Genomic DNA, 43,557 nt, shown 5'->3' with positions numbered 1-43,557 from the left:
CTTCAACGTCTTCAAGCAGTGGCGCGCCCTGGCCACCCGCTACGACAAGCTCGCCCTGACCTACCGCGGCGGCGTCGTCCTGCGCGCCATCACCATCTGGCTCAAGGCATTAAGAGACACGCCCTAGACGTACAGGAACCAGGCCAGGGCCCCCGGGAGCAGCAGCAAGCCGTGCACCGAGCCCCGGCGGGCCCACCAGGTGGTCACGAGCAGCAGCGGGACCGCGATGACGAGGGTGACGACGTCGGTGCCCCGGTTGAGGGCGCCGACGAAGAGGGTCTCGTACCGGTACACGCCCTGCCCGTACAGCACGGCCTCCCCGCCGCGGACCGTCTCGACAATGACCGGCTCGGGCGCGCTCAGGAGGCCGGCGACCGCCGCGACCGCTGCGAGGACGGCGATCAGCACGGCGAGCGCGACGACGGCAGGGGCCGCCCTCCCTGGTGCCGCCCCGAGCCCCCTGCCTGGCGGACGGTTGCCCGGCCGAGGCCGGCCTGACGAGACGTGGCCTGACAGCACGGGGCCTGACGGAACGCGGTCCGACGGACGGCGGGATGTCATGACGGCGCTCCCCATCTGCAGAGCTGAGGCACAGGTCGTCCGAGGCTGCGGCCACGACCCGTCGCCAACTCTGGCTCGAGCTCCCAGGATCGACCACCACCAGCCGCCTCGGCCAGAGACGTAGGTCCCCGCGGAGCACCAGACGTATCGTGGTCGGCAGGGACGGGATACCTCCGGCTGCGCGCGAGCGAGGTCCGATGGCCGTGACAGGGATGTTCGAGCGGATCCGCGACGGTGCCGTCGTGCTCGGGGAGTATGCGGCGGAGACGGCCTACGCGGCCGTCCACCCGGAGTGGCGGCGCTCGGGTGCGACGCCCCAGGAGGAGTCGCGGAAGCTGCCCGGCGACGATCTGGTCCCGGCCCCCAACTGGTCCGCCACCCGCGCGGAGACGATCCGGGTGCCCCCGGAACGGTTGTGGCCCTGGCTGGCGCAGCTGGGGTACGGCCGGGGCGGCTGGTACGGCGACTTCCCGTGGTGGAAGGACCCGGCCGGGCACCGGGGCACGCGGTCCGCGGCCGACCGCCTGCTGCCGCAGCATCAGCGCCTCGACCCCGGGCAGGTGCTGCTCGACGGACCGAACTGCTCCGCCCAGATCGGGTCGTGGTGGGTGCGGGACGTCGCCCCCGGCCGCCACCTGGTGCTGTTCAGCTCCCGGACGGTCGCCGGACGGGAGGTCCGGTTCCTCCCGCGCCCGCCCCGGAGCCACTTCGACTGCAGCTGGGCCTTCGTCCTTGTTCCCACCACGGGCGGCGTCCGGCTCCTGGTGCGGACGCGGGTGCGCTACCACCCCGGCTGGATGGTGCGCCTGGCGGTGGTGCTGCGTGCGGGCGACACGGTGATGCAGCGCGCCATGCTGCTCGGGATCAAGCGACGGGCCGAGGCCGCCGAGGAGGTGGCAATTCGGTAGACACGCACGGGGCGGCACGCGCACCGTGGTTGACCTACCAGTCAGCCACGGTGTGGGGAAGCGAGGTGCCCGGTCGATGCCCGCCGACCAGGAGGAGACGCCCCCAGCCGGGCGCCGCACCACCACCGCCGCCCGACGCACCTCCCGTCGTCTGCCCCGCGCGCTGCTGCCCTTCGTCGTGCCGAGGTACCGGTTGCTCGCTGGAGCGCTCACGCTGTCGCTCCTCGGCAGCGGCATGTGGATCGTCGCGCTCGTGTGGCAGGTCATCGAGCTCGACGGCGGGCCGGTCCAGCTCTCGCAGGTGGCCACCGCCTCCGCCGTCGGGATGCTGGCCGCCGTGCTGGTCGGCGGCGTCGTGGCCGACCGCGTCCCGCAGCACCGGATCCTCATGGCGGTGGAGCTGACGAAGGCCCTCCTCGTCGGGGCCGTCGCCGCGCTGGCCCTCACGGGCCTGCTCGAGCTCTGGCATCTGGTGGTGGTCTCCGCCGTCGTCGGCGCGACCGAGGGGTTCTTCTACCCGGCGTACTCCGCCCTGCTTCCCACCGTGCTGCCGCCCGAGCAGCTGCTGGCCGCCAACGGCGTGGAGGGCGTGCTGCGCCCGGCCGTCATGAACGCCGCCGGCCCCGCGGCGGCGAGCGTCGTCGTCGCCCAGTTCTCCCCCGGGCTGGCGTTCGCTCTGGTCTCCGCCTCGCAGGTGCTCGCCGCGACGGGCCTGCGCCTCATGGAAGGGACGCCGCCGCCGCGCGTGGACGAGGAGCCACGGCACCCTCTCCGCGTGCTCGCGACTGACCTGCGCGACGGCTTCGGCTACATGACCCGGACCCCCTGGTTCATGGCGACGCTGCTGTTCGCCACCGTCTGGGTGCTGCTCCTCATCGGGCCCATCGAGGTGCTGCTGCCCTTCGCCGTGCGCGACCAGGCCGGCGGCGGGCCGGAGCAGTTCGCCCTCGTCCTCGCCGCCTTCGGGGTGGGCGGCGCCGTAGGCTCCCTGGCGGTGGCCTCCTGGCGCATGCCGCGGCGCTACCTCACCGTGATGGTGCTGGCCTGGAGCGTCGGTGCCATGCCGATCGCGCTCATCGGCAGCACCGACCGGCTGTGGGTGATGGTCGTGGCGGTCTTCGTGACCGGGGTGACCTCCGGGGTCGGCCAGGTGATCTGGGGGACGCTCCTGCAGCGGCGGGTGCCCGCGGAGCTGCTCGGCCGCGTCTCCAGCCTGGACTTCTTCGTCTCCCTGCTGCTCATGCCGGTCTCGATGGCGCTCGCCGGGCCGGTGGGCGAGGCGATCGGGCTGGGCCCGGTCTTCCTCGTCGCGGGGCTCGTGCCCGTGGTGTTCGGGCTGGCCGCGATCGTCCTGGCACGCATGCCTCGCGACGAGATCGAGCACCCGCTGACCCTCACGCCCGAGCCGCACGCGGGCGCCACCACCCACTGAGGCACCCGGCGCCGGCCGACGCCCCTGCTGACGGCATCCCGCCGAAGGCGGGTCCACCTGCCGAGGGCATCGCGCCGAAGGCAGTCCGCCTACCGACGACGCCGCTCCCGGCCCGGTCCGGTCGCCGCCAGTTGCTCCCAGTGTCCCGGCCGGGCCAGCGAGGGCGGCAGGCGGGTGGCGCCGTCGCCGCGTGCGGCGTCGAGCTGCGGCTGGGTGAGGAACAGGGCGTCGGTGAGGTCCGCGCCGGAGAGGTCGGCGTCGCGCAGGTCCGCCCCCAGCAGGTCGGCGACGCGCAGGTCCGCGCCGGTCAGGTCGGCCGCGATGAGCTGCGCCCCGCGCAGGTCGGCGCCGTACAGGTCGGCCCTCGCCAGGTTCGCCCCGACGAGGTCGGCGTGGCGCAGAGCGCGGCCACCGGTGCCGCGGACCGCCTCGCTCACCCGCGCGAGCAGCGAGCCGACCGCGGGCCGGTGTGCGTCGACGTCGAGGGCGGCGAGCGTCTCCGGGTCCGCCCCGGCGAGGGCGTCCACAGTGCCGAACAGGTCCGCGGCCCGGGCACGCAGCGGGGCGGTGGGCGCGCGGTTCGCGGCCTCCGCCAGGTGGCGGAGCATCTCGTGGAGCTGGCGCACCACCGGGAACACGGCGAACATCCGGCGGGCGGTGTCCGGGTCGCCGCGCCAGCTGCGGCCGCCGAAGGTCTGCCGGGACACCCGCTGGCCGGCGCCGAAGCAGTCGTAGACCGTGCACCCGGGAAAGCCCGCCTGCCGCAGCCGGGAGTGGATGCCGCACAAGTTGTCACCGCCCAGGTTCACGCAGGGCCGGCCGGCGGGCTTGTCGATCGCGAAGTCGGCCGACGCGGCGAAGGGCAGCGCGACGCAGCACAGGGCGAAGCACCGCGAGCAGTCCGCCCGCAGGCGGTCGGTCGGCGCCGCGCCGTCGGGGACGTGCCCCGGCCCGGCCGGCATGCCCAGCCAGGTGCCGCCGTCGGACACGGTCACCGGCCCCCCGCCGCCTCGAGCTCGTGGGCGTGGCCGACGCCCACCACCTCCGGTCCGGCGGTCTGCACCATGGGTCCTCCGTCGATGGTCGTCGTCGTTCCGCCCATTGTCCCCGCTGCCCCACCGGCGGCACGCCGCCCACCGTCCTGGTCGGCACGCTCGTGGTGCTGCTCGCGGGCGGACGGATGGCGCTGGCCGCGCGGGGCGTCCGGGCACGGCGGGGTGCGGGAGCGCCGGTGCGGCACGCGGTCACCTGACACCGTCCCATGCGGTGCCCCCGGTGCGGTAAACCGGAGGCATGGACATCTCCGACGTGCTCGCCCGGCTCCGCGACTTCACCGACGAGCGGGACTGGGCGCAGTTCCACACCCCGCGAAACCTCGTGCTCGCCCTCGTCGGGGAGGTGGGCGAGCTCGCCGAGCTCGTCCAGTGGCGCACCGACGCGGAGGTGGTCGACCTCGCCCGCACCGACGACGGCCGCGAGGCTCTGGCCGACGAGCTCGCCGACGTCTTCACCTACCTCGTCGGCATCTCCGACGCCCTGGGCATCGACCTCGACGAGGCCGTGCACGCCAAGATCAGCAAGAACGCCGTGAAGTACCCGCCGCACCTGGCCCGCGGGTCGAACGCGAAGTACACCGAGCTTCGGACCGCTGACAGTGACGGCACACCGGACGTCTCCTGAGTGGTGGTCGCGGTCGAATGGCCGAGCGTCGGTCTGGGCGAGAAGCAGTGACCACCCAGGCGCGGCCGGCGGCTCAGGCGGTCCAGGCGCCCTGCCACACCGTGTCGAACGGGGTGTGCGCCGAGACCCGGCCACGGATCCCCGCGGTGACGAACTCCTTGGCCAGGGCGACGGCGTCGAGCACGTCGGCGCCCTTCGCCAGCTCGGCGGTCACCGCGGCCGCCAGCGTGCACCCGGCCCCGGAGACGCGCGCCTCGCCGACCTTCGGGGCCGAGAAGACGTGCGCCTGCTCGCCGTCGAAGAGGACGTCGACGGCGTCGCCGCCGGGCAGCTCCACGCCGCCCTTGGCCAGGACGTACTGCGGGCCGAGGTCGTGGATGCGCCGCGCGGCCTCGGTGAGATCCTCCACGGACTCGATGGTGTCCATCCCCGAGAGGGTTCGGGCCTCGAACAGGTTGGGCGTGACCACGGTGGCGTGCGGCAGGACCGCCTCGCGCAGGGCGTTGTCGGTGTCCAGGGCCGCGCCGGGCTCCTGGCCCTTGCAGATGAGGACCGGGTCGAGGACGACGTGACGCCACGGCTGGCTTCGCAGCCCGGCCGCCACGACCTCGATGGTCTCCGGCGTCCCCAGCATCCCGATCTTGACGACGTCGAGGTCGTGCGCGGCGGTGGCGGCCTCGATCTGCTCCGAGATGACGTCCGGGGGAACCGGGACGAAGCGGTGAGCCCAGTCCTTCTTCGGGTCGAACGAGACGATGCACGTGGTGGTCCCGACGCCGTACACGCCGAGCTGCTGGAACGTCTTGAGGTCCACCTGGAGGCCGGCGCCCCCGGTGGCCTCGGACCCGGCGATGACGTAGGCGAGCTTGACCACGGGTTGTCTCCGATCGGACGACGGCGTTGGGCGACGTCCCAAAATACTCTCACCCGTGCCGGTGCACCTCCCGGCCTGCCGCCGTGCATCCGGCACGACGCCCTCGCCGGCCGTGGGTGCACCGAGGCCGCCCCGGGCTGTCAGCGGCGGGTGCGCTGGCACACCATGAGGGGGTTGCCGTCGGGGTCGCGGAACTGGAGGAACATGACGCTCCCGATGTCCTCGACATCGGAGTCGAGCGTGACGCCGTGGTCCTGCAGGAACGCGACGGTCGCCACCATGTCGGTCGTCCAGAAGAAGAACCGAGGCGGTCCGGAGGTGTCGAACTCAGGCCGGCTGGCGTCGAGCGCCAGGCGGGTCTCGCCGGCGGTTTGCAGGTCGTAGATCGTGCCGTCGTGGCTGGGCTCCGACTCCGCCAGTCCCAGCAGGCGGGAGTACCACCGCGCCGAGCGCGCCATGTCCCGGACGGGGATGAACACCTGGCCGATGCGGTTCTCGATAGGGCTCGACATCGTCACGAGCGAGACCCTAGCGTCACGAGCCGTCGCACCCGACCTGGTCCGACGGCAGCCGGACGACCGGCCCGCGGCCCACCTCCGTCACGGACGCGGACGGTGGAGGAGGCCTGCGACGCCCGCGGCGGCGAGCACCACCGTCGCCGCCCGGCGCCCGGCCGTCCGCCGTCCTCCGTGGTAGCCGCCCGCGACCTTCGCGGGTTCGCCCGCGTCCCCGTACAGGTTGCCCGTGGTGGGTGGGATCTTGCGCCGGGAGAGGTGCGTGCGGGCGACGTACGCGCCCATCACCCGCTCCATCGGGCCGGGGAAGGCACGGTGCTTCATCACCATCACCCGGCCGGCGGGCCCGATGACCGCCTCGGCGCGCGGCCGGCGCACCACGGCGGCGATCGTCCGGGCGACCCTCTGGGGGCTGTACAGCGGCGGGATCGGCTTCGCCTCACGGCCGACGTAGTTGGCGACCTGCCGGTAGTACGGGGTGTCGATGCTCGGCGGCAGCACGGAGCACACGTGGATGTCCGACGCGCCGGCGAGGCGCAGCTCGGCCCGCAGGCTCACGCCGAGCGCACGCGTCGCGGACTTCGACATCGAGTACGCCGAGGCGTACGGCACCGGGATCTCCCCCAGGATCGAGGAGACGTTGACGATCACGCCCGAGCCCTGCCGCTGCATCTGCTGCAGCGCCGCGCGGGTTCCGTGCGCGACGCCCATGACGTTGACGTCGAGGAGACGGCGCAGGTCCTCCAGCGGCGTCTCCATGAACGGCGCCACGATGCCGACGGCGGCGTTGTTGACCCAGGCGTCGATGCGGCCGAACTTCTCCACGGCGCGCCGCGCCAGATTCTCGACGGCCGCGGCGTCGGCTACGTCGGTCGGCACGGCGAGGGCCTCGGCGCCGGCCCGCCGGCACTCCGCCAGAACCTCGTCCAGGGCGGCGCGACGGCGGGCGGCCAGGACGACGGCGGCTCCCTTCCGTGCGAGCAGGAGGGCCGTGGCGCGGCCGATCCCGTCCGACGCACCGGTGATGACGACGACGGCTCCGGCGATGCGCACGATGACCTCCCTGGTGGCGCTGGAGCACCAGAGGCTAGGTGCTCGGCGCAGCGGACGCGCGCCGACCGTCGCTCCCGTTTCACCGGCCATGACGCGCGGGATCTCCCGGCCCGTCCTAGCGTGAGCGACATGAGCGAGAACCCGACCGGTGACGACACCATCAAGGATCCCGAGGACTGGACGACCGGCGACGAGCCGGCGACCGGCGCGCAGCTGAGCTACCTGGGCACGCTGGCCCGCGAGGCCGGGCAGGAGGTCCCGGACAACCTCACCAAGGCGGAGGCGTCCAAGCTGATCGACGAGCTGCAGGGCAGGAGCGGTCGCGTCCAGGAGGGCTGAGCCGCGACACGAAAAAACCCTGGGCGGGAGCCCAGGGTTTCTCTGCGGTGACGACGAGTGGAGCTAGAGGGATTCGAACCCTCGACCTCTTCCATGCCATGGAAGCGCGCTACCAACTGCGCCATAGCCCCGTGCGGGTGCCCCGTGGGGCGTGGACTACTTTAGGGCATCGCCGGCCCGGAGAGCCAATCCGCACGGGGCCGCCGGAGCGTGAGCCTCGCCACTCCCCTGGCAGACTGGGCGCCATGTGCGGACGCTATGCCAACGCCCGGCGCGACGCCGACCTCGTGAACGCCTTCGACATCCAGCAGGTCGTCGGCGAGGAGCTGCCGCCGTCGTGGAACATCGCCCCGACGCAGGACGTCCGTGCGGTTCTCGAGCGCGCCCCGCGCAACGAGCCCGACACACCCCCGGTCCGCCAGCTGCGCACTGTGCGCTGGGGGCTGGTGCCCTCCTGGTCGAAGGACCCCGGCGCGGGCGCGCGCCTGATCAACGCACGCTCCGAGAGCGTGACGGAGAAACCCTCGTTCCGGCGGGCCGCCTCGCTCCGCCGCTGCATCCTGGCCGCAGACGGCTACTACGAGTGGCAGAAGATGGACGACGGCGGCAAGCAGCCGTACTTCCTGCACGCCGACGGGCCGCTCGCCTTCGCCGGTCTCTACGAGTTCTGGAAGGACCCGCGCCTGCCCGAGGACCACCCCGACAAGTGGCTGTGGACGGCCACGATCATGACGACGCGCGCCGCCGACAGCCTCGGGCACATCCACGACCGCACGCCGGTGCTCCTCCCGCCGGACATGGTCGACGCCTGGCTCGACCCGCGCACCCAGGAGCTGAAGGACGTGCGCGCCCTGATCGACGCCATCCCCGAGCCGGTCCTCGTGCCGCGCCCCGTGGGCAGGGCCGTCGGCAACGTCACCAACGACGGGCCGGAGCTGATCGAGCCGGTCGAGGTCTAGCCGGTGAGCGTCGGCCTCAGCTGACGAGCACCTGCGTGGAGGACTCCTTGAGCTTGCCGTTCGCCCAGCGCATCTGCCGCACGGTCTGGGGGTGGCAACGCTGGCAGACCTCGAGCAGATCGGTGTGCTTGATGCCCTGGGCGGCCTGGGCGAGCATCTCCCAGTCCGTGGAGACCCCTGCCGCCTTCAGGTAGAGCCCGCGCAGGTCGCGCAGCAGCAGCAGCCCGGGGAACTTCGCCCGGCCCATCAGCTCGCTGCTCTTGTCGACGAGCTTCGCGGCGAGCGTCGACTCGCCCCTGGGCTCGGGGTCCAGCTTCTGCCCGTAGCGCTCGGCGATCTCAGCGATCTCGCGCACGTGCCGTTGCGACCACACCGCCAGGTCCCGCCCGACGTGGTAGATCTCGTGGTCCACCTTGTGGCGGTCGGCCACCTGCAGCAGCTCGTGGGCCAGGTCGTTCTCGCTGCGGTGCAGCTCCTCGAGCACCAGGCCGATCTTCATCGCGCGCCTCCCGTGGCCGCCAGGTCCTCCTCGACGCCGGAGCCGGGACCTCCGCGGGTGGGCGGCACCCAGCCGGTCAAGGGGGCGGAGGCGGTGGTCGTCGGGGCAGCCGACGCCGCCCCTCCGCCGTCCGCGAGGCGGGTGACGCGGGCCGCAGCGGTCTTGAAGATCGGCTGCTTGGACGCCGGGTCCCAGTCGGTGATGGTGAGCTCGTTCGCCGCACGGCCCCCGCCGTCGGACGCCGCTGCGTCCGGCCCGTGGCCGCCGCGGTCCCAGTACCCGTAGTGGAAGGGCAGGAAGACGACACCCTCGCGGATCGCGCTGATCCTGGCGCGGGCGCGGACGCTCCCCCGCGGCGTCGTGATCTCCGCGAGGTCTCCCTCGGCGAGGCCGAGCAGCTCGGCGTCGGGCGCGGAGACCTCCACCCACACCTCGGGCGCCGCGGCCTGGAGCTGGGGCGCCCGGCCGGTCTTGGTGCGCGTGTGGAAGTGGTAGACCGTCCGGCCGGTGATGAGCTGGAACGGGTAGTCCTCGCTCGGCAGCTCGTGCGGCGGGAGGTACTCGGCGAACTTCAGGACGGCCCGGCCCTCCGGGTTCATGGCCTTGTACTGCTCTTCCTCGACCGGCGCGCCGGTGACGAGGTCGCGGCCGTAGCTCTCGCAGTACTCGGGGTCGGCGAAGAACTTCCCGTCGGCGTAGAGCCGCTCGGTGCCGTCGGGCGCGTCCTCGGTGCAGGGCCACTGGATGCCGGTGCCGCCGCGCAGCTTCTCGTACGTGATGCCCGTGTAGTCGCAGGGGCGGCCGCGGCTGCACTCCTTCCACGCCTCGAACGCCTCCTCCGGCGTGGACCACTTCACGAGCGGGGCGCCGTCCTTGTCCTCCAGGCCGAGCCGGTGCGCGAAGTCGATGAAGATCTCCAGGTCCGGGCGCGCCTCGCCGGGCGGGTCGACCGCCTTCTCCGACAGGTGCACCGTGCGGTCGGCGTTGGTGAACGTGCCGGTCTTCTCTCCCCAGGTGGCGGCCGGCAGGACCACGTCGGCGAGCTGCGCCGTCTCCGAGAGGAAGATGTCCTGGACCACCAGGAAGAGCCGGTCCTGGCTCAGGATCGAGCGGACCCGGTCCAGCTCGGGCAGCGAGACCGCCGGGTTGGTGGCCTGGACCCAAAGCATGCGGATCGACCCCTCCTCGGCGTAGCGGATCATCTGCATGACGTGCGTCGGCGGGGAGTAGTGCGGGATCGCCATCGGCTCCACGTTCCACACCCGCGCGAGGTCCTCGACTTGGGTGTCGTTGGACCAGTTGCGAAAACCTGGCAGGTCGCCGTCCGCGCCTGCCTCCCGGGTGTTCTCCGCCGTCGGCTGGCCGTTCATCTGCAGCAGCCCGCAGCCTGGCCGGCCGAGCATGCCCCGCAGGATGTGGATGTTGTTGACCTGCACCGAGGCGGCCGTGGCCTGGTGGGACTGGTAGAAGCCCTGCAGCACGGTGGAGAGGAGCCGGTCCGCGGTGCCGACCAGCCGGGCCGCCTCTCGCAGGTCCGCCTCGGGGACGTCGCAGATCCGGGCGACCCGTTCGGGCGGGTACTCCCTGATCCCTGCGACCAGCTCGTCGAGGCCGACGGCGTGGGCGGCCACGTAGTCGTGGTCGACCCAGTCGTTCGTGACGATCTCGTGGAGCAGCCCGTTCATCAGGGCGACGTTGGTGCCCGGGCGCGGGGCGAGGTGGACCGTGGCGGTCTTCGCCACCGGCGTCGGGCGCGGGTCGACGCAGACGATCGCCGGCGGGTTGGGCCCGGCCAGCCGGTCGAGCACCCGCGACCACAGGACCACCTGGGTCTCGGCCATGTTGTGGCCGTAGAGCGCGATCACGTCGGCGTGGTCGATGTCCGAGTACGAGCCCGGCTGACCGTCCGAGGCGAAGGACTCCTTGAGCGCCTCGGCGGCGGTGGCCGTGCACAGCCGGGTGTTGCCGTCCACGTGGTTGGTGCCGATCCCGCCGTGGGCCACCAGACCGAGCGTGTAGTACTCCTCGAGGAACAGCTGCCCGGTGGTGTAGAAGCCGACGGCGCTCGCACCCTGCTCGTCCAGGAACTTGTGCGTCCGCTCCACGACCAGCGTCATCGCCTCGTCCCACGACGCCTCGACGAGGTCACCGCCGCGGCGCACCAGCGGCCGGGTGAGGCGGTCGGGCGAGGCGTTGGCCTGCCACCCGAAGAGGTCCTTCGGCCCCAGCCGGCCGTGGTTCACCCGGTCGGTGGCGCGGCCCCGCACGCCGACCATGCGGCCGTCCTTGACCGCGATGTCGAGCGCGTCACCGTTGGAGTGCAGGATCGAGGCGGTCTGCACCCACCGGTCGACGTCGCCCGGGGCGAGCCCCTCCTCGAGGTGCGTGTCCACCCGCGCCGGCCACGCTCCCCCGCGCTCGTACGGGGTGCGTGTGCCCCAGATGTCCGCGATCCGGTCCGAGGTGGTCATCCATGCCTCCGTCGCTGCGTCGCCGCCGGGTCCGACCAGGGAAACGCAGCCCCGACGGCGCCGCAACCGCACTGGGGGCGAGCCCGGCACCCGCCGGCGCCGTGCCTGGCGGGGTGCCGGCCTCGACACCTTCACCACCTGAGCACCTGCTGTCCTCGCACGCAGGCCCCCGCACCCGCCGACCCCGGCAGGTGGGGGGCCTGTCCGTGCGGGGCTGTCAGCCTCCCTGCTGCGGCGCGGTGTTGTCGGTGCCCGGACCGAGCTGACGCAGGAACTCGTGGCACTGGTGGGCTCGGGCGGAGTCCTCGGCCATGACCTTCTCGAAGAACGCGGCGATGTCCTCCTTGCCCGCGTTGCGGGGCGTCACGGACGTACTGCCCGTAGTCGTGCCCCGCCTTGAGCGAGTGGTACTGCACCGAGATGAGGTCGTAGGTGACGTCGTCGAAGCCGGTCTCTCCGGTTGCCATGCTGCTCACTCCTTCGGTTCTGTCGGATCTACCTTCTCGCGCGGGCGCCCGGGGGGGGCGTCCGCCGGTCCTGGCCGCGGGGCGCGGTCAGGAGGGTCCGGCCGCCCTCGCCGCGGCGACGGCGGAGTCGACGCCCTCGCGCCACGGCTCGCCGTGGCCGGGCAGCACCGTGCCGGCACCGGTCGCGGCGAGGACGTCGAGGGAGGCCAGCGCCATGGCGGAGTCCGCCGTGGCGGCCCCGGCGATGATGCGCGGGCCCGTGTGCGCGGTGTACGGGTCGAGCGTGACGAGGGCGTCGCCGCTGAGCAGGGCGTCCCGGTCGGGCAGGTGCAGGGCGCAGTGCCCGAACGTGTGGCCGGGGCTGAGCACCACCCGGGGGCGGCCGGGCACGTCGAGGGTCTCGCCGTCCTCGAGAGTCCCCTCCGCGCTCACGCCCTTGACCGCGAGCGCTCCCGCCCGGGCCATCGCCCCGAGAATGAGCGCGGCCCGCGGGTAGCGCAGCGGGTAGACGCCGCGCATGTTCTCGTGCGCGTAGCGGTACGGGTGGGCCGCGAGATACCGCTCCTTCTCGTGGGCCCACACCGCGACGCCGTAGCGCTCCTGGAGCCGGCGGGCCACGCCCACGTGGTCGAAGTGGGCGTGCGTGAGCACCAGCGCCGCGACGTCGCGCGGCCGGCGACCCAGCTCCCGCAGGGCCCGGCCGAGGAGCGGCCAGAACGCCGGCAGCCCCGCGTCGACCAAGGTGAGCCGGCCGTCGTCGTCCTCGATCAGGTAGCAGTTGACATAGGCGTGCTCCAGCCGGTGCACGCCGGGCGCCACGTCGCGCTCGAGCATCCTTCCTCCTTCCGACGTCATGCCGTGGGGGCCGGGGGCACGGGCCACCTCTCCACTATCGGGGGGTGCGGCGGTGCCTCGCATCTCGAGCGTGGGGGCGGCCGGCGACGGGTGCTCGGGCGTCGTCGTCGGGCGCCCGGGGAGCGCACCGCGCGGCTGCTCAGGCGTCCGCGTCGTGGCTGCTGGTCCTCTCCCCGACACCGGGCAGCATCCGCTCGGGGAGCGCCTCGACCGGGATCACCACGATGTCGTCGACCTTCCAGTCCAGGTCGACGGACATCTCCCGTGCGAGCCGGAGGTCCTCCAGCGTGGGGGCGTACCCCGGCCGGGGCACCACGAAGGACTCGACGTGGAAGACGTGGCCCTGGTCCCGCACGCGCGACTGGGCCTCCTTGACCCAGTCGAGAGAGGTGAGCTGCTCGTCGATGGCGAGCACCAGCGGGTGCGGGTCCTTCCCGTCGTACGTCTCGGCGCGCGCGTCCATCAGGGCCCGCACGGCCACCTTGAGGTTGGTCACGCCGTCCTTGAGGATGCTGCCCGAGATGAAGAGGGCGGCCACGGCGTCGGCCCACCACAGGCCCAGGCCGATGCCGAGGACGCCCACGATGCCGCCCACCGCCGTCATCCAGTCCGCCTTGTTCATGTCCGCGTCGGCGTAGAGCACGCGGTCGTGCAGCGTCTCCGCGAGCGGCATCTTGGCCCGCCCGAGCAGCACGGGCGGCACCGCGGTGTAGGCGAGGACGGCGATCATCAGCCAGCCCGACCAGAACGTGTAGCCGCCGACCTCCATGAGCCCGACGGGCGGGTGCTCGGCCTTGACCAGGCCCGAGGCCGAGTCGAACACCATGAAGGCGCCCATCGCGCAGAGCGCCGTCGCGGCCACGAGGTGCCCCACACCGACGGACCGGTGGTAGCCGTAGGGGTGCTCGGGCGTGGGTGGGCGCCGCGTGCGGCGGACGGCGATGAGGAACGCGATCGGGGGGATGAAGGACAGCATGTCCTCCATCCAGGCCGCCTTCATCGCCTGGGAGCTGCCCATCGCCAGGTAGGTCCCGGCGACGGCGGTGACGAGGAAGGCGATCGTCAGCCACGCCAGGCGGACCGCCCGGCGCAGGGCGCGCTCCTGCTCCTCGGGGAGCTCGGTGCGGCCGAACCTCGCGCTCATGCCGGCAGCTCCTGGTCCAGGAGGAAGCGCTCGAGCTCGGCGAGGAACGCGTTCTCACCCATCGGCGCGGCCATGACGTGCAGCTCCTTCTCCCCTCGCGGACCGGTGGTCGCGGTGTAGCGGTAGGTGAGGGCGACCTTGCTCGACCACGGCGACTTCGCCGTGAGGCCGCCGATGACCAGGTCCAGCTCGTCGTGCTCGAGCTGCCCGATCAGGTCCTCCTCGCCGCCGGGCACCCACACGATCTCGGCGTCGACCGACTCGGCGAACCGCTCCACCAGCTCCACCTCGGTTCCGGCGGGGTCGCCCTCGGTCCCGCCGGGCAGGTCGGTCCACGGCGGGTTCGGCGAGACGCCGACGCGCAGCGTGCCGCCGCTGACCCGGTCGAGCGTGCCGTCGGGATCGGTGGGGATGGTGGCCGAGCAACCGCCGGCCGTCAGGAGCACCGCCAGTGCTGGGAGGACGAACTTGCTGGTCATGAGGCCTAGTCAACCCAAGATCCGTGATTCCGCATCTCTACGTCCGGAAGGGGACGGGGGCCGCCGGGAACCCGGTACTTCAGGGCGTCAGCCAGCGACGGTAGTCACCCCAGCGAGCCACCAGGACGGTCGCGTCGTCCTCGAGCACCCCGCGCTGGTGCTCGAGCACCTTGCGGACGAGGCGACGGATCAGCTCCGGCGGGGGGTGCTCGGTGGCGGCCTCGCGGGCGAGGAAGTCCTCGAGCCGGTCCAGGCCGAAGACCGCTCCCTCGGCGTCACGGGCGTCGGTGATGCCGTCGGTGTGCAGCACCAGCCAGTCGTCCGGCTCGAGCACCTCCTCGGCCACGCGGACGTCGCGGGTCGGCAGACCGAACGCGGGACGCTGCCCGCCGGCGAGAACCTTGACGACCTTGCCGCGCCGCAGGACCAGGGGCGCGGGGTTGCCGGCGCTCACCCAGCGCAGGCGCCCATGGTCCAGGTCCAGCTCCGCGAGCACGGCGGACATCGTGCGCCCCGTCCTCGCCAGCTCCGCTCCGATGACGGTGTCGACGGCCATGACCTGGTCGAACAGCGAGCCGCCGTTGCGGCGCGTGCTGCGGTACGCGGAGAGCGCCATGGCGGTGAGGGTGCCGGCGTTCAGCGACGTCCCGTTGGCGTCGAAGATGGCCAGCGAGGCCGTGCTCTCGGAGAGGGAGTAGTCGAACGCGTCGCCCCCGACCGTCTCGCTCGGCGCAACGACGCCTGTGACCACGACCTTCTCCGTGCCCGCGGTCAGCGGGGGCAGCAGCTGCCAGACCAGCTCCGCCGAGGCGCTGCGCGGCCGCCGGCGCCGGACGCCGTCGAGCGCGTCCCCGTACTTCGTCGTGGTGGTCACGAGGTGACCGAGGAGCGTGGCGAGCCACGCCAGCTGGCTGCGGAGCAGGCCGTCCTCGAGGTCTGCGTCGTCGGCGGGAATCACCTCCAGCACGCCGAGCCGTTCCGCCCCGTCGACCAGCGGGACCCACAGCCGGGCCGCGCCGTCGGTGCGCGTCACCCGGATCTCGAGCTCACGGAAGGCCCGGCCGGGGAGCGAGTCGTCCACCCCGCGCCAACGCCCCCCGCGTACCGGGCGCAGCTCCACGTGGTCGTAGTCGACGAGGTAGACCTCGATGCCCACCCCCAGGAGGTCGCCGGCCTCGGCCGCCACCGCCGCGATCCGCTCCGGCGGGGCCACGTGCATTCCCTGCAGGAGCGCCAGCATGGCTGCGAGCGGCCCCTCGGACGGGCGTGGGTCCCGTACGCGCCCGCTGTAGGGCACGCTCCGGACGACGGCGCGCGCCTCGAGCAGCTCGTTGACGGCCTGGGCGAGCAGGTCCCGCTCCACCGGGGGCAGCGATCCGCCGCGGCGCGCGAAGTCCTCCAGCTCGGCCTGCCCGGCCGTACCGCCGAGAGCGAAGTACCGGCGCCACCACTCCCCCGGGCCGATGCCCGCGCGCTCCGCCACAAGCCGCAGCGCCGCGCGCTGCTGGTCCTCGCGGCCGGCCGTCGGCGCGCTCATCGTTGCCGACGCGCCGTAGAACGAACCAGGCCGAGCGCGACCTCCTGGAGGTCGCGGTGCTCGCGGCGGGCGAGCGCCACCAGGAGCGCCAGCGCGTCGGGCTCGTTCAGGTGCTCGCGCTCCATGAGGATTCCTCGGGCCGTGGCCACCAGGTCGCGGGAGCGGATGGCCGTCCGCAGGTCCTCGCTGAGCCGGCGGGCGTCGTCGGCGCCACGGGCGTGCGCCACCAGGGTGGCCGCCTGGGCGGCGAACATGCGCAGCAGGTGCTCGCTGGAGTCGTCGTAGGCAGCCGCCCGCTGCGAGTAGATCTTCAGCGTGCCCACGGCCTTGTCACCGGCCACCAGCGCGGTGCTCAGGGCGGACCGGACGCCCGTCGGACGCACGGCCCGGCCCCAGCGGGGCCAGCGCTCCTCCCGCCTCAGATCGGCAACCCGCACCGTGGCGTGCCGCTCCCACGCCGTCAGGCACGGTCCCTCGCCGGTCTCGTACTGCACCGTGTCGAGCTGCTCGACGAGAGGGTGGGTGGCGGCCACGGTGATCCGGGCGTCGCCGTCGCGAACGGTGACGCCGGCCCCGGTCGTGCCCGGGATGGCCTCCGCGGCCACCGACGTGACCAGCCGCAGGGCGTTGCGGACGGCGCCGTCCGTCAGAAGAAGGCCGGACGCTCCGGCGTAGGCACGGGCCAGCTCCTCCGCCAGCGGCAGCGACTCAGCCAAGAGGGACCTCCGTCCGCCTTTGCCGACGGTGCGGCCGGCCGGCGCCGCCCCGTCGCGAGCACCTGCCTCACCATAGTCCCGGGCGGCTCCCGGGTCCTGCGGAGCGGGCACCCCCGCGGCCGCCCCGGGCCCGCCCCTATCGTGGGCCCATGACCGACGAGGACGCCGTCGCGCTGGCCCACGAGATGTTCGACATGGCGCGGCAGGGACGGACCGAGGACCTCAGCGCCCTGCTCGACGCAGGAGCCCCCGTGGACCTCACCAACGCCAAGGGCGACACGCTGCTGATCCTCGCCGCCTACCACCAGCGGCCCGGCACGGTCCGGGCGCTGCTCGAGCGGGGCGCCGACGTCGAACGGCTCAACGACCGGTCGCAGAACGCGCTGACGTGCGCCGTCTTCAGGCAGGACACCGAGATCGCGGGGCTGCTCCTCGACGCGGGCGCCGACCCGGACGCCGGCGCGCCCAGCTCGCGGGCCACCGCACAGTACTTCGGCCTGCCGGACATGACTGCCCTGCTCGAGCGGGGTCAGCGGTAGCCCGACGCAGCCAGCGGCGGCTCGGAGCGGTCAGTCCAGCCCGAGGTTGTAGGCGCTGAGGCGCCACGCCGGCGCCCGGCCGGGGTTGGGGTGCATGAGGGTCCACCCGCTGTTCTCCAGGCCGGTCAGGCCGAACCAGTTCCCGGGGTCCAGCCCGAGCAGCACGGTCTGCCCGAGCGTGATCGCGGCGCCGTGACCGACGACCACGAGCACGTCGTCGGCGGTGAGCTCCGTCGCGGCCTCCTCGATCGCGGCGGCCACGCGGGTCCCGCAGCCGGTGCGGGTCTCCGCCCCCACGCCGTCGGGCTCACGCCCGTGCCGCCAGGCCGTGAAGGCGTCCGGCCACGAGGCCTGGATCTCCTCCTGGGTGAGCCCCTCCCAGGCGCCGAAGCTGCGCTCGCGCAGGCGCGAGTCGGTGGTGGGCCGGATCCCGGTGCGGTCGGCGAGGGCCCGGGCCGTGGAGACGGCACGCTGCAGGTCCGAGGTGATGATGCGGGTCGGCTCCAGCGCGGCCAACGCCGTCGCGGCGAGGTTGGCCTGACGGGTGCCCGCGTCGTTGAGCGGGATGTCCGACTGCCCCTGCAGCCGGCGCGCCGCGTTGAAGTCGGTCTGACCGTGGCGCCACAGGATGACGGTTCCTGCCGTCATGCCCGATCTTCGCTGTCCGCCGGAACGTGCAGGTCGGCCGGCAGGTCGACGACGGGGCAGTCCTTCCACAGCCGCTCGAGCGCGTAGTACTCGCGGTCCTCCTCGTGCTGGACGTGGACGACGATGTCGCCGTAGTCCATGAGGACCCAGCGTGCCTCGCTCACACCCTCCTTGCGCACGGCCTTGGCGCCCTCCTTGTGCAGCGCCTCGTCCACCGCGTCGACGATCGCCTTGACCTGGCGCTCGTTGCTGCCGGAGACGACGAGGAAGACGTCCGTGAGGACGAGCCGCTCGGAGACGTCGAGCGCGATGATCTCCTCGGCCTTCTTGTCGGCCGCCGCGCGCGCGGCGACGACGGCTAGATGGCGGGATCGGTCGTCAGCAGCCACAGGTCTCCTCGGGACGAAAAAGTGTCTCGGGCGATCCTACGGGGTCGGCCCGAGCAGCACCGACGTCACCTGCGCGAGAGACTGGATCCGCATCGACGCACCGTCGGCCTCCTGGTTGAACGCCAGCAGACCGATCAGGAGGCCGATGACGATCGCGACGAGGACCAGGGCGACGATCTTGACGAGCGAGGCGGCCGGGTTGCGGGTGTCCGCGTCCTCGTCGTGGCCGTCGTCCTCGAGGTCCTCCACGCCGTCGGCGCCCGGACCGCTGACCGGGCCGGCCATGCGCTCGCGCACGGAGCGCCGCGCGGGCTCATGACCGGCGCGCTCGGACGACTCGTCGGGCGACTGGGAGGACGCGGCGGAGAACTCGGCGAGGGAGGCCCACTGCGGGCGCGCCTCGTCGTCGTAGTCCTCCTCGTCGGGGCCTTCGTCCAGCGCCGCGGCGGCGACGGCCTCGGGCCCGCTGGCCGCCGAGGGGAACCGGCTGGGAGACGCCGCCGACCGTGCCCGCTCCGCCTCGGTGGGCTCACGCCTCACGGGTGTGAAAGCCGGGCCGGGAGCGGCCGGGGCTGCCGTCGCGGGCGCCGGTGCGTCGGCGGGGGCCGGGGCCGGGGCGGGGGCGGGAGCGGCGGTCGTCCGCCCGGCGGCTTCGCGACCGGAGGTGGGGACGCGGGACGCGGGGGCACCGGACGCGGGGGCGCCGGTGGTGGGGGCGCTCGGCGCCGACGCGGGCGTGGCAGTGTCCGGAGCACCGGAGGGAACGGCGTCGATGACGAGCGTGCCGTCGTCGGTGACCGCGGGAAGGCCGACGGCGGACTCCCACCCGGCCGGGTCGGTGGTCACCGGCGGCTCGTCGGCCACCGGCCCGGGACGGGACGGCTGTGCGGAGCCGGCCGCGACGGGCTGCACGCCGGTCAGCGTGCCGGTGGCGTCCAGGGTGCGGATGCCCTTGGCGGTGTGCGGGGCGCGCACCACCGGACGGCGCGCCGTGGCCGTGCGCTCCGTCGGGCCGTCCTCGGGCACCGCGACGTCGCTCCTCACCCGGTCGCGCAAGGAGCGCCTGGAAAGGGGGGCTGCCGGGGCGGCGGGCTGGTCGGCCTGAGTCACGCGGGCGGGGACCTCTGCCCGTGCGGAGGCAGGCGCCGGCGCGGCGGCCCGGTCGGGTGCGGGGGCCGGCGCCGGAGCGGCCGGGATCTGGCCGCGGTCCTCTGCCGGCGTCGGGGCGGCGTCCGCCACCCGGTCCCGCGCGGACGGCGCGGGCGGCTGCGCGGACGGCGCGGGCGGCTGCGCGGTGCGGGGCTGCCGCACCGACGAGTGCGCGGTGCTGGCCTGCGGCACCGGCGCGTCGGAGCGCTCGGCACCGGCGGCACCGTCCGTCGTCGTCCCCGTCGCGGCGACCGACCGCGCCAGGGCGGCCTCCGGCGGAAGCGGCCTGCCATCGTCGTCCACGAGCGGCAGCTCGCCCGTGGCGATGGCCTCCAGGCGTGCCTGCTCCTCGAGCTGGCGGATGCGCAGCTCACGCCGGGTCAGCGGCCGCGCCTGCCCGGCCCGCTCGGCGGCCAGGCGTGCGGCGCGCTCCGCCTCGCGGCGCCGCCTGCGCTCTCCCAGACCGCCCGTCTCGGTGGAGGGTTCCTGCTGGTTCACTTACCTGCTCCCACGGCCCGGGGCGGCAGCTTGACGCTGCGCTCGTCCCGGGCTCTCGTCGTCATGCGCGGCCGGGGCCGCGAGAAGTCGTCGACCTTCGCCGAGCCCCTGCGGTAGAGGCCGTACTTGGCGATGTACTGCACCACACCGTCCGGCACGAGGTACCAGACCGGCTTGCCCGCGGCGACGCGCCGACGGCAGTCCGTCGACGAGATCGCCATCGCCGGCACCTCCAGCAACGAGACCCCGGCCTCCGGAAGCCCGGAGGTGTCGAGCTCGTGGCCCGGGCGGGTGACGCCGATGAAGTGGGCGAGCGACCACAGCTCGTCGGCGTCCTTCCAGGTCAGGATCTGCGGCAGGACGTCCGCACCGGTGATGAAGTACAGGTCGGTGTCGGGCATCTGCGCCTTGAGCTCGCGCAGCGTGTCGATCGTGTAGGTCTTGCCCGGCCGGTCGATCTCCAGGCGCGAGACGGTGAAGCGGGGGTTCGACGCCGTGGCCACGACCGTCATGAGATAGCGGTGCTCGGCCTGGGTCACGTCCCGGTCGGTCTTGAACGGCTGCTCGCCGGTCGGGACGAAGATCACCTCGTCGAGCGCGAAGGACTCCAGGACCTCGCTCGCCGCCACGAGGTGCCCGTGGTGCACCGGGTCGAAGGTGCCGCCCATGACACCGACCCGCCGCCTCGGCCGAGGACCCCACGCCATCGCAGCTCCTGCAGGGTCAGTGACGCGTGTGGACGTTGCGGAAGGCGTACGTCACCAGGAGCAGGAGGACGAAGACCGCCAGGGTGAGCGCTCCCAGGACGTACGGGCTCACGGTCGCGCCGCCGGCCTCGGCGTGCTCCACCTGCTCGGCGGCGAACATCACTAGCGAGCTCTTCATCAAGGGTCCCCTTCCACCTGTCCTGCTGATGCCTGGGGGACAGTCTTGCATGACTGCCCGACCCTGGTCGCCGCCGACCACGTGGGCCGCGTCGCACCCTGTCCGCGCGCCCGCCGGGCTACGCCGTCGCCCCGACGGCCGGGAAGAGGCGTCGCAGCACGTCGGCGAGCGTGGCCACACCCACCATCCGGTCGCCGTCGGTCACGACGGCGAGGTGGTTGCGCGTGCGGCGCATGGTGGCGAGGGCGGCGTGCACGGTGGTCGCCTCGTCGAGGGTGAAGACGTCGCGCACGAACGGCTCGGCGTCGGCCTCGTCCGGCGCGGCGAGGGTGTCGCGGACGTGGACGACTCCCGTGACCTTGTCGCCGTCGCCGACCAGCACCCGCAGGTGGCCGGTCCGGCGCGTGGCGGCGCGCACCGCTCCCACCGTGGCGCCGGCGGGCACGATCGTCGCCGGACCGCTCCCCACCAGCTCCCCCACCGTGAGCTCCTGCATCTCCAGGGCGCCGGAGATCTGGGCGGAGTACCGCGCGTCCAGTGCGCCGACGTTCGCCGAGTGCTCCACGAGGTGGCGCAGCGTGTCGGGGTCGGTTCCCGACGCGGGCGCGTCCGGGTCGGCGCCGGCCTTGCGGACCAGCCAGTTCGCCGCGGCGTTCAGCGCGTGCAGCAGCGGCCGCGCGGCCCACATGAAGGCCCGCATCGGCAGCGCCAGCAGGATCGCGGACCGCTCCGGGTGCGCGATCGCCCACGACTTGGGTGCCATCTCCCCGACCACGAGGTGGAGGAAAGTGACGATGACGAGGGCGAGGACGAACCCGGCGACGTCGGCCGCCACCAGCGGCACGCCCCAGCCCTCGAGGAGCGGGGTGAGCCAGTGGTGGACGGCGGGCTTGGTGATCGCGCCCAGCGCCAGGGTGCACACCGTGATGCCGAGCTGCGAGCCGGCCAGGAGCAGCGTCAGCTCCGAGGAGCTCCGCAGTGCGGCGCGGGCGGCCCGGCTGCCCGCGGCCGCGTCCTCGAGCCGGTGCCGGCGGGCGGCCATGAGAGAGAACTCGACGGCCACGAAGAAGGCGCTGAGCACGACGATGGCCACGGTCGCGGCCAGCACCACGAGAGGGTTCTCGATCACCGGTCCACCTCCCCGTCGGCACTCGGCAGAGTGATGCGCACGGTCGACGGCACGTGCCGCTCGACCTGCAGGACCTCCACCCGGATGAACCTCGGCTCCGGGTCGCCGTCGCGGACCAGGTCTCCCGGGTCCGGCGGCAGCTCGATGTCGAAGGCGGTGCCGACCCCGGCGAGCCCGCCGTGATGGGCCATCACGAGGCCCGCGACGGTCTCGTAGTCGCCCCGCGGCAGGTCCGCGCCGAGGGCGCGCTCGAGCTCGTCGACGTGGACGTCGCCCGACATCACCCAGACGCCGTCGCCCTCCTCGGGCCGGTAGGTGGGGACGACGGGGTCGTGCTCGTCGGTGATCTCCCCGACCAGCTCCTCGGCCAGGTCCTCCAGGGTCAGCACCCCGGTGAAGCCGCCGTACTCGTCGACGACGCACGCGAGCTGGTTCGTGGTCTCGCCGAGCCGGCGCAGTGCGTCCGGGAGCGCGGTGAGGTGGGAGATCACGAGCGGCGGGCGCATGAGGGCGGTGACCGGTGCGCCGTCGGGCTCGTCGGTGCTGAGGACGTCGGCCAGGTGCACGACGCCGACGACGTCCTGCGTGTTCTCTGCGAGGACGGGGTAGCGCGAGTGCCCGCTCGTCATGAGCGCGCGGACGTGGCCGACCGTGTCGACGTCCTCGACGGTGTCCACCCGCGAGCGCGGGATCATGGCGTGCTCGACCGTCCGGCGCGGGAAGTCCAGGATGCGGTCGAGCATCATCGACAGCTCGACCGAGAGGTCACCGGTCTCGCGCGACTCCTCGACGATGTGCTCCAGGTCCCTGGCGGTCGCCGAGTGCTCGACGTCGTGCACCGGCTCCATCCGCAGGGCTCGCAGCAGCAGGTTGGAGGCCTGGTCGAACACCCAGATGAGCCAGCCGAAGAGCGTGAGGTAGATCGTGGTCGAGCGCGCCAGCCGGACGGCCACCGGCCCGGGCCTGGCGATGGCGAAGTTCTTGGGGAAGAGCTCGCCGAAGACCATCTGCACGACCGTGGAGAAGAGCAGCGCGAGCACGGCGCCGGTGGCGGCGGACACCCCGGCGGAGACGCCGGCACCGCCGAGCATCGAGCCGAGCGCCGTGCCGATGAGCGGCTCGGCGACGTAGCCGACCAGCAGCCCGGTGACGGTGATGCCCAGCTGGGCGCCGGAGAGCATGAAGGACGTGCGGCGCGTGATGGAGAGAACCCGCCTCGCGCCGTCGTCCCCGGCCTGGGCACGGGCGCTCGTGCGCGAGCGGTCGACGCCCATGTAGGCGAACTCCTGGGCGACGAAGTAGCCGGTGGCGGCCGTGATCAGCAGGACCACGACCACGCCGACGAGAAGGGACAGGACTGGGGTCACCGGCCGCGCACCGCCTCATGTCCGAGGTACGCGGCCGAGGGTATGTGGTCTGTGTCCATGTCTCTCTTCGTGGAACGGACGGCCGACGCGGGATGTCGGACGACCGGCGCTCAGCCTATCGGGGCGAAGGCCTCGGTCTCCCCGGCCAGCCCCTCGAGCTCCAGCCAGCGCAGACCGGCGACCGCCGCGCCCAGTTCCACGGGCCCGAGCGCCCCGACGGCGTGCAGGAGGCCGCCGTTGGCAGCCAGACCGGTGAGCTGGGAGACGTCGTGCAGGGCCCGGTCACCCTCCCGGAAGGAGTCCGGCTGCTCGGCACGGACGGCCCTGTTCCAGATCAGGTCGCTAGTCTCCACGTCTTTCACCCTAGGGGAACCGCGCCCCGGAGCGGCGGAGCCCAGGCGGCGTCAGCCCAGGACGGCCCAGCCGTGCCCGGGCACCCGGACGCGGTCGCCGTCGAGGTCCGCGCCGCCGGCCAGGACCCCGCCCGCGCGCGCGCCGACCTCCGCCTCGCCGTCCCCGAGGTTGAGGACGACCACGAGCCGCTCCCCCGGCGCCGTCACCTCGTACGCGAGGATCTCGTTGGACAGCTCGAGCGGGGCGGTCCGCGCGCGGTGGAGCCACGGGTGGCGGCGGCGCAGCGAGATCAGCTCGCGGTGCAGCCGGAGGACCTCGAGGTCGCCCGCCAGCTGGCCGGGCACGTCGGGGAAGGCCGGCCGGACGGCGTCGTCGCCGCCGAGCCGCTCCTCCTTGACACCCTCCAGGGCGTACTCGTCGCCGGCGTACACCGACGGCGCGCCGCCGACGGTGAACAGGACGACCAGCGCGTGCGGCAGGTGGCCCCGGTCGCTCAGGCGCGAGGCGATGCGGGTGACGTCGTGGTTGCCCACGAACGTCATGGGCGCGAACGTCTCCAGCAGGGCGTTGTGCCGCCCGAGGGCGTGGTCGAGCTCGTAGAGGTTGCGGTCGTTCAGGCTGCTCCAGATCGCCTTCCAGAGCTCGTACTGGGTCACCGCGTCCACCCCCGAGGCCGCGACGAAGCCGGCGTAGTCGCCGTGGATGACCTCGCCGACCACGTACGCCTCGGGGAACTCGGCACGCACCGCGGGAAGCACCTTCGCCCAGAACGAGGGCGGCACCGCGTACGCGGCGTCGAGCCGCCAGCCGTCGGCCCCAGCACGCAGCCAGTACCGCATGACCTCCTCGACGAGCTCAGCCACGGCGTCGGCGTCGTGGTCCAGCGCCACGAGACCCTCGTGCCCCTCGAAGGTCGCGTACCCCGGCCGGGTCCCGGCCGTCGCACCCTCCGGCCACGTCAGCCGGAACAGCCCCGCCTCCGGGTGGTCGGGTCCGCCGTCGACCGCGCGCAGGAAGGCGGGGTGCCGGGACCCGACGTGGTTGAAGACGCCGTCGAGGACGACCTTGAGCCCGCGCTCGTGGGCGGCGGCGACGAGCGCGTCGAAGTCCCCGCGGTCGCCGAGGCGGGGGTCGATCGTGAAGTGGTCGACGGTGTCGTAGCCGTGGCTGTGGGACGTGAAGACCGGCCCCAGCAGCAGCGCGGAGGCCCCGAGCTCGACGGCGTGGTCCAGCCAGCCGGCCAGGCGCGGCAGCCGGTGGGCGACCGGAGCCGCGGGGTCGAGCACCGGCTCCGCGCCGACGAGGCCGAGGGGGTAGGCGTGCCAGAAGATCGCGTGCTCGTGCCAGGTCGTCACGGTCGACCATCCTGTCAGCCGCTGAAGACCTCCGCCGCCTGCTTCAGCCCCGCCAGGGCCCGTTGCCAGTTCTCCGTGGAGTGCTGGGCGGCCTCCTCGGTGGGATTGTTGTCCTGCGTCAGGGTGACCCGTGTCCCGTGGGCGGTCTCCTCGAGCGTCCAGGTCAGCGTGTGGTAGTTCTCGGGCACGTCCGGCTCGCCGGTCAGCGGGCTGAAGTGGGTGTAGCGCAGCAGCCGCGGCTCCTCGATTTCCACGATCTCGCCGTGGTCCTGGAACGGCTTGCCCTCCCACTCGCCGGTGAACGTGATCCGGCTGCCGGGCACGTAGTCGCTCGCGACGCTCGCGCCGAACATCACGTGCCGCGAGAGCTCCGGGCTGGTCAGGACGGTCCACACGGTGCGCGGGAGCGCGTCGATGTCGATGCTCGTCGTCGAGACGTGGTCGGCCATGGCGGCACCTCCCGGACCAGCCTCCTCCTCTCCGGTGGGCCGCACAAGGCGCCTGCTCGCCCGGCTGCCCGGACGACGACGCAGGTCACCCCTGCGCCGTCGGCTCCTCGTCCGCGGTGGTGGCCGGTGCCTCGGCGACGGCGGCGACCGCGACGTCCGGCGACGTCACCGCCGGCACGCCCGCGGGTGTGCGCGGCGGGACCTGGCCGATGCGCAGCAGGCGGGCCGGGTCGTACCGCTCGGCCAGCTCGGTCAGGCGGGCCAGGGTGACGTCGTCGTAGCACCGGGCGACGCCCCCGGCGCCGGCGTGGGCGCCGAAGTTGGGCAGCACGCCGCCCGTGTCCCAGGGTGCGACCACCTCGGCCACCACCCGGGCGTGCGCTGCGAGCGCCTCGGCCAGCGGCGGGACGAGAACACCCACGAGCTCGAGGCAGTACGCCGCGTCGCGGTGGCACACGGCGCTCGGGACGGCCGGCTCCTTGGCCAGCGCCCCGCCGAGCTGACGGATCTCCACCATGAGCTGCGGCGACGACGTCCCGGGCCCGGCCACCTCCAGGAGCGCATCGACGAGCTCGGCCGGCAGGTCGCGGAGCAGGTGGTTGTACTCGCTGGCGGGCAGCGGGTCGACCGGGTCGGCGTGGACCATCCCGATCTGCGCGAAGGGCATCGGGCCAACCATGTCGATGATCGGCTCGGCGACGGCGCGCAGCGGCGTGAAGAGCTCGGCGCCGCGCCCGTGGTCGCCCGTCCAGACGAACCGCACGGCCACGGTGAACCGGCCCGCGAGGGGCGGCGGAACACCGGGGACGCCCTCGGGCAGGTTGAGCAGCGCGACCGACGTCGTCGCCTCGGGCGGCAGGCCCCGGCACCACTCGCGCCAGGTGTGCAGCATCGCGGCCGCGTGAGCGCCGTCGACGTAGAGGGCGCCGCCGTAGACCTCGGCCTGGGGGACGAGGTCGAGCTCGACGGCGGTGACGACGCCGAGCGCGCCCTTGCCGCCGCGCAGCCCCCAGAACAGGTCCGGCTCGTCCACCGCCGTGGCGCGCCGGACCATGCCGTCGCCGGTGACGACGTCGAACGCGCGGACGCGGTCGGACGCGGCGCCCCACGTCCGGGCGAGGGGCCCGATCCCGCCGCCCGTGGTGTAGCCGACGACGCCGACGTCGGGCGCCGACCCGACCGGCCCGGCCAGCCCGTGCGGCGCCGCCTCGGCGAGCAGGCGCGCCCACCGCACGCCGGCACCGACGCGCGCCCAGCCCTCGGGGTGGACGGTGCACTCGTCGAGCCGGCCCGTGTGGATCAGCAGCGCACCGTCGAGGTCCGAGGCGATGCCGTGCCCGGTGGACTGGACGGCCACCGGCAGCCCGTTGGCGGCGGCGAACAGCAGGGCCTCGGAGACGTCGTCGGCGCTGACGACCTCGACCACGGCGGCCGGGGACGTGGCGACGGCGAGGTTCCAGGGCGTGGCGAGCCCGGTGTAGCCGGCCTCGCCCGGTCGGTGCACGCGTCCGGTGACGCGCTCCTGGAGTGCGGCGAGGTCGAGGTCCGGCCTTGGTGAAGGGGTCATGGTGTCCTCCGCGACGCACCTGACAGGGCATGTGGTGGCCGGTCGGGGCGTCGCTGACCCGGCCGTCCCCCGACGAACTGTGGGCGCGAGTGTAGGGGCGCCCTGGCGTTGCGGTACGGCGATCGGTGCGTCGCTCGCGGGCGATCTGCGGGTGGATCTCGCCCGTGTCGGTGGGACTGGATAACGTCCCGCCATGGCACTGACGAGGGTGGAGAGCGAGCAGTTCCTGGCCGAGCCGCACGTGGCGGCGCTGTCGGTGGAGGGCGGGGACGGGCGGGCGCCGCTCACCGTGCCGATCTGGTACCAGTACTCCCCCGGCGCGCTGCTGTGGGTGCTCACGGGGGCCCGCTCGCGCAAGACGCGGCTCATCGAGTCCGCCGGCCGGTTCACCATGATGGTGGACCGCGTCCGGCCCTCCGTCAGGTACGTGTCCGTCGAGGGGCCGGTGAGCGGCATCGAGCCCGGCACCGAGGAGCACCTGCACGAGATCGCCCACCGGTACCTGCCGGAGCGGGCGGCGGCACGTTACATCGACTTCGCCCGGGCGGAGCTCGGCGAGCAGGTGGTGATCTCGCTGCGTCCGGAGCGGTGGCTCGGCGCGGACCTGGGCTGACTCACGCCGTCGTCGGACGGGCGGCCGCCAGCGGCTGGTCCGTCGGCGGCTCGTCCGCCGGCGGCTGGTCCGTCAGCGGCCGGTCGGCCGACGGCTCGTCCGCCTGCGCCGGGTCCGTGAGAGACCGAAACACGCTCAGGGGCGGCGCCAGTCGTCGCTGGTCAGGTGCGACCCGGCCATCGGCCCCATGGTGAGCATGCCGCCGTCGACCGCCCACGAGGCCCCGTTGACGTACGCGGCGTCCGGCCCGCAGAGGAACGCCACGGTGGCGGCGATCTCACGGGCGTCGCCCGGGCGGGAGACGGGGATCCCGGGCCGGTACTTGTCGACCAGGACCGACTCGTCCTCCTGGCCGGTCATGGGGGTCGCGATCTCGCCGGGCGCGACCGCGTTGACGGTGATGCCGTGCTCGGCGAGCTCGAGAGCGGCCACCTTCACCAGCAGGCCGAGGCCACCCTTGGCGGCGCAGTAGGGGCCCGCCCCCACACGCGGGGCGTGCTCGTGGACGGAGGTGATGGCGACGATCCGGCCACCGTCACCCGCAGCGACCATGTGGCGTGCCGCGGCCTGCAGACAGCAGAAGGCGCCGTCCAGGTCGACGGCGACGACGTCGCGCCAGCTGGCGTAGTCCATCTCGAGAAGGAGCGTGGAGGTCCCCGTCCCCGAGCTCATCACCAGGGTGTCGACGCCGCCCATCGTCGCGGCGAGCTCGTCGACGACCGCGGCGCCGTTCTGCGGCTCCGTGAGGTCCAGCCGGCGCACGTGCGCGGTGGCGCCGGCGGCCCGGACCTCCCGCGCCGTCGCCTCGGCGCCGTCGCTGTCCTCGTGCCACGTGATGCCTACCTGCCGCCCGGGGGCGGCGAGCGCGACGGCCGTCGCCCTGCCGATCCCCGAGTCGGCTCCGGTGACCACGACCCGGCGCGGCTCGAACGCCGCGGGCTGCTCGGTGGGGCTCGGTTCCGCGCTCACCGGGAGACCAGCTTGAAGAAGGTCGAGTCGCTGCCGTCGGCCTTCTGCTCCTGGTAGAGGAACGCCAGCTTCTCCTCATCGAACTTGGCGAACCAGTCGTCCCAGCTGATGTGCTCGAGCTGGTCCTCGCCGGCTCCGCCGGGGAAGTCGATGCGCAGGACCCCGGCGTCGCCCGAGCCCTCCGTCCCCCGGACGCTCGCGGGCTTGCCGTCGTGCTTCTCCACCCACTGCCGGATCTCGTCGTGATCCGTCGTGGTGCTGCTCTTCGATGCCACGGCTCCTCCTCCGTCTCACAGAACGTGCGGTGGCGGTCACTGGGTTCTTCGACGGTAGGTGGACAGCTCGCCGCTCGCACGCCGAGGACCGGCCGTCACGGCGAGCGGCCGCCGCCCCCTCAGTCGAGACAGAACTCGTTGCCCTCCGGGTCCTGCATGACGATGTGCCCGCCATCCAGGTTGTCGGGCTCGAAGCGACGCACCCTGCGGGCGCCGAGCGCGACGAGCTGCGCGCAGCGCTCCTCCAGGACCGCCATCCGCTCCTCGCCCCGCATCCCGCTCGCGGTGCGCACGTCCAGGTGCACCCGGTTCTTGGCCGTCTTCCCCTCGGGCACGCGCTGGAAGAACAGCCGCGGGCCCGCACCGTCGGGGTCCCGGAGCGCGGACCGTTCGTCGCGGCGCTCCTCGGGCACTCCCCATGCCGTCAGCGCCTCGTCCCAGGAGGCGAAGCCCGGCGGCGGCGGTTCCAGCTCGTACCCCAGCACCTCGGCCCAGAACCGGGCCAGGGCCGCCGGGTCGCCCGCGTCGAAGGTGATCTGCACGGTTGCCGCCATGACGCCTCCTCAGGTCGTGGCGACGAGACAACCACGCCCCACCCACACCCGCCAGGGCGCGGCGCCGCACGCGCCCATGGTCACCCCGGACGCGGGTGGGTACGCTCGCGAGATGGGCGTCCATCAGCTGCGCGTCGTCGTCGAGGCCGAGGACTACGAGAAGGCCGTCGCGTTCTTCCGCGACGTGGTCGGGCTGCCGGTGGAGGAGACCTACTCCAGCGACGGCGGGGCGGAGGTCACGATCCTGGGCGCGGGCCGGGCCACCCTCGAGATCGCGAACCCGGCGCAGAAGGACCTCATCGACGACGTCGAGGTCGGCCGGCACGTCGCCCCGAAGATCCGCCTCGCCTTCCAGGTCGACGACACCCCCGGCATGACGGACCGGCTGGTCGGGGCGGGCGCGGAGCTGGTCGCCCCGCCCACCGTCACGCCGTGGCACTCCCTGAACTCGCGCCTCGAGGTGGCGGCGGGGCTGCACGTGACCCTCTTCGCCGAGGGCACGGACGCGTACTAGGCGTACCCAGCCTGGCGGGGCAGTACACCTAGGGCACGTAACCGCCGAGGGCGGGTGCCGCGGCCGGGTGCTCGGCGAGGTACTCGCCGATGCGGTCCTCGGCGAACGCGGTGGTGACGGTCCTCAGCGCCGGCTCGTCGAGCAGGACGATGGACTGCTTCCCGTCCGGGCTCCAGCCGGTGCCGATGTACGGCGCGGTGATGAACCGGACGGAGTCGGGGCGCAGCTCGCGCGCACTGATGGCCAGGTCACGCATCCTCGCGATCGTCAGACCGTCGTCCAGGGAGAGCGAGCGGGTGACCGCCTCCAGGGTAGACATCAGCCGCGCCGGGTCCGTGAGCACGTCGCGGTCGAAGATCGCCCGCATGATGCCGCGCATCCAGTTCTGCTGACGCTGCACCCGCCCGAAGTCGCCGCCGGGCACGTTGTAGCGCTCACGGGCGTAGGTGAGCGCCTGCGCGCCGTCGAGCAGGTGGGTGCCCTCGTCGAGAGTGACTCCGTCCACCGCCAGCGGCTGCTCGAGCCTGATCTCCACGCCGCCCAGCTCGTCGGTGAGCTCGGAGAAGGACTCGAAGTCGGCGACGGCGAAGTGGTCGATCCGCACCCCCGTCAGCTGCTCGACGGTCTGGATCATCAGCGTGGGACCGCCCCAGGAGAACGCCGCGTTGATCTTGGCCGTGCCGTGCCCGGGGATCGGGACCCACGAGTCGCGCGGGATCGACATGATCGTCAGGCTCTTCCGGTCGCCCGAGACCTGCGCGAGCATGATCGCGTCGGTGCGCTGGGCCCCGGCCGTCCAGCTGCTCGGGTCGCCCGCGGAGATCCGGCTGTCAGACCCGAGGATGAGGATGTTCACCGGCGGCGGCAGCGTGACGGCCGCACCGTCCGCCTCGACCACCGTCCGGGGGGTGCTCACGGGCCGGTCCGCGATCTCCGTGAACGGGTCCCCGATCCGCTCGATGCCGGCCTCCAGCCGCCCCTGCAGGTAGGAGACGCCCGCGACGCCCGCCCCGGCGACGGCGACCAGGATCGCGAGCGCGACGACGACCGCGGTCCGCGCCGCCCCGCGCCCCGCGCGCCGGCCGGGGGGCTCCGGCCGGTCGAGCAGGGTGGTCGGGTCGTCGTTGCTCGCGGGGGGTGCCACCGCGGCGTGGGAGCGGGGCAGCCCGGGGCTGCTCGGGGGCCTGGTGTCGGTCGCCATGTCAGGGTCCTTCCGGCGGGGGCGCGTCGGCACCCCGGTTCGCGGCGGAGGCGTCTGCCCCCGCCGCAGCGGCCGGCGCCGGGCCGGTCGCGACGTCCCACGGCACGAGCTCGGGGCGCAGCAGCGTCGCGGCGAGCACCGCGTTGACCAGCAGCAGGGCGGCGACGGCCGTGACGCGCAGGAGCGGGCCCGCCCGCCGGCTAGTACGCACCGCGACCTCCCAGGACGGCACGGACGGTGCGCAGGACGAGGACGAGATCGCCGCTGACGGACCAGTTCTCCACGTAGCGCAGGTCCAGCCGGACGCCGTCGTCCCACCCCAGGTCGGACCGCCCCGAGACCTGCCACAGCCCGGTGACCCCCGGCTTGATGAGCAGACGCCGGTGCACGTGGCGCTGGTAGGCGCGCACCTCGGCGGGCAGCGGCGGCCTCGGGCCGACCACGCTCATCCGGCCGCGCAGCACGTCCCAGAACTGCGGGAGCTCGTCGAGGGAGTACCGCCGCAGGAGCCGGCCCACGCGGGTGACGCGCGGGTCGTCCGCGAGCTTGAACAGCACCCGGTCCGCGGCGGCCAGCTCGCGCACCTCCGCCAGCCGCGCCTCGGCGTCGAGCGTCATGGAGCGGAACTTGTGCATGACGAACGGGACGCCGTGCTGCCCCACCCGTTCCTGGCGGAACAGGACCGGCCCGCCGTCGTCGAGCCGGACGGCGAGGGCGACGGCGGCGTAGAGGGGGGCGAGGAGCACGAGCGCCGCGGCGGACAGGACGATGTCCATGGCCCTCTTCAGCGCGTGCGCGCCCCCCGAGAATCGGGGGAGGTCCACGTGCACCACGGCCAGCCCGTCGACCGGGCTCTGGTGGAGGCGCGGACCTGCCACGTCGGTGAGCTGCGAGACCAGCAGCAGCTCCGTGCGGCTGGTCTCGAGGTCCCAGGCGAGGGCCCGCACGCTCTCACGCGGCATCCCGCCGGCCACCAGCACGGCGCCGACGCGTGGGTCCCGGGCGGCTGCGCGGAGGTCGCCGACCGGGAACCGCCGCAGACCGGTGGTCCGTGCCTCCGCCGGCTCCGCCGTCGCCCCCTCTGTGGTCAGGGCGACGGCGACGGGTACGTAGCCGGCCTCGGGGTGGCGGCGCATCTCCGCGACCGCGGCAGCCACCTCCCCCGGTCCACCGACGACGACCGCGCCCGTCATGGCGTGCCCCTGCGCACGCACCCTGCCCAGCCGCAGGCGCCACGCGAGCCGCGCGCCGAGCACCAGGACCAGCCCCACGGGGAGGGCGACGACGAAGTAGAAGCGCGAGAGCTGCACCGCGCCGAGGTAGGAGAGGATCGCGAGCAGCCCGAACGCCGAGAGGGTCGCGGCGAGCACGCGGCGGTACTCCTCCGAGCCCGCGCCGGCCACGTGGCGCTTGCGGGTGTCGCTCGCCCCGAGGGCGGCCAGCCAGACGACGGCGATGGTCAGCCCGACCAGCGGGTAGTCCACACCGTGCCCGGCGACGCTCAGCTGCGCCGCTCCCCCGCCGAAACGGGTGAGCTGCGCGATCACGAGCGCAGCGGCCACGGCCGCCGCGTCGGTGAGCATCAGCCCCCGGCGGTAGCGACGGTCCCACGAGATGGTCGCCGTGCCGGCCGCGGCCCGACGCCGGGGGGCGAGGCCGGGCACAGCGACGCCTGGCACGGCGACCGGTGCGAGGGGGCTCACCAGCACGCGCGCCGCCACGGCCGGGCTCGTCACCCTGGCCGAGCGATGTGCGGCTCGCTGGAGCATCCCCGTGTCCTTGCTGTCGTTGGAGAGATCCAGCGCACCAGCGATCGGTGGGGGCCGACGGGCCCTCGGCGCTGATCTGCGGGTGAAAGGCCCCCTCTCGCCCCGGCCGGGGCCGGGGGTGAGGCGGGGTGACCCGGCTCACCCCGAGGTGAGGCGGGGACGAGCGGCGCGGGACGGCGGCAAACCGGCGCTGCGCCGTCGCCCGGAGATCCCGCCGTCGGGAGGGCCCGGGCGACGCACCGGAGGCCGGCGAGGCGGTGCCCACCCCGCGTCACCCACCCGCCACCCTCCGGGCGAGCGTCGTGGATCGTCCGGGCATCGGCCGGAATTGCGGACCCAGATGCGGCCGGTCGCCGACTGAATGAGCGCACCAGATCCGTTCCGGACGCCAGGGGTCACCATGTCCACCGTTGTGCTCGCTCACGACTACGCCACCCAGCGCGGCGGCGCCGAACGGGTGGCCCTGATGCTCGCCCGGGCCTTCCCCGGCGCACCGATGCACACGACGCTGTACGACCCGGCCGGCACCTTCCCCGAGTTCGGCCGGCTGGACCTGCGGACCACGCGGCTGGACAAGCACGCGCTGCTGCGCCGCTACCACCGCCTCGCCATGCCCCTGCTCGCCTCCGCCGTCGACGCCGACCGGGTCGAGGGGGACGTGCTGCTGGCGAGCTCGACGGGATGGGCGCACGGTTACCGGGGGGCCGCGCGGACGGTGGTGTACTGCCACGCGCCGGCGCGCTGGCTCTACCAGACCGAGCGTTACCTCGGCTCGCACGCTGGCGCCGGAGCGGTGGGGCGGGCGCGGCGGGCCGGGATGGGCGCCGCCCTGGCCGCCCTGGCTCCCGGGATGCGCCGCTGGGACGCGGCGGCGGCGGCGCGGGCCGACCTGTACCTGGCGAACTCCACCGTCACCCAGCGCGCGGTGGCCGAGGTGTACGGCATCCGGGCCGAGGTGCTGCCGCCGCCGCCGGCGCTGCTGCCGGGAGGACCCGAGCGTCGGGTCGACGGCGTCGAACCGGGCTTCCTGCTGTGCGTGGCCCGGCTGATGCCCTACAAGAACGTCGACGTGATCGTCGAGGCCGTCAACGCCCTGCCCGGGGTTCGGCTCGTGGTGGTCGGCGCCGGCCCGGACCGCGCCCGGCTCGAGGCCCTCGCCGGGCCGCGCGTGCGGCTGCTCGGGCGCGTCGACGACGACGAGCTGCGCTGGCTCTACCGCAGCACCGCCGCGCTCGTGGCCGCCTCGTTCGAGGACTACGGGCTCTCGCCGCTCGAGGCCGGCGCCTTCGGCAAGCCCTCGGTGGTGCTCGGCGACGGCGGCTACCTGGACACGGTGGTGCCGGGCCGGACGGGGCTGTTCTTCGACGCCCCGGAGCCGACGGCGATCGCGGACGCGATCGAGGAGGCGCTCGGACGCTCGTGGAGCGCCCGGCGGATCGCCGCGCACGTGGCGACCTTCGGGGAGGACCGGTTCTGCGCGCGGCTGCGCGAGATCGTGGCGGCCGTGGGAGAGGAGCGTCAGCCGCTCGCGCTCGCCCCGGAACTGGTGCCGGCGTCGGCGTCGGCGTTGGCGCCCGGCATCGCGCTGGACGCCGCCTGAGCGGCGGCCGGCCCGGTCACCACACGCGCGCGCCGATGAGGCGGACCATCTCGAGAGAGACGTCGAGCATGCCCGCGACCACGGCGAGCGTCCACACCACCTCGAGCCACCCCCGGAGCCGGGGCCGGTTCTCCGAGGCGTCCTCGACCGCTGCCCGGACGGCGACGACGAGCAGCACCCAGGTGACGATGTGGAACCGCGTCCGCACGGTCACCAGCCCGAGAACGACCCAGTGGGCCCAGGCCGGCAGGGCCACCAGCGTGAACCGGCGGAGCGTGTCCCCGCGCCGCCGCAGCACGTGGACCAGGGCCGGGACGAGCAGCAGCTGCAGCACGACGGCCGTCCGACCGCCCCAGGGCTCCTGGGAGCCGAGGACCCCCGTGACGAGCGGCACGACCGGGGCGAGGAGCTGCTCGGTGGCCGAGGGCAGCCTGGATGCGGCCTCGGCGGTCGTCGGGCCGGTGACCGCGGGGTCGAGGAGGTGCCCGGTGAGGGACCGCTGCCGCAGGGACCACAGGCCGAGGACGAGGACGGCGGTGCCGGCGAGCACGGCCCAGCGGCGCAGCAGCGCCCACGGCGCCAGCGTCTGCGCCCCGCGTTCCTGGACCGTCCGCAGGAGGAGCACCAGCGCGACCACCCCCACGCCGGCCGCCGCGGTGGGCTTGACGCTGATCGCGACGGCCAGCAGGGCCGCCGCCGTCGCCACGGCGGGCCAGGTGGACCAGCGCGGACCGAGCACCACGGCGACCGCGGTGGCGCCGAGCGCCCCGACGACGACGTCGTTGTAGGCGACGTAGGCGCCGTCCCAGACCACGGGCATCGCCATGGCCGCCGCGGCGACGGCGCCGCTCCCCCGCACGCCGAGACTGCGGGCGCACCCGGCGGCCGCGAGCCCGGTCGCGACCAGGGTGAGGAGGTGCAGGTGGTGGGCGGCCACCCAGGATCCCTGGGTCGCCGCGGCGGTGTAGATCACCTCCATGAACGGGAAGGCGTCCACGTGCCGGTAGGGGCTGTCGTTCCAGCCGCCCGCCTGTGCCCACGCCACCGGGGCGGGCCAGTGGTACTCCACCTCGTCGGTGCGCCACGGCGGGGCCAGGGCCGCCACCGCCGCCAGCACCAGCCCGAGCGCGACCGCCCCCACCGGCACCGGGAAGGCACGAGCCTGCTCCAGCGCCGCACCGACGGCGCCGCGGACGAGTGCGGTGCAGGACCGCCGGGCCAGCACCAGCGCGACCCCGCCCGCGCCGCCGAGCGCGAAGGGGAGCCAGGCCCCCAGAAGCCCGGCGTGCCCGACGGCGAGCGTCACCGCTCCCACGGCCGCCAGGCCGGCCAGGGGCGCCAGCGCGGCCCTGGTCGCCACCGGCAGCCCCTGGGCGGCTCCCAGCCGCGCCGCGACCGGCGTCCCGAGGCCCGCGACGGCGAGCAGCAGCAGGAGCGACGTGCCCACCTGCGCCGTCATCGTCCGACCCGGAGCCAGACGGCGGCGTGACCGGCCGCGCTGCGCTCCCAGGTGAACAGGTCGGCGCGGGCTCGACCGCGCTCGACCGTCGCGGCGATCTCACGGTCGCCGGAGAGCGCCCAGACGAGCCCGTCCGCGAGCGCGGGACCGGTCGGCGCGACGAGCACGCCGCCGTCGCCGACGACCTCGGGCAGCGAGCTGGTGCGGGCGGCGACGACCGGCACGCGGGCCGCCATCGCCTCCAGGGCCGGGAGGCCGAACCCCTCGTGGAGCGAGGGCACCACGACGGCGGAGGCCGCGGCGACCAGCCCGGGGACGGCCGCGGCGGGCACACGTCCCACGCGGTGGACGCCGGGGAGGCCCGCGAACAGCTCGTCCCGGCGGCGGTGGGCGGGCCCGGAGAGGACCAGGTCGACGTCGGGCCGGGCGCTGCGCACGTGCGGCCAGGCCTCGGCGAGCGCCTCGAGGTTCTTGCGCCGCGCGGCCCCGCCCGCGTGGAGGACGTACGGCCGGTCGATGCCCAGCGACGCGAGCTCGGCGGCCGTGGCGGGCGCGGCGTCGCGGAAGCGTTCGTCGACACCGTTGTGCACGACGTCGGGGTCGTCGATCCCGAGGAGCTCGACCGCCTCCACCGCCGAGAACTCCGAGACGCACACGACCGCCGCCGCCCGCCGCAGCTCCTCGGCGGCCGCGCGGACGGGGGCCGACTCGTCGGAGTACCGCCAGGCGACCACGTCGTGCAGCGTGACGACCTCGTGCGGCGCGGGCGGGAGCTCGAGGTTCATCCGGTGCACCAGGGTGCCGGGCGGGTAGACCACCCGCCCGGCGGCGCGTCTGGCGCCGGTCCCGGCCCGGCCGAGCCGCCCCATCGGCAGCCGCCGGTTCCCCGGCAGGGGCGACCGCACGGACCGCGCCACGACCCGGTCGACCGCCCAGCGCGAATCTGCGTGCGCGGCCAGCGCACCGGCTGCCCGGCGGGCGATCTCCTCCTCGTAGACCTGCGCGCCCATGGGCGCCGCGACGGCCGTCGTGGCGAGGACGAGGCGCGGCATGGCCCGATGGTAGGTGCGTTGGCGGGGGCGACGGTCCGGAACGAGCACGGCCCGTTCCCCCTATGCGGACCCCCGCGCGTCGATACCCTGACGGCACCATCGCGGAAGGGCCGGGTCGGGTGCGTCCACGCCGTATCGCTCTTGTCTCCAGCTCCTTCCACCCCCGCACCGGCGGGGTCGAGGAGCACACCCGCCATGTCGCCCGCGAGCTGGCCGGGCGGGGGCACCGGGTCGAGGTGTGGACCGTCGACCGCGGCGAGCAGCTGGGCACACGCCTCGTGGACGGCGTCACCGTGCGCTACCTCCCGTGCCCGCTGCCGGCCCGGTCGCCCGGCGCGGCGCTCCGGTTCCTGGGCGGCGCTCCGCGCGCGTGGCGGGCGTGGCTGAGGGCACGGCGCGCGCTCCGGCCCGACGTCCTGCACGTGCAGTGCTTCGGCCCCAACGGCCTCTACGCGCTCGCCCTGCACCGCCTGACCGGGATCCCCCTGGTGGTGAGCTCGCACGGGGAGACGTTCATGGACGACCACGACGTCTTCGCCCGCTCCCGCCTGCTCAGCGCCGGCCTGAGGGCCGCCCTGTCCGCCGCGCAGGCGGTGACCGCGTGCAGCCGGATGGTGGCGGAGGATCTCACGGCGCGCTTCGGCGCCCGCCGGGCTGTCGTGGTGCCGAACGGCGTCGACCCGGCGGAGTTCGCGACGCCCGCGGAGGGCGGCGGCCGCACCCTCGCCGAATCCGCGCACCGGCGCCCGACCGTGCTCGCACTCGGGCGCGTCGAGCACCGCAAGGGCTTCGACCTCCTCCTGGACGCCTTCGCCCGGGCGGACCTGCCCGACGGCACCCGCCTGGTGATCGCGGGCGACGGCGGCGCACTGGCACCGCTCCGGGCCCAGGCCGCCCGGCTCGGGATCTCGGGGTCGGTGGACTTCCCCGGCCGGCTCTCCCGGCCCGCGGTCGCCGAGGCGCTGACGCGGGCCACCGTCCTCGTCGTGCCGAGCCGGGTGGAACCGTTCGGCATCGTCGTCCTCGAGGGCTGGCGGGCGGGCCTCCCGGTCATCGCCACCCGGAACGGCGGGCCGGCGGAGATCATGACCGACGGCGTCGACGGGCTCCTCGTCGACCCGCAGGACACGGCGGCGCTCGCGGCGGCGCTCGCCGACGTCCTGCGCGAACCCGAGCTGGCCGCCCGTCTCGCCGCGGGCGGACGCGAGCGCGTCGACGGCTACACGTGGGGGCGGACCACCACCGCCTACGAGGAGCTGTACCGAACCCTTCCGCGCCGGCCCGCCGGCCCCGCCCGCGGCCGCTCGCCGCACCCCCTCCGCCGTCGTCAGGGCACGGAGGCGGCATGAGGCTCGAGGAGGCCTTCCCGGACGTGGTCGGGTACGGAAGCGCCCCGCGGCGCCGCATCCGCGCGCTGCGCCGGCTCGTCGCGGCAGCCGCCCGCCCCGGCCTCCACCCGCGCAGCCCGGTCGTGCTGACGTACTGGTGGGACGGTCACCCGAACTTCGGGGACGGGCTGACGCCGTGGTTGCTCCCCCGCTACGGCGTGGTCCCCGTCCACCGCGTGCCCGGCCGCGCCGAGCTCGTGGGTGTCGGCAGCATCCTCGAGCACCTGCCGGCCACGTTCGACGGCGTGGTCTGGGGGTCGGGCCTGATGCACGACCACCGGTTGAGCCTTCCGCACGCCCGGTTCCTCGCCGTGCGCGGCGAGCTCACCCGCGAGCGCACCGGCGCGCCGGGCGGCACCACGCTCGGAGATCCCGGACTCCTCGTCGGCCGGGTGGCACGCCGGCCCCCGGTGCGCTGGACGCTCGGCGTGGTCCCGCACGGGCACCACCGCGCGGACCGCGCCTTCCTCGAGCTCGCCGAGCGCCACCCGCGCGACGTCCGGCTGATCGACGTGCACGCCGACCCGCGCCCCACGGTGCGGGAGATCGCCTCGTGCGCGGCCGTCGTCACGTCGTCGTTGCACGGCCTGGTGGTCGCCGACGCCTTCGGCATCCCGGCCGCCTGGACCGTCCTCGAGCCCGCCCTGCCGGGCGGCGAGTTCAAGTTTCACGACTACGAGACCGTCGTGTCCCCCGGCCGTTCCCGCCGTCGTCGGCTGCGTCCCGGCGACACCCTGGTGGACGTGCTCGCACGGACGTCGACGGCGGACCCCGACGCGGTGGCCGCCGCGACCGACGGGCTCGAGCGTGCGTCCGCGGAGCTGCGCGACCACTTCGCGCACCTGAGCCGCTCGCCCCTGGCGGCCCTCACCCGGATCTGGGGCGGGGACGCCTCAGCGCCCGTGCCGGACGAGCAGGCGGATCGCGCGGGAGGCCACGCCCCGCACGCGTAGCGGGACGGCACCGACCACGGCGGCCGCGTCCCCCGGCTCGAGCCCGGTGCGCGTGACGCGCAGCACCAGGAGGAGAAGGACGACGCCGAGCGTGCCGGTGGCCGCCGCGGTACCGAGGGCGGGCAGGGGGCCGGCGGACCCGGCCAGGCTCACGGCGACGCAGACCGCCGCGCCCGCGAGCGCCGGCGCGGCGCACCGGGCCACCTGGCGCCCCGTGAGCCCGAGGAGGCCGATCTCGCCGCGCACGAGCAGCGCGAGCCGGGTCGCCGCGCCGACCACGTTGGCGGCCACCGCGCCCCACACCCCGAGGCCGGGGATGAGGGCGACGGCCACCGCGAGGTCGACGCCGAGCGCCGCGAGGTTGATCGTCAGCAGGCGGCCGCCGCGGAGGCGGGCGAGGACGAAGGCCTGCACCGGGGCGGCGACGACCATCAGCCCCCCGGCGACGCCGAGGGCGACCAGCAGCCCGGGCACGTCCGAGTAGTCCGCCCCGTAGAGGAGGGGGACGAGCGCGGCGAGGGCGGGTAGCGCGCCCGCGAGGAGCAGGGCGACCACCGTCGAGCTCACCCGCAGGGTGCGGGAGAACGCGGCACCCAGGGCGGCCCGGTCCACCTCGCTCAGCCCGGAGACCGCCGGGATGAGCGGGCCGATCAGCGCCTGCGCCGGGCTGAAGAGGTGGCTCGACAGCCCGAAGGCCAGGGCGAAGGTGCCCACGGCGACCGGGTCGGCCAGCCACTGGAGGAGGAAGATCTCGCTGCGGCTGGTCACGAGGTTCGCCACGATGCCGGAGAGGCCGGCGGGCACCGCGAACCGCCAGAACCCGGCGGGCAGCCCCCTCGGCAGGCGCGGGCGCAGGGCGGTAAGCCGGTAGTCGCGGGAGACGGGGACGAGCGCGATCGCCGTGACCACGCCGCCCATGACGAGCCGCGCCGCCCAGGTGGCGTCGGGCGAGCGCAGGGCCAGCACCGCGGTGAGCGCCGCCCCGAGGGTGAGGACGTTGCCGAGCATCGCGACGCGCGCGCCCGACGCCGTCCGGCTCTCGATGGTCAGGGCGGCGGGAGCGCCGCTGAGCCCGGCCGGGACCACGAGACCGAAGACGACGGCGAGGACGAGCAGCACCGGGTCGACGTCCGCGACCAGGACGACCAGCACGGCGAGCAGCGGCGCGGCGACGAGGAGCCGGAACCCCTGGGTCTTGGCGAGCAGGTCCCGCACCTCCGCCCGGCGGCCCGCGGCGTGGGCGCGCGCGCCGTACTGGACGAGGGCGGTGCCGACGCCGAGCCCGACCACGCCGGTGGCGATGTCCATCAGGGCGGTCAGGAAGGACAGCCGCCCGTAGTCGACGACGCCGAGGACCCGGGCGATCACGAGGTTGGCGAGGAACGCCAGGGGCAGGGACACGGCGACGTGCACCATCGTCCACAGCGCGCCGTCGACGGCCCGTGCCTGGAGCTGCCTGCGGTCGAGCGGGGGCCCGGCGGCCGGCGCCGTCATCGCGGCCACCGCCCGCGCCGCCCACCCGCGCTGCCGGCCACCCTCGGAACATACGGGACGAACCCGTGGCGCGTGTCCGTATCGGGAGGCGGCCGCGAGAGTTCACCGTCCGTAACGGCCCCGCCACCCCACCCGGCTGGCTAGCGTGGGGGCCGTGGAACCCCCGACGGCGGAGGTGCGGCGGGCCGGCGCGACGCCGGCGCCGGCGGGCGCGCGGCTGAGCGTGTGCGTGGTGACCTACGAGCGGCCCGCGTTCCTCGAGCGCTGCCTCCGCGCGCTGGCCTCCCAGCGCGCGATCGACGAGGTCGTGGTGGTCGACGCCTCCGCCCGGCCGCAGGACGCCCTGGCCGCCGCGGCGCTGCCCGCCGTCCGCTACGTCCACGCCCCGCAGCTCGCGGGGTGGATGACCCGGTCCCGCAACGAGGCGCTGCGGTGGGCCACCGGTGACCTGGTCGCCTTCGTCGACGACGACGTCGTCGTCCGCCCCGGATGGGCGACGGCGCTCAGGGCGGCGTTCGCCGACGCCGCCGTCGCCGCCGTCGCGGGCCGGACCTGCAACGGCCTGCCCGGGGAGGACGTCTACGGCCGGCCGGTCGGCCGCCTGCTCGACGACGGCACGCTCACCGACGGCTTCGCCTCGCTCACCCCGGCACCGGTGGAGGTGGACCACGGGATCGGCGCCAACATGACCTTCCGGCGATCGGTGCTCGCCGAGCTCGGCGGGTTCCGGGACGACTATCCCGGCACCGCGCTGCGCGAGGACACCGACCTCTTCCTCCGGGTGGGCGCCCTCGGCGGCCGGGTGGTGTACGAGCCGCGGGCCGCCGTCGATCACCGCCCGGCGCCGCACGTGCGCGGCGCCCGCTTCGACACTCGCTACAAGCTCTACGGCCGGCGCAACCACGTCGTCCTCCTCGCGCGCCACGCCGGGGCGTCCTCCCCGATGCTGCGACGGTGGATCGGCGGGCAGCTGCGCAGCACGCTCCGCGCGCACGGGGCACGCCGGCGGCTCCTGCGGCTCGGCGTCACCCTGGCCGGGATCGGGTGGGGCCTCCTCGCCCTCCCCGGCGCGGCGGGGCTGCGCCCTGCTCCCCCGTGCCGCGTCGATCCCGTGGGCCGCGAGCTGCGGGCCGTGCTGGGCGGCTGAGCGCGGATGAGCGGAACCGCGTACGTCGTCCTGAGCCACCGCGACCCGGCGCAGGTCGAGCGCCTGGCCGCCGCGGTCACCGGCTCGAGCCCGACGGCGCACGTCCTCGTCACCCACGACGGCCGCCGCTCCGCCGCGCCGCGCCCCGCTGACCGGGTGCGCGTGCGCACGCACGGCCTGCCCACCGACTGGGGCTCGTGGGAGCTGGTCGAGGCCACGCTCGACGCGTTCGCGTGGGCGCGGCGCACGGTCGACCCCGAGATGGTGGTGCTGATCTCCGGGCAGGACTACCCGGTCCGCGACCTCGCGGCCTGGGAACGGGAGTTCCTCGCCACGGGCGGTGGCTGGGCCGGGCGGGCGACCCCGCTCTCCTACCGGCCTCGCTGGGGGCGCCGCCGCGGCGAGGGCGACGACGATCTGACCCGGTACGTCTACGGCTGGTACCGCCTGCCCGCGACCGGCCTGGCCCAGCTCCTGCCTCCCGGGCTCGAGCGCGCGCGCAGGCGCGTGCGCGGAGCCGTCCTCCTCCGCGCCGAGCCGGTGCTCTCCTGGCGGCACGTCACGCGCGGCCGCGGCGCCCACCTCGGGATCCGCCGGTGGCGCACGCCGTTCTCGCCGGCGCGGCCGTGCTGCAAGGGACCGCAGATGGTGGCGATGGACCGGGCGGCGCTCGACCACCTCCTGACCGAGACCGCACCCGGCACGGCGCTGCGCCGGTACTTCCGCCGGACGGTCATCCCCGACGAGGCGCTGATCCAGTCGGTGCTGGCCTGGCGCGCACCGCCCCGCGAGGGGTGGCAGGTGAGCTACGACCACTGGGTGCCGAGCATCGACACCACGCGAGAGCTGGGCACCGCGGACCTGCCGGCGATCCTGGCGTCCGGGGCGGCATTCTGCCGCAAGGTTGACCGGGTCAGGAGCGCCGCGCTGATCCAGGCCCTGGACGATCGCCGGGCCGCGGCCCCCGGGCGGCTCGACGCGGCGGCGGTGCCGGTGGTTCGGTCCGGGCGTGCGGCGCCCGGCGTGCGGCCCTCACGCGGCTGAGGAACTCCTCTGTGGAGGTCGCCAGCTCGTCCGCGTGCGGGACGGGTGCCGCGGCGGCGCGCCGGGCGAGCGCCTGCCTCAGGTCGCCGTCGGCGGCGAGCCTCCGCAGGGCGACGGCGAGCGCGGCCGGGTCACGCGGCGCCACGAGCAGCCCGGTGTCGCCGTCGCGGACGAGCTCGGCGGGCCCGCCCTCGTCGGCGGCGACGATGGCCCGGCCGCGGGCCAGGTACTGCAGGACGTTCTGCCCGAGCGGTTCGGGCGCGGTGGCGCAGTGGACGGCGATGTCGAGGCTGTCGACGAACCCGCGGACGTCCTCGACGTGCCCGTGGAGGGCGAGCCGGTCCGCGACGCCGAGCTCGCGGGCCCGCTCGCGCAGGCGGGCGAGGTAGTCCTCCTCCCCGAACAGCGGTGCGCCCGCCAGGTGCAGGGTGACGTCCCCGCCGGGGAAGGCCCGCGCGAAGGCGTCCAGCAGGAGCACCTGCCCCTTCCAGGGGGCGATGCGCGCGACCATCCCCACCCGCTCGACCCGGGCCCGGGGCGGAGGGGGCGGCGGGTCGAACATGTCCCCCACCGGGCTCGGGACCACCGCCCGCAGCGCCGGGAGGGGTGCCGCGGCCGCGGCGACGCCGAGCGTGTGACGCGAGTTCGCCACCACACCCGCCGCGCGCGGGAGCACCAGGCGGGTCATGGCGGCGAATCCCCAGCGG

General features: G+C 74.6%; 46 protein-coding genes, 1 tRNA gene and 1 pseudogene (1 of these 48 running past the window's edge). 12 read left to right on the top strand and 36 right to left on the bottom strand.

Annotation, left to right across the window (positions count from 1 at the left end; all coding sequences use genetic code 11):
- Nucleotides 1–123: 123 nt before the first annotated feature.
- A complete protein-coding gene (locus tag ABD774_RS09370) occupies nucleotides 124–408 on the bottom strand; it encodes a hypothetical protein (protein ID WP_345040211.1) in 285 nt (94 codons plus the stop codon).
- Nucleotides 409–758: 350 nt separating this feature from the next.
- Here ABD774_RS09370 and ABD774_RS09365 point away from each other — a divergent pair, with 350 nt between their 5' ends.
- Both ABD774_RS09365 and ABD774_RS09360 read left to right on the top strand, forming a co-directional pair.
- On the top strand, nucleotides 759–1,469 hold the full coding sequence (locus ABD774_RS09365; protein WP_345040209.1) for a hypothetical protein: 711 nt from the start codon (nucleotides 759–761) through the stop codon (nucleotides 1,467–1,469).
- A gap of 76 nt (nucleotides 1,470–1,545) precedes the next feature.
- Nucleotides 1,546–2,901, top strand: coding sequence for an MFS transporter (locus ABD774_RS09360; RefSeq protein WP_345040207.1), 1,356 nt, complete (start codon nucleotides 1,546–1,548; stop codon nucleotides 2,899–2,901).
- An 89-nt stretch (nucleotides 2,902–2,990) separates the two neighbouring features.
- On the opposite strand, the gene ABD774_RS09355 is transcribed toward ABD774_RS09360, so the two are convergent.
- A complete protein-coding gene (locus tag ABD774_RS09355; protein WP_486327290.1) occupies nucleotides 2,991–3,863 on the bottom strand; it encodes a pentapeptide repeat-containing protein in 873 nt (290 codons plus the stop codon).
- A gap of 29 nt (nucleotides 3,864–3,892) precedes the next feature.
- The gene (locus tag ABD774_RS09350; RefSeq protein ID WP_345040204.1) at nucleotides 3,893–4,141 is read right to left on the bottom strand and encodes a hypothetical protein; all 249 of its coding nucleotides are present in this window, start codon (nucleotides 4,139–4,141) and stop codon (nucleotides 3,893–3,895) included.
- Between the two features lie 53 nt (nucleotides 4,142–4,194).
- On the opposite strand from ABD774_RS09350, the gene ABD774_RS09345 reads away from it, so the two are divergent.
- Nucleotides 4,195–4,581, top strand: a complete 387-nt coding sequence (locus ABD774_RS09345) for a nucleotide pyrophosphohydrolase (RefSeq protein WP_345040202.1) — start codon at nucleotides 4,195–4,197, stop codon at nucleotides 4,579–4,581.
- A 73-nt stretch (nucleotides 4,582–4,654) separates the two neighbouring features.
- Here the strand turns inward: ABD774_RS09345 and thiD are convergent, their stop codons facing one another.
- From thiD to ABD774_RS09330, 3 genes are all read right to left on the bottom strand, one after another.
- Nucleotides 4,655–5,455, bottom strand: a complete 801-nt coding sequence (gene thiD / locus ABD774_RS09340) for a bifunctional hydroxymethylpyrimidine kinase/phosphomethylpyrimidine kinase (protein WP_345040200.1) — start codon at nucleotides 5,453–5,455, stop codon at nucleotides 4,655–4,657.
- Nucleotides 5,456–5,595: 140 nt separating this feature from the next.
- Entirely contained in the window at nucleotides 5,596–5,967 is a 372-nt protein-coding gene (locus ABD774_RS09335; protein ID WP_345040198.1) for a VOC family protein, read from the bottom strand.
- A gap of 87 nt (nucleotides 5,968–6,054) precedes the next feature.
- Nucleotides 6,055–7,023 (bottom strand): SDR family oxidoreductase, encoded by a 969-nt coding sequence (locus ABD774_RS09330; RefSeq protein WP_345040196.1) that lies wholly within the window; start codon nucleotides 7,021–7,023, stop codon nucleotides 6,055–6,057.
- Between the two features lie 129 nt (nucleotides 7,024–7,152).
- Here ABD774_RS09330 and ABD774_RS09325 point away from each other — a divergent pair, with 129 nt between their 5' ends.
- Nucleotides 7,153–7,362, top strand: a complete 210-nt coding sequence (locus ABD774_RS09325) for a DUF3072 domain-containing protein (RefSeq protein ID WP_345040193.1) — start codon at nucleotides 7,153–7,155, stop codon at nucleotides 7,360–7,362.
- A 58-nt stretch (nucleotides 7,363–7,420) separates the two neighbouring features.
- Here the strand turns inward: ABD774_RS09325 and ABD774_RS09320 are convergent.
- Nucleotides 7,421–7,493: transfer RNA gene (locus ABD774_RS09320), tRNA-Ala, on the bottom strand.
- A 114-nt stretch (nucleotides 7,494–7,607) separates the two neighbouring features.
- On the opposite strand from ABD774_RS09320, the gene ABD774_RS09315 reads away from it, so the two are divergent.
- Nucleotides 7,608–8,321 (top strand): SOS response-associated peptidase, encoded by a 714-nt coding sequence (locus ABD774_RS09315; protein WP_345040191.1) that lies wholly within the window; start codon nucleotides 7,608–7,610, stop codon nucleotides 8,319–8,321.
- Nucleotides 8,322–8,337: 16 nt separating this feature from the next.
- Here ABD774_RS09315 and ABD774_RS09310 read toward each other — a convergent pair whose 3' ends face one another.
- The 8 genes and pseudogenes from ABD774_RS09310 to ABD774_RS09275 all read right to left on the bottom strand — a co-directional run bounded on the left by ABD774_RS09310 (nucleotide 8,338) and on the right by ABD774_RS09275 (nucleotide 16,489).
- On the bottom strand, nucleotides 8,338–8,820 hold the full coding sequence (locus ABD774_RS09310; RefSeq protein ID WP_345040188.1) for a hypothetical protein: 483 nt from the start codon (nucleotides 8,818–8,820) through the stop codon (nucleotides 8,338–8,340).
- A complete protein-coding gene (locus tag ABD774_RS09305; RefSeq protein ID WP_345040186.1) occupies nucleotides 8,817–11,291 on the bottom strand; it encodes a molybdopterin oxidoreductase family protein in 2,475 nt (824 codons plus the stop codon). The genes ABD774_RS09310 and ABD774_RS09305 overlap by 4 nt, the downstream gene beginning before the upstream one ends.
- Before the next feature lie 217 nt (nucleotides 11,292–11,508).
- Nucleotides 11,509–11,758: pseudogene (locus tag ABD774_RS21840) on the bottom strand (acyl carrier protein).
- Nucleotides 11,759–11,845: 87 nt separating this feature from the next.
- Nucleotides 11,846–12,592: an MBL fold metallo-hydrolase gene (locus ABD774_RS09295; RefSeq protein ID WP_345040181.1), complete on the bottom strand. Its 747-nt coding sequence runs from the start codon at nucleotides 12,590–12,592 to the stop codon at nucleotides 11,846–11,848.
- A 160-nt stretch (nucleotides 12,593–12,752) separates the two neighbouring features.
- Nucleotides 12,753–13,757, bottom strand: a complete 1,005-nt coding sequence (locus ABD774_RS09290; RefSeq protein WP_345040179.1) for a cation efflux transmembrane domain-containing protein — start codon at nucleotides 13,755–13,757, stop codon at nucleotides 12,753–12,755.
- Complete coding sequence (locus ABD774_RS09285) at nucleotides 13,754–14,236, bottom strand: transporter substrate-binding domain-containing protein (protein ID WP_345040178.1); 483 nt, start codon at nucleotides 14,234–14,236, stop codon at nucleotides 13,754–13,756. Before ABD774_RS09285 ends, ABD774_RS09290 begins: the two co-directional genes overlap by 4 nt.
- Nucleotides 14,237–14,315: 79 nt before the next feature.
- Nucleotides 14,316–15,773 (bottom strand): PP2C family protein-serine/threonine phosphatase, encoded by a 1,458-nt coding sequence (locus ABD774_RS09280; RefSeq protein WP_345040177.1) that lies wholly within the window; start codon nucleotides 15,771–15,773, stop codon nucleotides 14,316–14,318.
- A complete protein-coding gene (locus ABD774_RS09275) occupies nucleotides 15,770–16,489 on the bottom strand; it encodes a GAF domain-containing protein (protein WP_345040176.1) in 720 nt (239 codons plus the stop codon). Before ABD774_RS09275 ends, ABD774_RS09280 begins: the two co-directional genes overlap by 4 nt.
- Before the next feature lie 149 nt (nucleotides 16,490–16,638).
- Between ABD774_RS09275 and ABD774_RS09270 the strand changes: the two genes are divergently transcribed.
- Entirely contained in the window at nucleotides 16,639–17,028 is a 390-nt protein-coding gene (locus tag ABD774_RS09270; protein ID WP_345040174.1) for an ankyrin repeat domain-containing protein, read from the top strand.
- Between the two features lie 30 nt (nucleotides 17,029–17,058).
- Here ABD774_RS09270 and ABD774_RS09265 read toward each other — a convergent pair whose 3' ends face one another.
- From ABD774_RS09265 to ABD774_RS09215, 11 genes are all read right to left on the bottom strand, one after another.
- Complete coding sequence (locus ABD774_RS09265) at nucleotides 17,059–17,676, bottom strand: histidine phosphatase family protein (protein WP_345040172.1); 618 nt, start codon at nucleotides 17,674–17,676, stop codon at nucleotides 17,059–17,061.
- Nucleotides 17,673–18,065, bottom strand: coding sequence for a ribosome silencing factor (gene rsfS / locus ABD774_RS09260; RefSeq protein ID WP_345040169.1), 393 nt, complete (start codon nucleotides 18,063–18,065; stop codon nucleotides 17,673–17,675). Before rsfS ends, ABD774_RS09265 begins: the two co-directional genes overlap by 4 nt.
- A 36-nt stretch (nucleotides 18,066–18,101) precedes the next feature.
- Nucleotides 18,102–19,712: a hypothetical protein gene (locus ABD774_RS09255; RefSeq protein ID WP_345040167.1), complete on the bottom strand. Its 1,611-nt coding sequence runs from the start codon at nucleotides 19,710–19,712 to the stop codon at nucleotides 18,102–18,104.
- Entirely contained in the window at nucleotides 19,709–20,419 is a 711-nt protein-coding gene (gene nadD / locus ABD774_RS09250; protein ID WP_345040164.1) for a nicotinate-nucleotide adenylyltransferase, read from the bottom strand. The genes ABD774_RS09255 and nadD overlap by 4 nt, the downstream gene beginning before the upstream one ends.
- 16 nt (nucleotides 20,420–20,435) lie before the next feature.
- Nucleotides 20,436–20,597, bottom strand: coding sequence for a hypothetical protein (locus ABD774_RS09245; protein WP_345040162.1), 162 nt, complete (start codon nucleotides 20,595–20,597; stop codon nucleotides 20,436–20,438).
- A gap of 118 nt (nucleotides 20,598–20,715) precedes the next feature.
- Entirely contained in the window at nucleotides 20,716–21,723 is a 1,008-nt protein-coding gene (locus ABD774_RS09240) for a hemolysin family protein (protein ID WP_345040220.1), read from the bottom strand.
- Nucleotides 21,723–23,093, bottom strand: a complete 1,371-nt coding sequence (locus ABD774_RS09235; protein WP_345040160.1) for a hemolysin family protein — start codon at nucleotides 23,091–23,093, stop codon at nucleotides 21,723–21,725. Before ABD774_RS09235 ends, ABD774_RS09240 begins: the two co-directional genes overlap by 1 nt.
- Nucleotides 23,094–23,203: 110 nt before the next feature.
- Nucleotides 23,204–23,446 carry a hypothetical protein gene (locus ABD774_RS09230; RefSeq protein ID WP_345040157.1) on the bottom strand — a complete coding sequence of 81 codons (243 nt, stop codon included), beginning with the start codon at nucleotides 23,444–23,446 and terminating at the stop codon, nucleotides 23,204–23,206.
- Nucleotides 23,447–23,497: 51 nt separating this feature from the next.
- Nucleotides 23,498–24,802: an alpha-amylase family glycosyl hydrolase gene (locus tag ABD774_RS09225; protein WP_345040154.1), complete on the bottom strand. Its 1,305-nt coding sequence runs from the start codon at nucleotides 24,800–24,802 to the stop codon at nucleotides 23,498–23,500.
- Between the two features lie 14 nt (nucleotides 24,803–24,816).
- Nucleotides 24,817–25,251: an SRPBCC family protein gene (locus ABD774_RS09220; protein WP_345040152.1), complete on the bottom strand. Its 435-nt coding sequence runs from the start codon at nucleotides 25,249–25,251 to the stop codon at nucleotides 24,817–24,819.
- Nucleotides 25,252–25,336: 85 nt separating this feature from the next.
- Entirely contained in the window at nucleotides 25,337–26,818 is a 1,482-nt protein-coding gene (locus tag ABD774_RS09215) for an FAD-binding oxidoreductase (RefSeq protein WP_345040149.1), read from the bottom strand.
- 193 nt (nucleotides 26,819–27,011) lie between these two features.
- Between ABD774_RS09215 and ABD774_RS09210 the strand changes: the two genes are divergently transcribed.
- Nucleotides 27,012–27,431 (top strand): pyridoxamine 5'-phosphate oxidase family protein, encoded by a 420-nt coding sequence (locus ABD774_RS09210; protein ID WP_345040147.1) that lies wholly within the window; start codon nucleotides 27,012–27,014, stop codon nucleotides 27,429–27,431.
- Nucleotides 27,432–27,566: 135 nt separating this feature from the next.
- On the opposite strand, the gene ABD774_RS09205 is transcribed toward ABD774_RS09210, so the two are convergent.
- The 3 genes from ABD774_RS09205 to ABD774_RS09195 form a co-directional block, all read right to left on the bottom strand.
- Entirely contained in the window at nucleotides 27,567–28,400 is an 834-nt protein-coding gene (locus ABD774_RS09205; protein ID WP_345040145.1) for an SDR family oxidoreductase, read from the bottom strand.
- Nucleotides 28,397–28,675 carry a hypothetical protein gene (locus ABD774_RS09200; RefSeq protein WP_345040143.1) on the bottom strand — a complete coding sequence of 93 codons (279 nt, stop codon included), beginning with the start codon at nucleotides 28,673–28,675 and terminating at the stop codon, nucleotides 28,397–28,399. Before ABD774_RS09200 ends, ABD774_RS09205 begins: the two co-directional genes overlap by 4 nt.
- Nucleotides 28,676–28,794: 119 nt before the next feature.
- Entirely contained in the window at nucleotides 28,795–29,229 is a 435-nt protein-coding gene (locus tag ABD774_RS09195; RefSeq protein ID WP_345040141.1) for a VOC family protein, read from the bottom strand.
- Nucleotides 29,230–29,305: 76 nt separating this feature from the next.
- Here ABD774_RS09195 and ABD774_RS09190 point away from each other — a divergent pair, with 76 nt between their 5' ends.
- On the top strand, nucleotides 29,306–29,743 hold the full coding sequence (locus ABD774_RS09190; RefSeq protein ID WP_486327289.1) for a VOC family protein: 438 nt from the start codon (nucleotides 29,306–29,308) through the stop codon (nucleotides 29,741–29,743).
- 28 nt (nucleotides 29,744–29,771) lie between these two features.
- Here the strand turns inward: ABD774_RS09190 and ABD774_RS09185 are convergent, their stop codons facing one another.
- From ABD774_RS09185 to ABD774_RS09175, 3 genes are read right to left on the bottom strand one after another with little or no spacing between them, the layout of a single operon-like run.
- Nucleotides 29,772–30,944 (bottom strand): LCP family protein, encoded by a 1,173-nt coding sequence (locus tag ABD774_RS09185; RefSeq protein ID WP_345040136.1) that lies wholly within the window; start codon nucleotides 30,942–30,944, stop codon nucleotides 29,772–29,774.
- A gap of 1 nt (nucleotide 30,945) precedes the next feature.
- Entirely contained in the window at nucleotides 30,946–31,155 is a 210-nt protein-coding gene (locus ABD774_RS09180; RefSeq protein WP_345040134.1) for a hypothetical protein, read from the bottom strand.
- Nucleotides 31,145–32,713 (bottom strand): sugar transferase, encoded by a 1,569-nt coding sequence (locus ABD774_RS09175; RefSeq protein ID WP_345040132.1) that lies wholly within the window; start codon nucleotides 32,711–32,713, stop codon nucleotides 31,145–31,147. Before ABD774_RS09175 ends, ABD774_RS09180 begins: the two co-directional genes overlap by 11 nt.
- A 400-nt stretch (nucleotides 32,714–33,113) precedes the next feature.
- Here ABD774_RS09175 and ABD774_RS09170 point away from each other — a divergent pair, with 400 nt between their 5' ends.
- On the top strand, nucleotides 33,114–34,313 hold the full coding sequence (locus ABD774_RS09170) for a glycosyltransferase (RefSeq protein WP_345040129.1): 1,200 nt from the start codon (nucleotides 33,114–33,116) through the stop codon (nucleotides 34,311–34,313).
- A gap of 16 nt (nucleotides 34,314–34,329) precedes the next feature.
- Here the strand turns inward: ABD774_RS09170 and ABD774_RS09165 are convergent, their stop codons facing one another.
- Entirely contained in the window at nucleotides 34,330–35,772 is a 1,443-nt protein-coding gene (locus ABD774_RS09165; protein ID WP_345040127.1) for a hypothetical protein, read from the bottom strand.
- Nucleotides 35,769–36,824, bottom strand: coding sequence for a glycosyltransferase (locus ABD774_RS09160; RefSeq protein ID WP_345040125.1), 1,056 nt, complete (start codon nucleotides 36,822–36,824; stop codon nucleotides 35,769–35,771). Before ABD774_RS09160 ends, ABD774_RS09165 begins: the two co-directional genes overlap by 4 nt.
- A 119-nt stretch (nucleotides 36,825–36,943) precedes the next feature.
- Here ABD774_RS09160 and ABD774_RS09155 point away from each other — a divergent pair, with 119 nt between their 5' ends.
- Together ABD774_RS09155 and ABD774_RS09150 are read left to right on the top strand one after the other, a co-directional pair.
- The gene (locus ABD774_RS09155; protein WP_345040122.1) at nucleotides 36,944–38,173 is read left to right on the top strand and encodes a glycosyltransferase family 4 protein; all 1,230 of its coding nucleotides are present in this window, start codon (nucleotides 36,944–36,946) and stop codon (nucleotides 38,171–38,173) included.
- Nucleotides 38,170–39,165: a polysaccharide pyruvyl transferase family protein gene (locus ABD774_RS09150; RefSeq protein ID WP_345040120.1), complete on the top strand. Its 996-nt coding sequence runs from the start codon at nucleotides 38,170–38,172 to the stop codon at nucleotides 39,163–39,165. Before ABD774_RS09155 ends, ABD774_RS09150 begins: the two co-directional genes overlap by 4 nt.
- Here the strand turns inward: ABD774_RS09150 and ABD774_RS09145 are convergent.
- On the bottom strand, nucleotides 39,106–40,659 hold the full coding sequence (locus ABD774_RS09145; protein WP_345040118.1) for an oligosaccharide flippase family protein: 1,554 nt from the start codon (nucleotides 40,657–40,659) through the stop codon (nucleotides 39,106–39,108). The two genes, ABD774_RS09150 and ABD774_RS09145, sit on opposite strands and share 60 nt — an antisense overlap.
- A 154-nt stretch (nucleotides 40,660–40,813) precedes the next feature.
- Between ABD774_RS09145 and ABD774_RS09140 the strand changes: the two genes are divergently transcribed.
- The gene (locus ABD774_RS09140; RefSeq protein ID WP_345040115.1) at nucleotides 40,814–41,806 is read left to right on the top strand and encodes a glycosyltransferase family 2 protein; all 993 of its coding nucleotides are present in this window, start codon (nucleotides 40,814–40,816) and stop codon (nucleotides 41,804–41,806) included.
- A 913-nt stretch (nucleotides 41,807–42,719) separates the two neighbouring features.
- Here ABD774_RS09140 and ABD774_RS09135 read toward each other — a convergent pair.
- Nucleotides 42,720–43,557, bottom strand: partial view of a glycosyltransferase family 4 protein gene (locus ABD774_RS09135; protein WP_345040113.1) — the 3' portion only. The gene runs 401 nt beyond the window's last position; the window shows 838 of its 1,239 coding nt (coding positions 402–1,239); its start codon lies off the right edge, out of view — the gene reads right to left on this strand; the stop codon is at nucleotides 42,720–42,722.

Origin of the sequence: Georgenia daeguensis (genome assembly GCF_039537705.1) — a bacterium.
Classification (GTDB): Bacteria; Actinomycetota; Actinomycetes; order Actinomycetales; family Actinomycetaceae; genus Georgenia; species Georgenia daeguensis.
This window is presented reverse-complemented; position numbering and strand designations above follow the sequence as displayed.

Coding starts and splice junctions, on each gene's coding strand:
- ABD774_RS09365 (WP_345040209.1), top strand. CDS start 759: ATGGCCGTGACAGGGATGTTCGAGCGGATCCGCGACGGTGCCGTCGTG.
- ABD774_RS09360 (WP_345040207.1), top strand. CDS start 1,546: ATGCCCGCCGACCAGGAGGAGACGCCCCCAGCCGGGCGCCGCACCACC.
- ABD774_RS09355 (WP_486327290.1), bottom strand. CDS start 3,863: ATGCCGGCCGGGCCGGGGCACGTCCCCGACGGCGCGGCGCCGACCGAC.
- ABD774_RS09345 (WP_345040202.1), top strand. CDS start 4,195: ATGGACATCTCCGACGTGCTCGCCCGGCTCCGCGACTTCACCGACGAG.
- ABD774_RS09335 (WP_345040198.1), bottom strand. CDS start 5,967: ATGTCGAGCCCTATCGAGAACCGCATCGGCCAGGTGTTCATCCCCGTC.
- ABD774_RS09325 (WP_345040193.1), top strand. CDS start 7,153: ATGAGCGAGAACCCGACCGGTGACGACACCATCAAGGATCCCGAGGAC.
- ABD774_RS09315 (WP_345040191.1), top strand. CDS start 7,608: ATGTGCGGACGCTATGCCAACGCCCGGCGCGACGCCGACCTCGTGAAC.
- ABD774_RS09310 (WP_345040188.1), bottom strand. CDS start 8,820: ATGAAGATCGGCCTGGTGCTCGAGGAGCTGCACCGCAGCGAGAACGAC.
- ABD774_RS09305 (WP_345040186.1), bottom strand. CDS start 11,291: ATGACCACCTCGGACCGGATCGCGGACATCTGGGGCACACGCACCCCG.
- ABD774_RS09295 (WP_345040181.1), bottom strand. CDS start 12,592: ATGCTCGAGCGCGACGTGGCGCCCGGCGTGCACCGGCTGGAGCACGCC.
- ABD774_RS09290 (WP_345040179.1), bottom strand. CDS start 13,757: ATGAGCGCGAGGTTCGGCCGCACCGAGCTCCCCGAGGAGCAGGAGCGC.
- ABD774_RS09285 (WP_345040178.1), bottom strand. CDS start 14,236: ATGACCAGCAAGTTCGTCCTCCCAGCACTGGCGGTGCTCCTGACGGCC.
- ABD774_RS09280 (WP_345040177.1), bottom strand. CDS start 15,773: ATGAGCGCGCCGACGGCCGGCCGCGAGGACCAGCAGCGCGCGGCGCTG.
- ABD774_RS09270 (WP_345040174.1), top strand. CDS start 16,639: ATGACCGACGAGGACGCCGTCGCGCTGGCCCACGAGATGTTCGACATG.
- ABD774_RS09265 (WP_345040172.1), bottom strand. CDS start 17,676: ATGACGGCAGGAACCGTCATCCTGTGGCGCCACGGTCAGACCGACTTC.
- nadD (WP_345040164.1), bottom strand. CDS start 20,419: ATGGCGTGGGGTCCTCGGCCGAGGCGGCGGGTCGGTGTCATGGGCGGC.
- ABD774_RS09245 (WP_345040162.1), bottom strand. CDS start 20,597: ATGAAGAGCTCGCTAGTGATGTTCGCCGCCGAGCAGGTGGAGCACGCC.
- ABD774_RS09220 (WP_345040152.1), bottom strand. CDS start 25,251: ATGGCCGACCACGTCTCGACGACGAGCATCGACATCGACGCGCTCCCG.
- ABD774_RS09215 (WP_345040149.1), bottom strand. CDS start 26,818: ATGACCCCTTCACCAAGGCCGGACCTCGACCTCGCCGCACTCCAGGAG.
- ABD774_RS09210 (WP_345040147.1), top strand. CDS start 27,012: ATGGCACTGACGAGGGTGGAGAGCGAGCAGTTCCTGGCCGAGCCGCAC.
- ABD774_RS09195 (WP_345040141.1), bottom strand. CDS start 29,229: ATGGCGGCAACCGTGCAGATCACCTTCGACGCGGGCGACCCGGCGGCC.
- ABD774_RS09190 (WP_486327289.1), top strand. CDS start 29,306: ATGGTCACCCCGGACGCGGGTGGGTACGCTCGCGAGATGGGCGTCCAT.
- ABD774_RS09185 (WP_345040136.1), bottom strand. CDS start 30,944: ATGGCGACCGACACCAGGCCCCCGAGCAGCCCCGGGCTGCCCCGCTCC.
- ABD774_RS09175 (WP_345040132.1), bottom strand. CDS start 32,713: ATGCTCCAGCGAGCCGCACATCGCTCGGCCAGGGTGACGAGCCCGGCC.
- ABD774_RS09170 (WP_345040129.1), top strand. CDS start 33,114: ATGTCCACCGTTGTGCTCGCTCACGACTACGCCACCCAGCGCGGCGGC.
- ABD774_RS09165 (WP_345040127.1), bottom strand. CDS start 35,772: ATGACGGCGCAGGTGGGCACGTCGCTCCTGCTGCTGCTCGCCGTCGCG.
- ABD774_RS09160 (WP_345040125.1), bottom strand. CDS start 36,824: ATGCCGCGCCTCGTCCTCGCCACGACGGCCGTCGCGGCGCCCATGGGC.
- ABD774_RS09150 (WP_345040120.1), top strand. CDS start 38,170: ATGAGGCTCGAGGAGGCCTTCCCGGACGTGGTCGGGTACGGAAGCGCC.
- ABD774_RS09145 (WP_345040118.1), bottom strand. CDS start 40,659: ATGACGGCGCCGGCCGCCGGGCCCCCGCTCGACCGCAGGCAGCTCCAG.